Annotated in this window: 43 protein-coding genes, 1 tRNA gene and 2 pseudogenes (1 of these 46 cut by a window edge); 11 read left to right on the forward strand and 35 right to left on the reverse strand. The window is 70.9% G+C overall.

The window, feature by feature from the left end:
• The 6 genes and pseudogenes from ACFYXE_RS15720 to ACFYXE_RS15745 form a co-directional block, all read right to left on the reverse strand.
• On the reverse strand, positions 1 to 1,242 hold a 1,242-nt coding region (locus tag ACFYXE_RS15720), incomplete at its 3' end, for a BTAD domain-containing putative transcriptional regulator (protein ID WP_389312723.1).
• A gap of 367 nt (positions 1,243 to 1,609) precedes the next feature.
• Entirely contained in the window at positions 1,610 to 3,871 is a 2,262-nt protein-coding gene (locus ACFYXE_RS15725) for a sensor histidine kinase (RefSeq protein WP_389312725.1), read from the reverse strand.
• 190 nt (positions 3,872 to 4,061) lie between these two features.
• Positions 4,062 to 4,766 (reverse strand): annotated as a pseudogene (locus ACFYXE_RS15730) (response regulator transcription factor); the annotation flags it as partial.
• A 157-nt stretch (positions 4,767 to 4,923) separates the two neighbouring features.
• Positions 4,924 to 5,487, reverse strand: a complete 564-nt coding sequence (locus ACFYXE_RS15735; protein WP_389312727.1) for a hypothetical protein — start codon at positions 5,485 to 5,487, stop codon at positions 4,924 to 4,926.
• Positions 5,488 to 5,615: 128 nt separating this feature from the next.
• A complete protein-coding gene (locus ACFYXE_RS15740; RefSeq protein WP_389312729.1) occupies positions 5,616 to 6,392 on the reverse strand; it encodes an SDR family NAD(P)-dependent oxidoreductase in 777 nt (258 codons plus the stop codon).
• A 310-nt stretch (positions 6,393 to 6,702) separates the two neighbouring features.
• Positions 6,703 to 7,176 (reverse strand): annotated as a pseudogene (locus tag ACFYXE_RS15745) (cupin domain-containing protein); the annotation flags it as partial.
• 139 nt (positions 7,177 to 7,315) lie between these two features.
• On the opposite strand from ACFYXE_RS15745, the gene ACFYXE_RS15750 reads away from it, so the two are divergent.
• Positions 7,316 to 8,599 carry a peptidoglycan-binding protein gene (locus ACFYXE_RS15750; protein WP_389312731.1) on the forward strand — a complete coding sequence of 428 codons (1,284 nt, stop codon included), beginning with the start codon at positions 7,316 to 7,318 and terminating at the stop codon, positions 8,597 to 8,599.
• A 135-nt stretch (positions 8,600 to 8,734) separates the two neighbouring features.
• Here ACFYXE_RS15750 and ACFYXE_RS15755 read toward each other — a convergent pair whose 3' ends face one another.
• Complete coding sequence (locus ACFYXE_RS15755) at positions 8,735 to 9,520, reverse strand: RNA polymerase sigma factor (protein ID WP_389312733.1); 786 nt, start codon at positions 9,518 to 9,520, stop codon at positions 8,735 to 8,737.
• A gap of 241 nt (positions 9,521 to 9,761) precedes the next feature.
• On the reverse strand, positions 9,762 to 10,490 hold the full coding sequence (locus tag ACFYXE_RS15760) for a response regulator (RefSeq protein WP_389312735.1): 729 nt from the start codon (positions 10,488 to 10,490) through the stop codon (positions 9,762 to 9,764).
• A 291-nt stretch (positions 10,491 to 10,781) separates the two neighbouring features.
• Here ACFYXE_RS15760 and ACFYXE_RS15765 point away from each other — a divergent pair, with 291 nt between their 5' ends.
• A complete protein-coding gene (locus ACFYXE_RS15765; protein ID WP_389312737.1) occupies positions 10,782 to 12,752 on the forward strand; it encodes a protein kinase in 1,971 nt (656 codons plus the stop codon).
• 146 nt (positions 12,753 to 12,898) lie between these two features.
• On the opposite strand, the gene ACFYXE_RS15770 is transcribed toward ACFYXE_RS15765, so the two are convergent.
• The 3 genes from ACFYXE_RS15770 to ACFYXE_RS15780 all read right to left on the reverse strand — a co-directional run bounded on the left by ACFYXE_RS15770 (position 12,899) and on the right by ACFYXE_RS15780 (position 15,420).
• Positions 12,899 to 13,819: a sulfotransferase domain-containing protein gene (locus tag ACFYXE_RS15770; protein ID WP_389312739.1), complete on the reverse strand. Its 921-nt coding sequence runs from the start codon at positions 13,817 to 13,819 to the stop codon at positions 12,899 to 12,901.
• Positions 13,820 to 13,864: 45 nt separating this feature from the next.
• Complete coding sequence (locus ACFYXE_RS15775) at positions 13,865 to 14,653, reverse strand: class I SAM-dependent methyltransferase (protein ID WP_389312741.1); 789 nt, start codon at positions 14,651 to 14,653, stop codon at positions 13,865 to 13,867.
• Between the two features lie 212 nt (positions 14,654 to 14,865).
• Positions 14,866 to 15,420 (reverse strand): adenylyl-sulfate kinase, encoded by a 555-nt coding sequence (locus ACFYXE_RS15780; RefSeq protein ID WP_389312743.1) that lies wholly within the window; start codon positions 15,418 to 15,420, stop codon positions 14,866 to 14,868.
• 304 nt (positions 15,421 to 15,724) lie between these two features.
• Between ACFYXE_RS15780 and ACFYXE_RS15785 the strand changes: the two genes are divergently transcribed.
• Positions 15,725 to 16,744, forward strand: a complete 1,020-nt coding sequence (locus tag ACFYXE_RS15785; protein ID WP_389312745.1) for a LysR family transcriptional regulator — start codon at positions 15,725 to 15,727, stop codon at positions 16,742 to 16,744.
• A gap of 7 nt (positions 16,745 to 16,751) precedes the next feature.
• Here ACFYXE_RS15785 and ACFYXE_RS15790 read toward each other — a convergent pair whose 3' ends face one another.
• Together ACFYXE_RS15790 and ACFYXE_RS15795 are read right to left on the reverse strand one after the other, a co-directional pair.
• Entirely contained in the window at positions 16,752 to 18,311 is a 1,560-nt protein-coding gene (locus ACFYXE_RS15790; protein ID WP_389312747.1) for an MFS transporter, read from the reverse strand.
• A 140-nt stretch (positions 18,312 to 18,451) separates the two neighbouring features.
• Positions 18,452 to 18,814 (reverse strand): YybH family protein, encoded by a 363-nt coding sequence (locus tag ACFYXE_RS15795; protein ID WP_389312749.1) that lies wholly within the window; start codon positions 18,812 to 18,814, stop codon positions 18,452 to 18,454.
• A 309-nt stretch (positions 18,815 to 19,123) separates the two neighbouring features.
• On the opposite strand from ACFYXE_RS15795, the gene ACFYXE_RS15800 reads away from it, so the two are divergent.
• The 3 genes from ACFYXE_RS15800 (at position 19,124) to ACFYXE_RS15810 (ending at position 22,625) form a co-directional block, all read left to right on the forward strand.
• Positions 19,124 to 19,504 (forward strand): hypothetical protein, encoded by a 381-nt coding sequence (locus ACFYXE_RS15800; protein ID WP_389312751.1) that lies wholly within the window; start codon positions 19,124 to 19,126, stop codon positions 19,502 to 19,504.
• A gap of 410 nt (positions 19,505 to 19,914) precedes the next feature.
• A complete protein-coding gene (locus ACFYXE_RS15805; RefSeq protein WP_389312753.1) occupies positions 19,915 to 21,015 on the forward strand; it encodes a phenazine antibiotic biosynthesis protein in 1,101 nt (366 codons plus the stop codon).
• Positions 21,016 to 21,248: 233 nt separating this feature from the next.
• The gene (locus ACFYXE_RS15810) at positions 21,249 to 22,625 is read left to right on the forward strand and encodes an aldehyde dehydrogenase family protein (protein WP_389313636.1); all 1,377 of its coding nucleotides are present in this window, start codon (positions 21,249 to 21,251) and stop codon (positions 22,623 to 22,625) included.
• Between the two features lie 213 nt (positions 22,626 to 22,838).
• Here the strand turns inward: ACFYXE_RS15810 and ACFYXE_RS15815 are convergent, their stop codons facing one another.
• Positions 22,839 to 24,149, reverse strand: a complete 1,311-nt coding sequence (locus ACFYXE_RS15815) for a ParB/RepB/Spo0J family partition protein (protein WP_389312755.1) — start codon at positions 24,147 to 24,149, stop codon at positions 22,839 to 22,841.
• Between the two features lie 699 nt (positions 24,150 to 24,848).
• Here ACFYXE_RS15815 and ACFYXE_RS15820 point away from each other — a divergent pair.
• On the forward strand, positions 24,849 to 25,778 hold the full coding sequence (locus ACFYXE_RS15820; protein WP_389312757.1) for a LysR family transcriptional regulator: 930 nt from the start codon (positions 24,849 to 24,851) through the stop codon (positions 25,776 to 25,778).
• 40 nt (positions 25,779 to 25,818) lie between these two features.
• Here ACFYXE_RS15820 and ACFYXE_RS15825 read toward each other — a convergent pair whose 3' ends face one another.
• The 10 genes from ACFYXE_RS15825 to ACFYXE_RS15870 all read right to left on the reverse strand — a co-directional run bounded on the left by ACFYXE_RS15825 (position 25,819) and on the right by ACFYXE_RS15870 (position 35,381).
• A complete protein-coding gene (locus tag ACFYXE_RS15825; RefSeq protein WP_389312759.1) occupies positions 25,819 to 25,998 on the reverse strand; it encodes a hypothetical protein in 180 nt (59 codons plus the stop codon).
• 691 nt (positions 25,999 to 26,689) lie between these two features.
• Entirely contained in the window at positions 26,690 to 27,904 is a 1,215-nt protein-coding gene (locus ACFYXE_RS15830; protein WP_389312761.1) for a DNA adenine methylase, read from the reverse strand.
• Positions 27,901 to 29,301 carry a hypothetical protein gene (locus ACFYXE_RS15835; RefSeq protein ID WP_389312763.1) on the reverse strand — a complete coding sequence of 467 codons (1,401 nt, stop codon included), beginning with the start codon at positions 29,299 to 29,301 and terminating at the stop codon, positions 27,901 to 27,903. The genes ACFYXE_RS15830 and ACFYXE_RS15835 overlap by 4 nt, the downstream gene beginning before the upstream one ends.
• Positions 29,301 to 31,343 carry a helicase HerA domain-containing protein gene (locus ACFYXE_RS15840; RefSeq protein WP_389312765.1) on the reverse strand — a complete coding sequence of 681 codons (2,043 nt, stop codon included), beginning with the start codon at positions 31,341 to 31,343 and terminating at the stop codon, positions 29,301 to 29,303. Before ACFYXE_RS15840 ends, ACFYXE_RS15835 begins: the two co-directional genes overlap by 1 nt.
• A gap of 377 nt (positions 31,344 to 31,720) precedes the next feature.
• A complete protein-coding gene (locus tag ACFYXE_RS15845; protein ID WP_389312768.1) occupies positions 31,721 to 32,587 on the reverse strand; it encodes a GNAT family N-acetyltransferase in 867 nt (288 codons plus the stop codon).
• Positions 32,588 to 32,665: 78 nt separating this feature from the next.
• Positions 32,666 to 32,833: a hypothetical protein gene (locus tag ACFYXE_RS15850; RefSeq protein ID WP_389312770.1), complete on the reverse strand. Its 168-nt coding sequence runs from the start codon at positions 32,831 to 32,833 to the stop codon at positions 32,666 to 32,668.
• Positions 32,830 to 33,957, reverse strand: a complete 1,128-nt coding sequence (locus ACFYXE_RS15855) for a radical SAM protein (protein WP_389312772.1) — start codon at positions 33,955 to 33,957, stop codon at positions 32,830 to 32,832. The genes ACFYXE_RS15850 and ACFYXE_RS15855 overlap by 4 nt, the downstream gene beginning before the upstream one ends.
• Before the next feature lie 10 nt (positions 33,958 to 33,967).
• Positions 33,968 to 34,546, reverse strand: a complete 579-nt coding sequence (locus ACFYXE_RS15860) for a hypothetical protein (RefSeq protein WP_389312774.1) — start codon at positions 34,544 to 34,546, stop codon at positions 33,968 to 33,970.
• Positions 34,543 to 34,944, reverse strand: a complete 402-nt coding sequence (locus ACFYXE_RS15865) for an ATP-binding protein (protein WP_389312776.1) — start codon at positions 34,942 to 34,944, stop codon at positions 34,543 to 34,545. The genes ACFYXE_RS15860 and ACFYXE_RS15865 overlap by 4 nt, the downstream gene beginning before the upstream one ends.
• An 11-nt stretch (positions 34,945 to 34,955) precedes the next feature.
• The gene (locus ACFYXE_RS15870) at positions 34,956 to 35,381 is read right to left on the reverse strand and encodes a hypothetical protein (protein WP_389312778.1); all 426 of its coding nucleotides are present in this window, start codon (positions 35,379 to 35,381) and stop codon (positions 34,956 to 34,958) included.
• A 153-nt stretch (positions 35,382 to 35,534) separates the two neighbouring features.
• Between ACFYXE_RS15870 and ACFYXE_RS15875 the strand changes: the two genes are divergently transcribed.
• Genes ACFYXE_RS15875 through ACFYXE_RS15885 form a run of 3 tightly spaced genes read left to right on the forward strand, consistent with a single transcriptional unit; the run spans position 35,535 to position 38,084 of the window.
• Complete coding sequence (locus ACFYXE_RS15875; protein ID WP_389312780.1) at positions 35,535 to 36,704, forward strand: helix-turn-helix domain-containing protein; 1,170 nt, start codon at positions 35,535 to 35,537, stop codon at positions 36,702 to 36,704.
• Positions 36,650 to 37,318, forward strand: coding sequence for a YdcF family protein (locus ACFYXE_RS15880; protein ID WP_389312782.1), 669 nt, complete (start codon positions 36,650 to 36,652; stop codon positions 37,316 to 37,318). Before ACFYXE_RS15875 ends, ACFYXE_RS15880 begins: the two co-directional genes overlap by 55 nt.
• Positions 37,260 to 38,084, forward strand: a complete 825-nt coding sequence (locus ACFYXE_RS15885; protein WP_389312784.1) for a WbqC family protein — start codon at positions 37,260 to 37,262, stop codon at positions 38,082 to 38,084. Before ACFYXE_RS15880 ends, ACFYXE_RS15885 begins: the two co-directional genes overlap by 59 nt.
• 159 nt (positions 38,085 to 38,243) lie before the next feature.
• On the opposite strand, the gene ACFYXE_RS15890 is transcribed toward ACFYXE_RS15885, so the two are convergent.
• The 11 genes from ACFYXE_RS15890 to bldG form a co-directional block, all read right to left on the reverse strand.
• Positions 38,244 to 38,317 (reverse strand) — tRNA-Thr (locus tag ACFYXE_RS15890).
• A 117-nt stretch (positions 38,318 to 38,434) separates the two neighbouring features.
• The gene (locus tag ACFYXE_RS15895; RefSeq protein WP_389312786.1) at positions 38,435 to 40,003 is read right to left on the reverse strand and encodes an alpha/beta hydrolase; all 1,569 of its coding nucleotides are present in this window, start codon (positions 40,001 to 40,003) and stop codon (positions 38,435 to 38,437) included.
• A gap of 163 nt (positions 40,004 to 40,166) precedes the next feature.
• Entirely contained in the window at positions 40,167 to 41,372 is a 1,206-nt protein-coding gene (locus ACFYXE_RS15900) for a DNA polymerase III subunit delta' (protein ID WP_389312788.1), read from the reverse strand.
• Between the two features lie 176 nt (positions 41,373 to 41,548).
• Positions 41,549 to 44,851, reverse strand: a complete 3,303-nt coding sequence (gene tmk, locus ACFYXE_RS15905) for a dTMP kinase (RefSeq protein WP_389312790.1) — start codon at positions 44,849 to 44,851, stop codon at positions 41,549 to 41,551.
• A 146-nt stretch (positions 44,852 to 44,997) separates the two neighbouring features.
• Positions 44,998 to 47,841 (reverse strand): type I DNA topoisomerase, encoded by a 2,844-nt coding sequence (gene topA, locus ACFYXE_RS15910; RefSeq protein WP_361179339.1) that lies wholly within the window; start codon positions 47,839 to 47,841, stop codon positions 44,998 to 45,000.
• A 440-nt stretch (positions 47,842 to 48,281) separates the two neighbouring features.
• On the reverse strand, positions 48,282 to 48,479 hold the full coding sequence (locus tag ACFYXE_RS15915; RefSeq protein ID WP_361179341.1) for a hypothetical protein: 198 nt from the start codon (positions 48,477 to 48,479) through the stop codon (positions 48,282 to 48,284).
• Positions 48,480 to 48,839: 360 nt separating this feature from the next.
• Positions 48,840 to 50,354: a methyltransferase gene (locus tag ACFYXE_RS15920; RefSeq protein WP_389312793.1), complete on the reverse strand. Its 1,515-nt coding sequence runs from the start codon at positions 50,352 to 50,354 to the stop codon at positions 48,840 to 48,842.
• Between the two features lie 200 nt (positions 50,355 to 50,554).
• A complete protein-coding gene (locus ACFYXE_RS15925) occupies positions 50,555 to 51,142 on the reverse strand; it encodes a small secreted protein (RefSeq protein WP_361179345.1) in 588 nt (195 codons plus the stop codon).
• Between the two features lie 267 nt (positions 51,143 to 51,409).
• Entirely contained in the window at positions 51,410 to 53,812 is a 2,403-nt protein-coding gene (locus ACFYXE_RS15930; protein ID WP_389312795.1) for a sodium-translocating pyrophosphatase, read from the reverse strand.
• Positions 53,813 to 54,386: 574 nt separating this feature from the next.
• The gene (locus ACFYXE_RS15935) at positions 54,387 to 54,827 is read right to left on the reverse strand and encodes an ATP-binding protein (RefSeq protein ID WP_389312797.1); all 441 of its coding nucleotides are present in this window, start codon (positions 54,825 to 54,827) and stop codon (positions 54,387 to 54,389) included.
• 156 nt (positions 54,828 to 54,983) lie between these two features.
• On the reverse strand, positions 54,984 to 55,325 hold the full coding sequence (bldG, locus tag ACFYXE_RS15940) for an anti-sigma factor antagonist BldG (protein WP_005475923.1): 342 nt from the start codon (positions 55,323 to 55,325) through the stop codon (positions 54,984 to 54,986).
• Positions 55,326 to 55,405: 80 nt separating this feature from the next.
• Here bldG and ACFYXE_RS15945 point away from each other — a divergent pair, with 80 nt between their 5' ends.
• Positions 55,406 to 57,671, forward strand: the 5' portion of a protein-coding gene (locus tag ACFYXE_RS15945) for a DEAD/DEAH box helicase (RefSeq protein ID WP_389312800.1). It continues 230 nt past the right edge of the window; 2,266 of the gene's 2,496 nt are visible here — the first part of the coding sequence; it begins with the start codon at positions 55,406 to 55,408; its stop codon lies beyond the right edge, outside the window.

Genomic DNA, 57,671 nt, shown 5'->3' on the forward strand with positions numbered 1-57,671 from the left:
CGCACCCTCCAGGCGACCCGCACCCTCGCCCTGCCCCGCACCCTCCAGGCGACCCGCACCCTCGCCCTGCCCCGCACCCTCCAGGCGACCCGCACCCTCGCCCTGCCCCGCACCCTCCAGGCGACCCGCACCCTCCCGACGACCCGTACCCCCGACCTGCCCGCCGCTCTCGGGATCAGCCGCGCCCTGAGAATGCTCCGCACGACCGTCGTGCCCCATGGCCGTGGACCGCCCCGCGCCTCCCGAACGGCCCCTGTCCTCGGCCTCCGGCGTCCTGGTGTGTTCCGGTGGTGCGGGGCTTCGGGGCTCGTCCGTGGTGGGTGGCAGGGGGCGCTTCCCGCTCGTCGGCTCCGTGGCCGCGTCCTCGCAGCCCCGTGCGTCACCCGGCAGCCCGACCAGACCGGCCTTTCGGCCGGACCCGAACTCGCCCTGGACCGAAGGGGTTTCCGTGAACGGGCACGGCGTCTCACCGCCCGGCGCCGTATCGGCCGTCCCCCGCAGGACCTCCCGATGCGCGTCCCGCACCGCGGCCCCCGGCTCGATCCCCAGTTCGTCGATCAGGCGGCGGCGGAGTTCGCGGTGGACGGCGAGGGCCTCGGCCTGGCGGCCCGTGCGGTGCAGCACCAGCATCAGCTGGCGGTGGAAGACCTCGCGAAGGGGGTGCTCGGCGACCAGGGCCGCCAGTTCGGGGGCGAGCGCGGCCAGTCCGGTGCCGAGTTCGAGCTCGGCGTCGTACCGCCACTGCAGCGCGAGCAGGCGGGCCTCTTCGAGGCGCGGTACGAGGGGATGGCCGAGCAGCGAGTCCGGGAGGCCGCTCAAGGGCGTACCGCGCCACAGGGCGAGCGCGTCCGTGGCGCGGGCGAGCGCCCCCTCCCAGTCGCCGTCCGCGTGCGCGGCCCGCGCCCCGGCGACCAGGCGCTCGAAGACGCGGACGTCCAACTCGCCCTCGCCGACGCGCAACCGGTACCCCGGCGGCACCGCGTGCAGCCGCTGCGGATCGTCGAGCAGGCGCCGCAGCCGCGTCACGTGGTTCTGCAGGGACGCCTGCGCGGAGGCCGGCGGGAAGTCGCCCCACAGCGCGTCCTTGAGCGCGCCGAGCGAGACGACCCTGTCGGGTTCCAGGAGAAGCGCGGCCAGCAGGGCGCGCCCCTTGGCGCTGCGCACGGGATGCGGCTCGCCCTCGGCGTCGTACACGGCGGGCGCCCCGAGCAGACCGAACCGCAGCCCGCACCGCTCGCTCACGCCGTTCTCCCCGTGTCTCCTCGCGCTGTTCCCGGCCCCGGGCGCCGCCCCGGCCCGCGGGTCCCGCCCGCGTACCGACGTACCGCCCTCGTCCCGGCGACCGTTGGCCACATGTTAGCGATCTGTTGGCGAGATCTGATCTGATCACGTCATCGGACCTGGCCCGCCGGTACTCGCGCACAGCGCGTAGCTCGGGGGAGTGTCGCCGCCGCGGCCGGGTCCGGGGGCAGAGGGAGCCCCGGTCGGCGGAGGTGAGCGACCGGGGCTTTCGCCCTGCCCTGCCCCCTCACCCCGGCCGCCGACGGTCGAAGGTCGAAGGTCGGCCCACAGGACCGTACGGTCGTACGTTTCCTTCTACGGGCGTACGTCAGGCCACCGGCAACCGCACCGTAAACAGCGAACCCTTGCCCGGCACGCTCTCCGCCGTCACCGTGCCCTCGTGCGCCTCCACCAGCTTCCGCACGATCGACAGGCCGAGCCCGCTGCCGCCCGTCGCGCGGGTCCGTGACTTGTCCGCGCGCCAGAAGCGGTCGAAGACGTGCGGCAGATCGTCGGGGTCGATGCCCGTGCCGGTGTCGGCGACCTCGATCAGGACCGCGTCGGGCGTGGTGCGGCAGCTCACCCGGACGCTGCCGCCCTCGGGGGTGTGCCGCACGGCGTTGGAGACGAGGTTGCCGATCGCCTGGCGCAGCCGGAGGGGGTCCGCCGTCACCCACGGGTCGCCGAACGCGGTCGCCCTGAGCCGCACCCCGGCCGCGTCCGCGCGCGCCTGGTGCGCGGCCGCCACCTGGTCGGCGATCTCGGCGGCCCGCACCGGTTCGCGGTGCAGCCGCAGCGTGCCCGCGTCGGCCGCCGCGAGATCCTGCAGGTCGTCGACGATGTGCTGGAGCAGCAGGGCCTCTTCGAGGAGCGAGGTGACCAGTTCCGGGTCGGTGTCGACGACACCGTCCTCCGCCGCCTCCAGCCAGCCGCGGATGTTGGACAGCGGGGTGCGCAGCTCGTGCGCCACGTCGCTCACCATCGCCTTGCGCTGTTCCTCAAGCGCCTTGCGGTGGGCCGCCATGTCGTAGAAGGCGTCGGCGAGTTGGCTGATCTCGCCCGCCGAGCGGGTGGCCCGCGCCGGCACCGGCCCGGCCGCCTCGCCCGCCTTCATGCGGCGCGTCGCGGTGGTCAGCGCGCGCAGTGGCCGGGTCAGCCGGGTCGCGGCGAGCGCCGTGATGGCGACGGTGACGGCGAGGACGGCGGCGGCGAGCCCGGCGAGCCGGATCGTGTTGGCCCGGGAGAGGCTGAAGGCGGGTGCGCTGCGCGTGCCGTCGGAGCTGGTGATGAAGAGCAGGGCGGGCGAGGAGACGTACGGGCCGAGCTGTTCGCGGCGCGCGGTGTCGACGCAGGACGCGGTGGCGGCGCCGGCGGCGGTGGTGTCCGGCTGCTCCGTGGGCGCGGGGCGCAGGGAGCCGGGGCCCGTGGGGGTGCCGCCGGGGACCGGCTCGGTGGACGGCGGCACCGGTACGGCGGGGCCGATCGCGCGCGGGCCGGACCGTCCGGTCGGGTCGAGGGTGACCGTGACGGGGGCGAGGCCGCGCCGCTTCATGCAGGCGTCGGTCAGGGAGTTGAGCTTGTCCAGGGCCTTCTGCTCGGTCGCGGTGAGGACGTCGAGCAGAGGCGGGCGGCACTGCGTCTGCAGCAGGCCCGCGGGGTCGCTGTCGACCCGGACGAAGGGGCGTCCCGTCGGGCCGACGACGGCCTCGGCGGGCAGGCCGAGCTCCGCCAGGCAGGACACGCTCCGGTCGGCGGCCTGCTTCAGCCAGCCGCGCTCCTTCTCGGGGAGCCCGAAGGGGCCCACCGCGCGCGGGTCGATGCGGTCCGCCGCCGCGTCCTCCTCGCCCCGGTCCGGGGCGAGGGTCTTGTCCACGGAGAGCGGGTCGAGGACGGCGGAGGCGGTGGGAGGCAGGGGGGCGTGGGACTGATTGCCGCGGGCGTCCTGACCGGGTCCGGAACCCTTGCCCGAGCCGGAGTCGGCGCCCTTGCGGGGCCCGTCGGAGCGGGAACCGGAACCTTTGCCGGAGCCGGAGCCGGAGCCGGTGTCGCTGTCGCTGTCGCTGTCGCCGGAGGCCTTGCGGGAGTCGCCGTCGCCGGAACCGGAGCCGTTGCCGGAGTCACCCTTGCCAGAGCCGGAGCCCTTGCCCGAGCCGCTTACGCCGACCCCGGAGCCCTTGCCCGAGCCACCCTCGCCCGCACCGGAGTCGGCGCTCGCGCCATCACTCGCAGCCGAACCGTCCTCCGCGCCCGCGCGGCCGGACGCGGGACTCCGTTTCGGCGGGTCGGCCGAGTCCGCGATGACCTTGCGGTCCTGCGTGGTGAGGGCGATGCGACGGCCCGTCGTCCGGGCGAGTTCGTGCACGGCCTCGTCGGCGCCCCGCCACTCCGGCGCGCCCGCGCCGACCCCGAGCAGCTTGTCGTAGATGCGGGCGTCGTCGGCGAGGACCTGGCCCTGCTCCTGGCGCAGCGCGCCGGACGTGGTCTGCGCCGCGAGCCACGTGGTCGCGGCGATCGAGCCGATGGAGACGACGACGGAGACGGCCAGCAGCCGGGCGAGCAGGCTCTTCCGGAGCGGAATGTCACGCGCCACGGCGTCCCGCCGCCCCCCGCCGGGCCGCCCCGCTCACCCCGTCCGCCCCACTCGCCCTACGAGCCCCACCCGCACCGAACCCGAGCCCCACGCCACCATCGGAACCGGAACCGGAACCCGAACCGGAACCGCCACCAGCACCACGACCACCGGGACCCGCCCCCACTCCGGGACCCGCCCCCACCGCCGCCAGCTTGTACCCCACCCCGAAAACCGTCACCAGACGGTCCGGGCGGCGCGGATCGGCCTCGATCTTCTTGCGGAGGTTGAGGACGTGGACGTCGACCGTGCGCGCGGATATGTAGCCGGACGAGCCGTGGATGCGGTCGAGCAGCTGGGGCCGGGTGAAGACCCGGTCCGGCTCCTCCGCCAGCGCGGTGAGCAGGTCGAACTCCCCCGGCGTGCACTCGACGTGCCGCCCGTCGACCGTCACCTCGTGCCGCACCGGGTCGACGACGAGGCCCCCGGCGCGCAGGATCCGCCGGTCCACGTCCGGCAGCGGCACGTGGATGCCGCCCGCGCGGCGCAGCAGCGTCCGCACCCGGGCCATCAGCTCGCGCGGGCTGTACGGCTTGGTGAGGTAGTCGTCCGCGCCCTGGTCCAGGCCCGCGAGCAGGTCGTCCTCGGTGGTCCGGGCCGTCAGCATCAGGACGGGCAGCCGGGCCAGTTCGGGCGGCCCGCCGCCGTCACGCAGCCGCCGGGTCACCTCCAGGCCGTCGGTGCCCGGCATCATCACGTCGAGGATGAGCAGGTCGGGCGTACGGCGCCGCACCTGCGCGAGGGCGGCGGAGCCGTCGTGGACGACGGCGACCGTGTGCCCCTCGCGCTCCAGATAGCGGCGGACCAGCTCGGCCTGTTTCTCGTCGTCCTCCGCGACCAGGACAGAAGCGCACATGGCGTCGAGGATAGGCACGCGCCGTCCCGATCACGCCATGCGAACGGGTTCCGGACGCCGGCCTGACAGGATCCTCATAACTCGCTGCCACCCTGGCCCGCGCCGCGGGAGTGCACGCTGGGGTGCACACGGGAGCGCACGCGGGAGTGCACCCGGCTCAGGGCTGTTTCGGCGGGTTCGCCGGTGAGCGGTCGCCGTTCGTCCAGGCGTAGACCGTGTCCCCGCGGGTGGCGACCCGGTACGCGTACCGGTCCCCGCACTCGGCGCGGGAGACGCGCGGCGTGCGGTCCGGCCACCACGGCGCGTCGAGCTCGGGCCCGCCGACCCAGGGCGCGTCCGCGCCGCACGTCCCACCAGGGCCGGGGCCCGCCGCCCCCGTCCTCGTCCTCGTCCCGCTCAGCGTGAAGCGGATCAGCTTGGCGTCCCCGGTCGTCTTCACCTTGACCTTGACGTTCTCGGCGTCCTTCGGGATCCACCCGGGCAGCACGAAGGCCAGGTCGCCCTCGGCGGGCGCGTCCGCGGCCGTCGCGAAGGCCCTCGTCTTCTCCTTGAAGACGTGCTCGCTGACGGCGTCCGGCACGAGCGCGCTGTCCTTGAACGAGGGGGCCGCGACGGCGACGGCACCCGCGGCGACCAGGCAGCCGGCCACCGTGAGGACGATGACGGCGGCCTTCTTGCTGGGGTTGTTCCGGGACTCGCCCGGGGGCGTGACGGGAGGCATGGTCCCCAGTCTTCGGCCTCGCGCGCCCGTTCTCGTACGGCAGGAGGACGAACCTCCGCCTCTGCCGGAAGACAGAGGTCGTACCCGTCATCCCCCTCAAGACGTACGGGTGGCCCCTCCCCGCGCGTTCACCAGGTCGGCCGCGCCCCCACTCCGCCGTCCACGACCAGGTCCGTCCCGGTGATCCAGGAGGCCGCGTCCGAGGCGAGGAACACACAGGCGCCGCCGATGTCCTCGGGCCTGCCGAGCCGTCCGAGCGGCGCCGCCGCGCCCCACCGGGCCACGCCCTCGGGCCAGTCCTCGGCGAGGCCGGGGCGGTCGACGAGGCCCGGCGACACGCTGTTGACGCGGATGCCGCGCGGCCCGTACTCCAGCGCCGCCGAGCGGGCGAACATGATCAGCGCGGCCTTGGCGGCGCTGTAGTGCGCGTGCCCGGGAGCGGGGCTCGATCCCTCGATGGACGCGATGTGCGTGACCGTGCCGCCGCCCGCCTGGTCCGCCATGATCCCGGCGGCGGCCTGCGTGCAGCAGAACGCGCTGGTCACGTCCGCCTCCGACACCCGCCGCCAGTCCTCGGCCGTCATGCCCGCGAGGGCCTGCACGGGCTGGATCCCGGCGCTGTTGACCAGCGCGTCCAGGCGCCCGCGCCAGGAGTGCGCCTCCCGGACGAGGCGGTGGCACTCGTCCTCGCGCGTCAGGTCCGCCGGTACGGCGACGGCGTCGCCGCCCGCCGCCACGATCCGCCCGGCCAGCTCCTCGGCCCGTTCCGCGCCGCTCCGGTAGTGGACGACGACGGCCGCCCCCGCCTGCGCGAACCGCCACGCGATCCCCGCCCCGATGCCGCCGCTCGCGCCGGTGACCAGGGCGACCCGCCCGTCGAGCCCCGGCAGCCCCGCGTCACGCACGACCGCGCCCCTCTCCGCCCCGTCCGTCCCGTCCGACCTGTCCGCCCCCTCCGCCCTCTCCGCCCTCTCCGCCCTCTCCGCCCTCTCCGCCCTCACCAAGGTCCCCCGCGGCCCCGCCCGCACCGACGTCCCCGGCCGGCCCGCCCGCACCGACGTCCCCCGCCGTCTCACCCGCACCAAAGCCCCCCGCCGCCCCGCCCACACCGAGGTCCCCCGCCGTCTCACCCGCACCAAGGTCCCCCGCCGCCCCGACGTCCCCGGCCGCCCCGCCCGCGCCCCCGTCGCCCGGCATCCGCAGCGGTTCGCCGGTCCTGCACAGCTCCCTGATGTGTGCCGCCCGCGCCGGATGGCGCGCGCTCAGCTCCTCCGGGTCCCCGCCCTCGTAGTCCTCCGGCAGGAACCCGGGCGCCATCGTCGTCCCGAAGAGCGACCACCCGTGCGGCCCGCCGCCCGTGACCCGCGCCCCCATCCACGTCCCCGCGGGCACGACCAGCTGCACCCGCCCGGCCGCGCCCAGCAGGACCGTGCGGTCCGAGCCGTCGGGGGCGAGGAGCAGGAGCTCCAGCGCGTCGCCCTCGTAGAAGTGCCAGACCTCGTCGACGGGCAGCCGGTGCAGGGCGGAGAAGTCGCCCGGGGCGGTGGTCAGCAGCACGACGATCGCCGAGCCCGCCGGGCGCCCCTCGGCGTCCGGCGGCCCGGCCCACGTGCGCCGGAACAGTCCGCCCTCCACCGGCAGCGGCATCAGGCCGTGCCGCGCGGCCACCTCTTCAGCTGTTTCGACCATGGTCGATCGCTCCCCGGACGAAGCGCGTCATAACCACGCCCCCGCGCACTCCTCTCCCTGGGGATCCCCTTTCCGGTGCTTCCGGACGGTTGATACGGGTTCCTCGTCCTGTTTCCCTTTCGACCCCATGGAGGGCGATGTGACCACGACCACCCCGGTCTTCGACGACATACCCGCGACCCGCGACTGCCCCTGCCCGGGGTGCGCGCGGGAACGCCTCGACCTGCGCGCGGGCGGCGGCTCCCGGGCCGGCACCCGCGCCGCCACCGTGCTGGCCCTGGGCGCGGTCCTGACCGGCGCGGGAACGGGCGCCGCACACGCCCTGGCGCAGCCGCCCGTCGCCACCTTGAATCCGCTGCCGCCCGGCCAGGGCGCGCCGGGCCCGCTGTTCGCCCAGACGGCGGCGCGCACGACCGCGTCGCCGGCGCGCCTGACCCGGTCCCAGATCATGGCCCGCGCGCAGACCTGGGTGGACGCCCGGGTCCCGTACAGCATGAGCACCTTCCACCAGGGCTACCGCAAGGACTGCTCGGGCTTCGTCTCGATGGCCTGGGGCCTCGGCAGCAACCAGTGGACGGGCAGCCTCGCGGCCTACGGCGTGCGCATCACCAAGGGCCAGTTGAAGCCCGGCGACATGCTCCTCTTCCACAACCCGGCCAATCCGGGGGCTGGTTCGCACGTGACGATCTTCGGCGGCTGGGCGGACTCCGCGAAGACCCGTTACGTGGCCTACGAGCAGACGCGCCCGCACACCCTGAAGCGGACCACTCCGTACGCGTACTGGAACCACTCCGGCGGCTATGTGCCGTACCGGTACAAGCACGTGATCGAGGACGGCGGTTCGGGCGGCGGGAGCGGCGGCTCCACCGGCTCGGGCTTCCCGGGCGCGGCCGCCTTCGGGCCCGGCGCCCGCGGCAGCCAGGTCACCGAGCTCGGCAGGATGCTGGTCGAGCGCGGCGGCGGTCGTTTCTACCGGGTGGGGCCGGGGCCCGCCTGGTCGGAGGCGGACCGCGGGGCGACCCGGGCGTTCCAGCGGGCGCAGGGCTGGACGGGCTCGGAGGCGGACGGCATTCCCGGCCCCGCGACCTGGCGCTACCTCAAGGAGGGCCGGGGCAAGAACATCGGCGGGGGTTCGGGGGGCGGCGGCACGGGCGGCGGCACGGGCGGCGGGTCCGGCAGTTCCACGACGGCGTTCCCGGGGGCGCAGCACTTCCGGCCGGGGCAGTCGAACGCCCAGGTCACCAAGCTGGGACGCCAGTTGGTGAAGAAGGGCTACGGCAAGCACTACACGCAGGGCCCGGGACCGCGCTGGTCCGAGGCCGACCGGCGCAACGTGGAGGCCTTCCAGCGGGCCCAGGGCTGGCGCGGGAAGGACGCGGACGGCTACCCGGGCCCGGAGACCTGGCGCCGCCTCTTCCGCTGACGCGGGGGCGGGACGCAACGGGACGGGCCGGGACGGGATCGGAAGGGGTGCGGTGGCGGGGGTGGGGCAGGGGGACGGACCCGGGGTGGGGCGCCGCGTCTCGCGCCCCACCTCACGTCCCCTACCCCGTCCGCCTCACCTCCCCCGCCCGGTCCTCCTCCCCCGCTGCGGCAACCCCGCGTTGACGTCGCGCAGTTGGCGCCGTGCCGCACGGCAGGAGGCGCAGCGGTGCAGGTGCGAGGAGACGGCCGCGGTGTGCCGCCGCGCGGGGCGTCCGCGCAGCGACGCCACGACGCGGTCCAGCACGGCGGCGCACTCCGGGCTCGCCGGACGCACGTGGCGGCGCAGGAATCCGGCGCGCAGGGCTTCCTTGGAGCGGTAGACGAGGGAGGAGGCGGCGGCGGAGGCGATGCCGAGCCGTTCGCCGATGGGCCCCGGTCCGACGTCCTCCAGGGCGAAGAGGCGCAGGGCGATGCGGCGTTGCTCGGAGAGTCCGAGAAAGGCCTCGCGGGCGCAGGCCGCGTCGAACCGCGCGCTCGCCCGGCACAGCTGGTCGGCGCCCCGGTCGGGACGTTCGGGGAGTTCCGCGACGGGGAGTTCCCGCTGCCGCCGTGCGGTGATCCGGGCGGCGGCCCGGCGCACGGAGACCCGCAGATATCCCGCCACGTTCCCCACGGGCCCGCGGCCGCCGCGCAACGCCTGGAAGAGCCCGAGCATCGCCTCGGAGACGACGTCGTCGGCGTCGGCGGCACTGCCCCGCGTGCAGCGCAGGGCGCACTGCCGGGCCATCCGTACATGACGTTCCCACAGCACCTGGAAGGCCCGTGATTCGCCCTGGCGGACCTTTTCGCAGAGGACGGCGTCGTCGGTGACGGCATCACCGGTGACGCCGTCGACGCTCTCGGCATGCTCGACCTGCACGGCGTCGCCTTTCGGTTGTGCGGAACGCGCTGCGGTCCAGCGTTCCGCGCACCAAAGGCCCCCAGCCATCTCAAAAGATGACGGATGACACCGAAGGAAGACAAAAACATCACAAGAAGGGGACGGGAGAGGGACAAGAGACGGGCCAGAGACGGGCCAGAGACGGAAGAAAGACCGAAGAAAGACCGAAGAAAGACCGAAGAGAGACGGAAGAGAGACGGGCGGAAGACGGAAAGAAGGGTCAACTTTCGTCCGGGCCCACCAGCACCGGCCGGCCGCTCCCGATCCCGGCCTGCTCGCACGAGAGCCCCAGTTCGTACGCCAGGATCGCCGCCTGGGTCCGATTCTCGAGGCCGAGCCGGCGCAGAATGCGCGACACGTACGTCTTGACGCTGGTCAGCGAGAGATGCAGCGCCCCGGATATCTCCTTGTTGCTCATCCCGGCCGCCACCAGCGCGAGCACCTTGACTTCGCTCTCCCCCAACGAGGCGACTTTTCCGCGCAGTTCGGCGACCCGCGGAAGGCGCGTGTGCGGGGCGGGCCGTGACATCAGCCGCCGCATGACGGAATACGGGAGAACGCTCGCCCCGGCCGCGACGGACCGCACGGACGAAAGGATTTCCCGCGGCGACGACGTCTTGAGGAGAAGTCCCGCCGCACCGGCCTGGAACGCGCCGCGCACCGACTCGTCGGAGACCTGGTTGGCCAGGACGAGAACCCGCGCGGCGGGCGTCGACCTGGTGAGCTGGAGCGTCGCGTCGATACCGCCGACGCCCGGCATGCCGAGGTCGAGCAGCACGACGTCCGGGCCGAGTTCCCGGGCCATGCTCACCGCCGCGGCCCCGTCACCCGCTTCGCCGACGACCCGCAGATCGTCGGCGGCGCCGAGTAACGCGCGCAGTCCCGCGCGGATCACCGGCTGGTCGTCGACGACGAGTACGCGCACCACATTTACGCGGACCACGTTCATTCTTGCCTTGTCCGAAGCGCCGTCGACCCTTTCATGCAGTTGATGATAACGGGGCAGATCACCAATTAAGGCTTTTGTACCGGGTCTTTGGACCCTGTCGAAAGGCCCTCCTCCCGGCGACGGATCCCGCCCGCATGCCCCAACTGCGTCTTCGGAAGCATTGGTTGCGCCTCGAAGAGACGGCTTTCACGTGGGGAACCCGAGTACTTTTCCGGAGGGATCTTCTACTCTCGTCGACGACGGACGGTCGGCCTGCGGGCCGGCCACGGGGGGCCGGAGAACGGGGAGCACGTGGGCGGGACGGGCGAGGCGGACGGGTACGACCTGGCGGGCAGTGGCGCCGAGCCGCTGCACGACCGCGACCCGCGCCGGATCGGGGCGATCCCGCTGGTGGGCCGGCTGGGCGCGGGCGGCATGGGGCGGGTGTACCTCGGCGTCGTCGACGGGCGGTACGCGGCCGTCAAGCAGATGCTGGCGTCGGTCGTCGCCGAGGACCGGGGCTTCCTGCGCCGCTTCGGGCAGGAGATGGACAACCTCGCGCGGCTGCCCGCCGGGGCGACCGCGCCGCTCCTCGCCAGCGACCGCACCGCCGAACCGCCGTGGTTCGCCACCGGTTACGTGCCCGGCATCACCCTGTCCGAGGCGGTCGAGCGGCACGGCGGCGCCCTGTCCGGCGACGCCCTGTGGCTGCTGCTGCGCGAGGTCGCCGCAGGCCTGTCCGCGGTGCACGGCCTGGACATGGTGCACCGCGACCTCAAGCCGTCGAACGTCATGCTGACCCTCGACGGCGTCACGCTGATCGACTTCGGCATCGCCCGCGCCGCCGAGCAGAGCCAACTGACGCAGACCGGCCTGGTCGTCGGCACACCCGCGTACATGTCGCCCGAACAGGCTTCGGGCAAGCGGGGGTTGACCAGCGCGTCCGACCTGTTCGCGCTCGGCCTGCTCGTGGGGTACGCGGCGAGCGGCCGCTGGCCGTTCCCGGGCGACGGCAGCCCGCTCTACCGCATCGTGCACGACGAGCCCGACCTGGCGCCGCTGCGCGCGCTCGACGGGGAGCTCGCCGAGGCCGTCGCGGCCTGTCTGGACAAGGACCCGGAGGGCCGCCCGACCGCCCCCGAACTGGTCGCGCTCGCCGACCGCCACGGGCCGCCGGACACGCCCGCCTGGCCCGCCCCGGTCCGCGACCTCCTGACGGCACGGGCCGCCTTCGCCGCACGGGTCCCGACACCGGATCCCGAGCCCGAGCCGATTCCCGGACCCGAGCCGATCCCCGGGCCCACGGCCGCCCCGGAGCCGACCGCGGCGCCCGCCCCCGTACCTGCCCCCGCCCCCGTACCTGCCCCCGCACCCGCCCCGCAGGTCCCCGGGACCACCCCCGACTCCCGTCCCCCGCGCCGGGAGCGGCGCCGGACGCGGATCATGATGGCCGTCGTACCCGTGGTGGTGGTCGCGGCGGGAACGACGCTCGCCCTGCAGAACCTGCCGTACGTCACCGACTCGGACCGCGCGGCGGGCGCGACGCCCTCGGCGGCGGCCACCGCGTCGGCGGACCCGGGCCGGTCGTCGGACGCGGACGAAGCCGCGCGGCGGGACCCGAAGAAGCCGAAGGACGACAAGAAGACCACTGAGGACCCGCGCGGGAAGAAGGACAAGGACGAGAGCGGCGGGAACGACGGGAACGACAGGAACAAGGACGGGGACAGGGGCGGGGCCGGGGAGAAGGACGGGCCGTCGGGCGGCGCGGGAGGCGGTTCCGCCGGGAAGGGCTCGGGCGGCGGCGCGCCTGGCTCGGGCAGCGGCTCCGGCTCGTCGAGCGGAAGCTCGTCCGGCTCGGGTTCCTCCGGAGACTCGTCCGGCGGCTCGGGCTCCGGGTCCGGGTCCGGCTCGGGCGGCGGCTCCTCCTCGGGCCCCTTCCGCCTGAAGAACGCCGACAACGACGCCTGCCTGATCCAGGTCTACGGCTCGGCGGACGACGGCAGTTGCGGCGACGCGAGCTCCACCTGGAAGACGGTGGGCACGGAGAGCAACAGCTTCAAGGTCGTCAACAAGCAGTCCGGGCGCTGCCTGGTCGCCAACATGCTCGGCCAGGCCGTCTTCGTCGGCGACTGCGCCCAGAGCAGCGCCCGCCTCTGGCGCTGGGGCTCGGGCGGCACGCTGAAGAGCACGAGCAACGGCGGCTGCCTCGACCTGGCCTGGGGCGGCGGCGTGGCCGCGGCGACCTGCGAGTCCGGCAAGGCGTCGCAGCGCTGGGCACGCTGAGGCGCCGGCCCGTCGCGTAGGCCCGCGAAGGCCGGCCACCCCGTACGACCGGGCCATGCCCGTACACCCCGTACCCCGTACGCCCGGGCCCCCCGTACATCCCGAAAGGCCGGGCCACCTCGGAGTGGCCCGGCCTTTCGGGGCGGCTAGTTCACCGGCGTCGCGTCGTACCCGAACCGGGCCGCCGTGGCGAGCAGACCGGGGTGGGAGAAGCGCTCGGCCAGATCGCCCTCGCCGATCCACTCGCGCCACTCGCCCACCTGCCCGCGCCGCATGATGCGCGCGTTCTTCGTGGTGTCGCCCTCCCCGGCGGATGCCGCGTCCTCGCGGGCGCGCATCGCCTTGAAGGAGCTGCGCTCGGCCGCCTGCGCGACCACCTCCGGGGACACGGCGAGCCCCAGCGCGGCGAGCATCGCGGTGATCGCGCCCACCGGATGGGACTTCAGGTCCTCGAAGCGCACGACCGCGAACTTCGAGAACTCCGGGGCCGCCTCCAGCCAGCTCCGGTAGAACCGGGCCCACCCGGGGATCGAGGGCTCGCCGTCACCGAGCCTGACGCGGTCCAGGAAGTCGGGGTACGTCAGCTTCCCGATCATGTCGGCGGCGTCCGGGATCCACGAGCCGCCGAAGGAGGAGAACCACTTGTACGAGGAGTAGATGGTGTCCCGCGGGTCCCGCACCACGAGGATCGCGGTGTTCACGGACGAGTCCGCGAAGACCTCCGGGTAGAAGTGGGTCTTGATGAACCTCTTCGGGACGGCCCCGCTCGCCGCCCGGTCCAGGGCCGCCCCGCTCTTCTCGGACGTCGCCGCGAGCCGCTGCCGGTAGTAGTCGAGGCGGCTCTCCACGGACTCGGCCGCCCCGCCCGTGCCGTCGGCCGCGTCGGGCGACTCGACGTACGGGTCGAGGTAGTCGAAGCCGAGCTCGAAGACGATGTTGGCCACCAGGGCCTGCCCGGATCCCGGGTCGCCCGCCACGACGATGTCGTGCTCGCCCAGCAACCGCGCGCTGCGCCGGGCCAGTTCGTCGGGGCGCAGCTCCCGGTCCCGGACGGATTCCTCGGTCATGTCACACCTGTCTCTCCCCGCGGCCGGGGCGTCGGTCCTCTCGGGTCACTTCTTGGCGCGCGCGGCGACCGCCCGGGTCAGGTAGGTGACCTCAAGCTTCTCCTTGCCCGTGAGGCGCCCCCTGATGAAGTCGAGGAACTGCTCGAACTTGGCGTCGCCGAGCTGCACCCGCACGTCGTTCACCGACTGCCACAGGCCGATGTAGTGCGACACGCTCTGCTCGACCGAGTGCCGGCCCTCCAGCACGACGACGTCGTCGAAGCGCGGGCTCGCGTTGAACTTGTCCGAGAGCTCCTTGATCATCTGCGGGTGCGCGGAGGTGATCCGCTTGCGCTCCCCCATCAGCCGCTTGAGCTCGTCCTCGATCTCGACGAGGACCGGGTTCACCTCGATCAGGCGCGGGTTGTAGAGCGCGACGAACCAGCCGCCCGGGCGCAGGACGCGGCAGAACTCCGCGGTGCCCACCTCGAAGTCGACCCAGTGGAAGGAGGACGCCATGCTGATGAGGTCGGCCGACCCGTCGTCGAGACCGGTCTCCTCGCCCTTGCCGGCCCGCCAGTCGATCGAGTACGCGGCCGAGTCCGAGATGCCCTCGGCCCGCATGTTGTCGTTCGGCTCGACCGCGGTGACCGAGCGGAACCCGCCGTCCGCGACGATGCGGGTCCACAGTCCGGTCCCGGCGCCGACGTCGACGGCGTCCAGTTCGGCGGCGGGCCGGCCGAGGAGGCCGATCAGCGCGTTCCGTACCGAAGGCGCGTACCCCTCACGGTACTTCGAGTAGTCCTTCGCGAGGTCGGTGAAATCCCCGTGCTTGAGCTTGGTGGACGTAGTCATGCGAGGCACAGCTCCTTTTGCTGATGACCGAGAAAAGAAATTCCCCGCGCGGCGGAAAAGAACGCGAAGAGGGTGCGGAGAAGGCGCGGAGAAGACACAGAGAAGGCACAGGCAAGGCACAGAGAAGGCGCGAAGAGGGTGCGAGATACGACGCGGCCCTCGCGCGGGCGCACCGTGGAGTGCGACGGCTCGCACCGCCCCGCCGCCGTCGCCTAGGCCACCGCGGACGGCAATCGCTGCTCGTGCGCGAGTCGAATCATGGTTGCGGCGGCCTTCGGGTCGACGTCCCCGAAGTTGGTGACGACGAGATCGGGATCGGTCGGGAACTCGGCGGACTGCCCGATTCCGACGATGTCCTTGGCGTCGTTCCCGCTGTAGACGCCCTTGCTGTCGCGGCGCTTGAGTTCGTCGACGGGCACGTCGAGCAGCACCTCGAAGTAGTCGGGCTGGTTCTCCCGGTTCCACCGCTGCACCTCGTGGAACAGCGAGATGGTGGCGACCACGACGACGTGGCCCTGCTCGGCGAGCAGCCGGGACAGCCTGCCGTAGGTCATGGACGCCCTGATCCGGCTCTCGCGGTCGAACCCGGAGGTCATGCCGAGGGCCGACCGCACCTGGTTCCCGTCCAGCAGGATCGGCTGCAGTCCGCGCTGCAGCAGCTGGCGGACCAGCTCGCGGGAGACCGTCGTCTTGCCGGCCTCGGCAAGACCCGTCACCCAGATGACCGTGCCGCCGGAATCGGCGTCCCCCACTCGGTTCGTTCCCATGATTGGCTCCCCTCGGTGAACTCTTCACAGCCGGACGGCGCTGCTGTAAAGTTCCTCAGAAATTTTGCGCACGCCAATTGAGCACGCCATTTGAGCACGTCAATCGAGCACGTCAATCGAGCACGCATTGCTCAAGGAATTTCGAATGCCCCGTGGAAATGGTCGCCTGCCGTCCGTTTGACGGCCGCCTTTCCCGGCTTCCGAATCGGCGGGGCGGACACTGATCGAGCGACCCCGTCAGTATTGTCCCGGCGTTTACCGGGCGTCCAATATCTGTTCGTACTGAAGCCTAGATCGGTCAGTTATGGAGATACGTCAACTCGAGTACTTCGTCGCGGTCGTCGAGGACGGCAACTTCACCAGAGCGGCGGCCCGGGTCCATGTCACCCAGCCCGGGGTGAGCGCGCAGATCCGCCGGCTCGAACGGGAACTCGGCTACGAACTCCTGGACCGGTCGGGGCGCACGGTCCGGCCCACCGCGGTGGGCGAGGCCCTTCTCCCGTACGCCAGGGCCGCGTTGGCGGCGGTGCGGGACGCGCGGCTGGCGGTCGACCAAGTGGCGGGACTGCTGCGCGGCCAGGTGAACGTCGGCATGGTGACCGTGGTCGCGTCGCTCGACGTGCCCGACATGCTCGCGCGGTTCCAGGCGGCCCATCCCGCGGTCGAGGTGTCCCTGCGCCAGGGCAGCACCGACGACCTGGTCGAGGCGCTGCGCGACGGGGAACTCCACATGGCCTTCCTCGGGATGGCCGTCGAGCCCCCGGCCTTCCTGCGGACCGCGGTCGTGCGCGCCGACCCGCTCGTCGCGGTGCTGCGCGCGGACGACGAGTACGGGGGCCGGGAGTCGCTGTTCCTGAAGGAGCTGGCCGCCCGGCAGTTGATCACCCTGCCGAGCGAGAGCGGCACGCGGCGGCTGCTCGACCTCTCCCTCGTCGCGGCGGGCGTCGACACGCCCATCGCCTTCTCCGCCAGCGATCCGCAGGTGCTGGTCGACATGGCGGCGCGCGGGTTCGGTGTCGCGATCCTGCCCCGTGGGGCGGTCCGGTCGCCCGGCGACGAGGTGCGTCTCGTACCGTTCCGCGATCCGGACCTGCACGGGCGGATCTACCTGGCGTGGCCCGACGACCGGACGATCGACCCTGCCGCACAGGCGGTCATCCAGCACGCGCTCGACCGGATCCAGGACGGCGACGAGGTCCTGCCGGAGGCGGACGCCCCACCCGGGACGGGCGGGGCGCCCGGGACGAGTGGCCCACCCGGCGGTACGAGCGGGCCCCCCGGCACGAGCAGGGCGTCCGGGACGGACGGGCCCGACTCGGCCTGAGCGAGCGTCACTTCACCGGCTGCGGCTCACCGGCCTCGACGTCCGTCTCCCGCGGCGGCGGCTTCGCGGCCAGGAAGTCCTTGGCGCGGATCAGGAAGAAGGCGCACACCGCGCCGACCAGCGCCAGGACGCCGGTGACGATCAGCAGGTCGTTGAGCGCCTCGGCGTACCCGGAGTGCAGGGCGGTCGCCACCTGGTCCCGCATCGGCGCGGGCACCTTCTCCGACAGCCCCGCCACGTCCCCGTGCTCGACGGCCGCGGCGATGCCCGGGGCGCTGTCCGCCAACTCCGGTACGTCCGACAGGTTGCGCAGGACGTCGTCGTGCAGCGTCGCCGTGAAGAGGGAACCGAGCACCGGGATGCTCGCGGCCATGCCGACCTGGCGGAAGGTGATGTTGATGCCCGACGCGGTGCCCGACCGGTCGGGCGTGACCACGCCGACGGCGGTCGAGGCGAGCGGCGGGTTCACGACGCCGCTGCCGATACCGGCGACGACGAAGCCGGGGATCAGATGCGTCCAGCTGCTCGACGCGTCGTTGCCCGACATGAGCAGCAGCCCCGCACCGACCAGGAAGAGACCCGGCCCGATCAGCCACTTCACCGGCAGCCTGCTGCTCAGCCGGCCCGCCACGGTCGACGCCACCAGCGCGCAGACGCTGATCACGAGCAGCCGCACACTGGATTCGAGGACGGAGTAGCCGAGGCCGTTCTGCAGGTAGAGCACCAGATAGAGCAGCATCGCGAAGAGCGAGCCGTTCATGGTGAACGCGGCGATCGAACCGCCCACGAACGTCGGGGTGCGGAACAGCGACAGGTCGAACAGCGGCTGCGAGGAACGGAGTTCCACGATCAGGAAGGTGATCAGGAGCACGCAGGCCGAGCTCAGCCACACCACGACGTCGGTGTTGCCCCACTCGGTCTCGCCGGCCCGGATCAGACCGTAGATCAGCGCGACGAGGCCGCCGGTGAAGAGCACGAAACCGGGCCAGTCGAGCCGGACCTTGCGCCGCATCGGCGACTCGTCGACCCGCCACAGCGTGACCAGGATGGCGAGGACGCCGATGGGGACGTTGACGAGGAAGATGCCGCGCCAGCTGATGTTGCTGGCGATCAGCCCGCCGAAGACGGGCCCGAGCCCGGTGGCGATGCCGGTGACCGCGCCCCAGATGCCGAACGCGACCCCGCGCTCCTTGCCGGTGAAGTTCCGGGCGAGGAGCGCCAGCGAGGTCGCGTACATGACGGATCCGCCGATGCCCTGCGCGGCGCGCGAGAGGATCAGCATGAGCGGTGTGCCGGACACTCCGCAGAGCAGCGAGCTGACGGTGAAGACGCCGAGGCCCACTAGGAACAGCTTGCGGTAGCCGAAGCGGTCGGCGAGCGATCCGCCGACCAGCAGCATCGCGGCGAGCGTGAGCGAATAGGCGTCGACCACCCACTGCGCGTCGGCGAAGCTGGTGTCGAGGCCGCTCTGGATCTGCGGGAGGACGACCGTGACGATGGTGGCGTCCAGCAGGATCATGAAGGTCGACGCGGAGACGACCACCAGCGTCCACCATCGCTTGGCCATGACGGACCTCTCCCCTCGGGCTGCTTCGGCTCGTGCCGCTTCCGCTTGTGCCGCTTCGAATCCGGCTGCTTCGGCTCGTGCCGCTTCCGCTTGTGCCGCTTCGAATCCGGCTGCTTCGGCTCGTGCCGCTTCGGCTCGTGCTACTTCGGCTGGATGAACTCGGGCTGGTCGAGGATGCGCAGCCACGAGCCGTCGGCCTGGCGGCGTACGACCTGGGCGCGGGCGCCCGTGCCGTCCTTCGGCGGGGTGGAGGTGAGCGCGATGTCCCCGTTGATCAGCGTCGGAAGGGGCTCCTCCGGCTCGAACTTGGGGTTCCGCGTCATCGCCATCTCCCACAGCTTGCGGATGGCCTCGCGCCCCTGGGTGATCTGCCCGGGCGGGAAGGCGACGACCGCGTCCTCCGCGTAGAGCTCGGCCACGCCGACCGCGTCGCCCTTGTTGGCGCGCTCGACGAACAGACGCGTAATGTCTTCCGGCTGGTAAGCCTTCTCGTATTCGGACACAGGGGGCCTCTCGTTCAGAGCCGTTCAGGGCCGTTCAGAGCCAGGAGCCGTTCAGGGCTCAGAGCCGTTCGGAGCTGATTTCCAGCACCCTCAAGCTTGGCCGTGCGGAACGGGGACGTCCAACTCCCTTTACTTCTGGCTGCCAGAAGCAACGGCTCTGGATCGCGCCGGACGGCCGACCGCGTCAGCATGCTCCCCAGGCGACTGAGGAATTCCTCGGTCGCCCCCTTCTCCGATCATTTCTCCGACGGAGGCACGCATGACCAGTCACGGCACACCCGCCCCGCGCCGCACCGCACGGGTGTCGCGATGAGGGTCGACGTCGCCTGGTGGCATCTGGACGGCACGCCACAGACCATCGACTCGATGCGCGCGCACCTGCGCGAGAACACGCTGCACCGGTGGACGAAGGTCCCCGGCCTGCGGCTGAAGATCTACCTGGCGGACCGCGAACAGAACCGCTGGGGCGCCATCATGCTCTGGGAGGACGAGCGTCCGCCGCTCGACGAGATGCCGCCGAACTCCGCCCTCGCGCTGATCGGCCGGCCGCCCGACGTGCGCGTCACCTTCGAGGCGGAGGGCACGGTCGAGGGCGTGTACGAGCTGGCCACGCTCCAGGCGCTCGGCCCCGCCTTCGCCGCCGCGCAGCCGGTCGGTGCGGAGTACGGCACGCGAGCGGCCGAGTGTTGACAGCGCCGAGCGGGCCCGGCTCCAATGCAACGGTTCGCGGCGGCCGCGTTTCCGGGGAGTTCCCGGAAAGGCGGACTTCGCGATACGGCGGAATCACCAATTCCACCATCGGCATGCCGACCGACCCTTCGATCGGCCCACCAATCGGCCCGCCAATCGGCTCGGCTATGGGCTCAGCTATCGGCAGGTCAGTCGCCGCGGCAAACGGCAGGTCGGCCGCCACAGAAATCGGCCCGACATCAAACACCTCAATCGGTACTTCGAGCGGCACTTCGATCGGCACTTCGATCGGCACTTCGATCCGCACTTCGATCGGCACCTCACTCGACATGCCGGTCCGTGGGCCCATTGCCCCGTCAATCAGCACGCCCACCGGAAATGGGCGACAAGGCCGGGAGGACAACGACACCATGCAGTCCAACACCTGGGACATCCTCGACCTCCCGCCCGGAGTGCGCCCCGACCCGGACGAGTACATCAAGGCCGCGATGGACTGGCACTTCGGTCCCGAGACCGGCTCGCCCTACTGGCTGGAACGCGCGAAGTCCCTGGACTTCGACCCGCGGACCGACATCTCCACCCACGCCGACCTCGTCCGCTTCCCCAACGTCGCCGCCGAACTGCGCACGGTCCGCGCCGAGGACCTCATCCCGCGCGGCTACGGCGAACACCCCGACGTGCGGGGCGTCTTCGAGAGCGGCGGCACGACCGGCGCGCCCAAACGGGTCCTCCTGCTCGGGGACTGGCGACGGCGGCTGCTGCACTGGACCGCCGAGCAACTGGACGCGCATGGCTTCCCCCGGGACGCAAACTGGCTGGGAATCGTGCCCAGCGGACCGCACATCGTCGGCGAACTCTTCCGGGGATCGGCCACCACGCACGGCAGTCACGCGTTCACGATCGACCTCGACCCGCGCTGGGTGAAACGGCTGATCTCCCAGGGCCGCGGCGGCGAGGCCGACGACTACGCCGAACACGTCGTCGACCAGGCCGCGGACGTCCTGCGCTCGCAGGACATCGGCGTCCTCACGGTCACCCCGCCGATCCTGGAGCGGATCTCCCGCCGCGACGACCTGGTGGACCTGGTCAACGAGAAGGTACGGGCGATCCGTTGGGGCGGCACCCAGCTCGACCCCGACTCCCGGCGGGTCTACCGGACGGAGATCTTCCCGGACACCGTCTTCTCCGGGAACTACGGCAGCACGATGATCCTGGGCTTCGCCGGGGAGCGCCCCGGCCTGACCGACGACGCGCCCTGCGTCTTCGACACCCTGAGCCCGTACGTGACCTTCTCGGTCGTCGACCCCGAGACGCTGACGCCGGTCCGGCACGGCGAGCGCGGGCGGGTCGTGGCCAGCCACGTCAGCAAGTCGTTCCTGCTCCCCAACAACCTCGAACGCGACATCGCCACCCGCGTCGAGGCGCTCCACGACGGGCCCGGCGACGCGGTGGCGGACATCGCGCCGGTCGGCAGGTTCGAGGACGAGGACGTGGTCGAGGGGGTCTACTGATGACGCCGACACCCGCGCGGGGCGGCACCCCCGCGGCGCAGGACCGGCCACCTGCCGGGCGACCCGCCGACCCGCACACCGGCCCTCCCGCAGAGCCCTCCACCGGTACGCGCACACAGCCCTCCACCGGTACGCGCGCAGAGCCCTCCACCGGTACGCGCGCAGAGCCCTCCACCGGTACGCGAGCAGAGCCTTCCACCGGCCTGCACCCACAACCGAACGGCGCTGAACCGATCCGCCCAGAACCGGTCCAGCTCGACGCCCTCGGCCCCCGAGGGGAGTTCCGGGCCAGGGACCGCCGCGCCGTCACCGACGTCACCGGCCGCGTCGCCGCCGAACTCAGCCTCGTACCGCCGCCGTTCGTGAGCCGAGCCCTGTCCGCGCTGCGCCGCGCGCAACCCGCGCCGCCCGACGAGCGGGCCCGGCGCATCGCCGCCGCGGCCGACCTCTTCGCCACCGGGACCGTCGCGGGCCTCGGCGCCTCCGCGTACCGCCTGCTGGTCAGCCGCGTCGGCGGTGTCCCGATCACCGAGGTCGAGTCGGCCGTCCGCCGCATCGCCGACCGGCTCCGCGCCCTCCCGGCCGCCCTCGCCAACGCGCGCCCCGGCGCCGCGGTGACCGACTGGCGGGACCCGGCGGTTCGCGCGGGCCGGGCCGCCCACACCCGGCGCGGCGAGGTGTTCGCCGTCCACGCGGCCGGCAACCACCCGGGCACCCACAGCCTGTGGCCGGAGGCGCTCGCGCTCGGCTACCGCGTCGCGATCCGCCCGTCCCGGCGCGAACCGTTCACACCGCACCGGCTCGTCACGGCGCTGCGCGCCACCGGCTTCGGGAACGACGAGGTCGTGCTCCTGCCCACCGACCACACCGGCGCGGACGCGGTCCTGCGCGGCGCCGACCTCGGCCTCGTGTACGGCGGCGACGACGTCGTACGCAAGTACGGCGCCGACCCCACCGTCCTGCTCCAGGGCCCCGGCCGCTCCAAGATCCTCCTCACGGCCGACGTCGACTGGCGGGAGCACCTCGACACCCTCGTCGACTCGGTGGCCGGGCGCGGCGGCACGGGCTGCGTGAACACGACGGGTGTGCTGGTCGAGGGCGACCCGACGCCCCTGTGCGAGGCGCTGGCCGAACGCCTCTCGGCCCTGCCCAGCCTCCCGCCGGACCACCCGGAGGCCGTCCTGCCCGTACAACCGGCGGCGGGCGCACGGGCGATCGCCGCATACGTGGAGCGCCGCGCCGCGGGCACCCGGCCATGGCTCGGCGCGGAAACGGTCGCCGACGAACTGGGCGACGGCAGCGCGGTGCTCCGCCCGGCCCTGCACCAGCTCGCCCGCGCCGACGCCCCCCAGCTCGGCGCCGAACTGCCCTTCCCCTGCGTATGGGTGGCGCCCTGGAGTCAGGCCGACGGCATCGCGCCGCTGCGCGACACCCTGGTGCTCACCGCCCTGACCCGCCAGGAGCCCCTGCTCGACCGGCTCCTGGCCGAACCGACCGTCGCCAACCTGTACATCGGCGACCACCCGACCCACTGGATGGGCCCGGGCCTGCCCCACGACGGATACCTCTCGGACTTCTTGATGCGCACGAAGTCGGTGGTACGGGACTGAGAGGCAGGGGACAGATCCGCAGAGGACCCGGACGCAGAGGACCCAGATACAGAGAACTCAGACGTAGCAGAGGACTTGGGCGTAGCGGAGAACTCAGACGTAGCAGAGGACTCAGACGTAGCAGAGGACTCAGATAGAGCGGACTCGACTCGGACGGTAGGTGGCCGATCGAGACGTAGCGGGCCGTGGCGTGGCCGTAGGGGCCGGGACACGTCATCCCGGCGACTGCAGCGCGGCACGGCTGTCCACTTCCTGCGCGACGTTGAGCCAGACCTCGCCGCAGGCCCGGGCGACGTGCGCCACCATGTCGACGCAGTGCGCGGGCAGGCTCTCGATGAGCCTGCTCCACTCGTCCTGGGGCAGCGTGGCCGCGTCGAGGAGGCGCAGCAGCAGCCGTCCGGAGTCGGTGAAACGGATCGAGGGGTCGCGCTTGAGGATCGGGATCAGCTCCGCGGCACCCGCCCCGCTGCTCCCACCTGCCCCCGTGCCCGTCGTCCCTGCCCCCGTCCCCGGCACCGCGGTCACCGCGACGCCCCCGGCCCCGGCACCCGCCCCGGTCCCCTCCGCCGGACCGGGAACGAGGCGCGCGGACACGGCGGCCGTGGCGGAAGTGGTGGACGTGCCGGATGTGGCAGGCATGGCCGGCGCAGCAGACGTAACGGATGCGGGAGACGTGACGGTGGGGGCGACGGAACCGACCGCCCCCCGGACCGGTACGGCGACCGCCCCCGTCCCGGCCCTCGCACCCGCACCGGCACCCGCACCCGCACCCGCCCCGGAACCTGACCCGGCCCCCGTGACGGACCCCGGCTCGGCCCCCGCGATGCCGGCGCCCGCACCACGACCAGGGTGCGGGAGGGGACGGAAGACAGGGCTCCGCTGCATCGGCACGCCGGGCTCGCCCTCTTCGAGTTCCAGCCTCCTCCGTACGTCACGCGCGGTGGAACGGGAGACTCCGGCGGCCCCTGCGATCTGCCGCAGGGTCGCGTCGGGGTGAGCCCTGATGAACTCGCCCGTCGCCGAGCGCGCCCCGCTCCCGTCGACCGGCCGGGTCCGCCCGTCGCGCCCGATCCGGACCGGTGCGGCGGGCAGGTCGTCGCCCAGCCGGCGCCGGATGCTCCCGACCGTCTTGGGTGAGAGCCCGGCGAACGAGGCGATCATGCGGTCCGACCACTGCGGGTGGGAGCGGATGATCCGGGTCGCGGCGGCGTTGCGGTCGGCGCGGGTCAGGGGCAGGCCGTGGGTGGTGTTCGCCCGCACGGCCACGACGAAGACGTCCGGCTCGGGCCCGTCGAGGAACCGGACGGCGATCTCCCGCTCACCGCGCAGCGCTGTCGCCCGCAGCCGGTGCATGCCGTCGACGACCCGCATCGTCGGCCGGTGCACGAGGATGGGCGGCAGGTCCGCCCCGGATTCGGCGAGGACGCGGATGTGCTCGACGTTCTCCCCGACGAGCCGCGGTGAGTCGGCCGAGCACAGCGAGTCGACGGCGACCCGCTCGACCGGCAGGGAGTAGGGCCGCACGGCCCAAGGAGCGACCGCGCCCCCGACACCCCCTGTCTCCCCCGTACCTCCCGCACCCCCGCCATCTCCGACATCCCCGATGTCAATGACATCGACGTCCGCCGACCCGCTCGTGTTCGTGTGCATGAACCCGTCGCCCCCTGTCAAGAGTCGCCCGTCTGCCCGACACGCCACACCGCACCGCACCGCACCGAGGCCGCATTGAGCGGCGTCTTCAGAAAACCGGAATAGCTAATTCCCAACGACCTATTCAGCTACCTACGGAGACGCCTCAGCGCTGCGGAGATACGGCTCGGCGACATCGGGCACGGGAAAGGACACTTCGGTGAGTGGACACGAGCACCTCCCGCGGCAGCATCACGACGGCCTCGCGGCCCGAGGGGTACGGGAGCAAAACGGGCACTCAACTCGCCCATTCCGCACCATTACGCCCCCTCTGGAGCTCGCAACCACACCGGAGCCTTGAATAGTTGTTCACTTAAATTACCGCCACCGCCCCCCTCTCGGCCACCTCGAAAGGTGTCACGCACAAGCCGGACAGCTATTTTCCAGCCAAAATTCGCAACTCACTTGACCAGAACCAACCATCCCCGTATGGCAACCAATCAGAGCCGACCACGCCGCCCCAAAACCAGACCCACTTGCCCGAATTACCAGAACCAACACCGATCCAGCTCCCCATAACTAGAATCAGCAGCCATGGAACTCAGGCAGCTCGAATACTTCGTCGCGGTGGCCGAAGAGGAGAACTTCACGCGGGCCGCGGAACGCGTGCACATCAGCCAGTCCGGAGTGAGCGCCCAGGTCCGCCAGTTGGAACACGACCTCGGGACGTCCCTGTTCGACCGCTCGGGCCGCAGCGTGCGGCTGACCCCCGCCGGGACGGCCGCCCTGCGCCACGCCCGGTCCGCACTGGCCGCCGCCGACGCGGTCCGCCAGGCGGTGGACGAGGTGAACGGCCTCATCCGCGGCCGGCTCGTCGTCGGCATGGTGACCGCGTGCACGGTGACACCGCTCTTCGACGCGCTGTCCGCCCTCCATCACCAGCACCCCGGCGTGGAGATGGTGCTCCTGGAGGACACCTCCGACCGCCTCGTCGAACGGCTCCGCGCGGGCACCGTGGACCTGGCCCTTATCAGCACCTCGGGCACGACACCGCCGGGCCTGGAGGCGTACGAGATCATCCGCGAACCCCTGGTCGCCGCCATGCCGTCGGACCACCCGCTCTGCGAACAGCCCGAGGTCACCCTGGCGGACCTGGCCCGGCACCCGGTGGTGAGCCTGCCGACGGGGGCCGGGGTGCGCGCGGTGTTCGACGACGCGTGCGCGGCGGCGGGCGTCGACGTGGAGATCGCGTTCCAGGCCGGCGCGCCCAGCGCGATCGCCGACCTGGCGATCCGCGGCCTGGGCGTCGCCATCCTCTCCGAGTCCCTGGTCGCCCGGCACCGCCCCCACCTGACGACCCGCCCCATCGCGGACATCCACACGGAGCCGGTCCTCTCCCTGGCCTGGTCCTCGACGGACAACCCGGCCCTGCGGCAACTGATCCACCACTGCCGCCGCACCTTCGCCCGCCCGGCCCCCCTGGACGCCCCGACGATCCCGGCACCGACCCTGACGCCCCAGTAGCGAGCCCCGGAGCCCCCTCCTACCAGCTACCCCCTACCGCCTATCTGCGCCGAACCGGCAGGATCTGTGCGAAGGCACGCAGAACCGCGGCGCGTTCCTCCGGGGCGGTCCCCCGCAGCGCGATGACGAGAGCGGTGAGAAAGGTGACGGCGATCACGACGACGACCGCGAGCAGGACCCGAGGGGTCCCGGCGGCAACCTGAATGAGAAGAGTGAACATGACAGTCCTCCGTCGGCAGGCCGGCCCCGCCGACAGCGGGATCCGGAGATCGGGAAGGCCGATGGGCCGACGAGGACGCGCCTGAAGCCGAGCACCCGAACGGCATGAAGATGCCGGGGCTCAACCTCGATGATCACTCAACGATCAAGACCGCCGAAGAGCAGGACTACGTCCGCGACCAGCCGAAACGGCCGGGCTCACTTCCCGTGCGCGGAGGCGCTCATGCGCCGAAGACACGCAGCCATGTCCACCACTCCCAGCGGTAGCCCAGAACCGGGCCAGGGACGGCACCATCACACCGTCTCCCCTCCACCATGCCCGATCCCGCCCCCACCCACCACCCTCCAACTCCCTTTCAGGCCAGACCCGTTGCCCCACACCCACCCAGCCGAACACAAAAAAGAACCCCGACTCGATTCCCTCCGAGCCGGGGTCCCCACTGAGCCGCCTTCGAGATTCGAACCCGAGACCTACGCATTACGAGGGCCCTCAAGATCATCCTGACTACTACCGGGCGATGCCTCAGAATCTTGTCTTACCAGGTCAGAGACCCGCAACCCCGATCGGTATAATGCCTAATCCAGACGGTGCCGTCCCATCCGCTCACGCATCGCTCACGCAGGCTGGCCACTCGCGACGCTTCGAGCCCGCCAGACCGCCCCGCGTGGCAACCGCCAATCCAGCGGCGCAATCAAGGCAGCTCGCGCAGCTGATGATCTACGGGGACAGTGGATGGCGGAAGGGTCGTGATGAGGAGTTCGTCGGCATCGCGCTTGCCCGTCTTACCACTAGCGCTGTAGCGCGTCTTCACCAACCGTTTAGTCAAGGGCCACGAGCGTACGCCGAGCATCTCTCGGTCCACGCGGCTAGGCGCCATGCGAGTGTGCGCATAGAGCCAGGCACTTTCGGTCAGCATTGGGTTGTTGTCGTAGCTGAGCAGCCAGCGGAACTGCGCCTTGGTCCGCAGATATCCGGCGAGCTGCATGTGGAGCATATGGTCATCCGATCCCGCCTTGCCAGCCCTGTTGCCACCGTATCCACCCCTAGGGTCGAAAGAGGTTCGGTACAAGTGCGAAGCTTTTTCGATGTAGGGCGGGTCGAGGTAAGCAACAACGCGAGACGGGATCAACTGCGGGTAATAACTGGGCACGTCATCGAGCGTCTTTTGCCAGTCCTTATGCCAGACATCGACGATTCGGCCCATGTCGTAAAGGTGACCGACATATCGAAGTCGTTCCTCTATGGCCTCCGGATTCCACCGGCATCCGATGCCGTACGGGCTTTCTTGCTTACGCCCGCCGATCGGGCCTGCCTTACCATGAAGGATTCCAGAAAACGTTGTGCGGTTTAGAAATAGGCACTGTGTCGCCAACTCCAATCGAACCGCGGCAGGCTTCGCTTGCCGAGTGGGCGCCCAGGAACGCCAATAGTCCCACCGATCGACAGCGGTTGCTCCACCCGGCTTGACGTATCGGGTCCACTCGTCATGCATACGGTCGATCAGCGCCTCAGTATCGGCGGCTGCGGTCTGCCAGAAAGCAGTCACCAACGGATCCACGTCAGCGAGCAGCACTCGGTCGACGAGCCCTTGGCCAACTAGTCGCAAGGACGCCGACGCTCCGCCGGCGAAAGGCTCGACCAGAAGGTTGATTGCCGGAACGGCCCTCGAACCCTTGGCGGCATCCAAGATTCGGGCAATCACCGGCGCGAGGGAGGATTTTGCTCCTGGATAGCGCAGGGGTGACTGGTACCTGCTCGTCATGAGCGCGTGGTCAACGATGCCGAGGGGTGAAACGATTGGTCGGGGGCTGTCGAGAATGTGCGTCGGGATTGCAGGCGCAGCACCATGCGCAACCCGAGCATCACAGAGGGGGTCGGCCGGCAGCACAGCCACATTCTCGATCATGGGGTGAACCGTACCGGAGCCGCTTGTCCACCAGACGAGTCGAGACCGAGACGTTTGGTAGCTACGAGGCGGAGCACATCGGTGCCCACTCCGATCGGGAACGCGGCCTTCCCATGCGCGGCCGCCACCGGGATGATGCCATCGACGTACATCGAGGAACCAGTGCGGTCGATCACGTCCAGGATTGCAGACAACGTCGGGTAGGCCGCCGGGTCGGCTTGGCCGCCGTTGGCATCATAGGGTGCGCCCACCGGTGGTGGCACGGTCGGAACGACAACTCGCCCGTCAAGCGCGCGATACACGAACTTGCGGCCCCAGTATGTCTCTTTGCCGTAGGCGCGGGCGTTGTTGGCGTTTACGACTCGCGCAATGATCTGTTCGTCGCATACCAACAGGTCACCTGGTTCGAGAATGTCATGCCGGGCCAGTTGGCGCGCGTAGTCGACCAAAACTCCGGACTTCTCAATCCCACAGACGTATGGTGCGTTTCCCGGAGTAGCCCTGCCCATCGCTTGGAAGTATTCAAGGGCTCGTCCGCGCAGCTTTGCTGGTGTGCCGAACACGGCCAGTGGGCCATCGACGATGAACAGCGTCGTGGGAAGAGCCTTATGGCGAGACTGCTCCCACAACAGCGTCGCCAGCCCGACTAGCACCAACAGCTCGATCACCGACATGAGCCGCCCGAGAGCGGACTGGTTCGTCCCCTCTTCGCCAACCTCCTCGTGGATACGGAGCACGTCCGTGGGGAAGAGGTGCACGCCGCACGCGTCGCAGTCGGCACCAGCGGGCGGCACAGGAATGTCCTTCTTGCAGTCCTGCGTCGGACAATTAACCGGCACGGTAGCCGCTGGCGCCCCGGGAACGCCGTGGAGAAGGAAGAGCAGGTCCAGCAGCGGCTGGTCGAGGCGATTAACGTCGATTTTCTTCTGCCGAAACAGCTCATTGATGACCTCTCGCCACGAGGTCACGATGTCGGCGTCGGCACGCGTATACGCGCCGGCGACAGGCAGATCCAGCGTCACGATGGCGGTGTTGACCGCACGCTCGATCTTGTACGGGTCGACAAATCGTTCGGCCCGCTGCGATTCCAAAACTCCGAGGTCCACGTACGCTGCGGCGGCCTGCGCAAACCCGTATAGGACCGATGGCAGGCCGTCACGAACCTGTTCAACGACGTGTGAACCATCGATCGCCAGCGCAGCAGTGAGTTGGTCTGGCGCATGCGGGGCAGCGAAGTCGCTCCGCGGACGGATTCGCTCACGGATCGAATCCAGGTCCTGGATCGCCTCAGCCGGGACATGGAAGGTGCGTTGGTCCGCGATCGCCCGGATGGCGGCCGCCGAATGCCCCAGCCGCGATGCGATCTCGTGAGCCCCGCCGACGGTCTCGTACGGCATCAGAGTGCCGTACCGTTCAGCGTCAACGGCGGGTCACCAGCCGCTGCTCGTGCTTCGTTGACGAGCGCGATGTCGTACCGATCGATCTGGACAGGAACAATGTACGGCGAGGACAGTGTCTTGAGCCGCACGTACCCACGATCCTCGGAGGCGATGATCGCATCCGAGAACGCCCCGAAGTCGTAGAACTTGGCCAGCTCCCGCACCTCTGTCGTGTTATTCAAATGGGCGACAACCCAGTTGGCAGTATTCGCCTTGACCTGATGCGCCACCCCCGAGACCTCTTGCGTGGCGTAGGTCATGCCGAGATTCAGCTTGCTCGCTTCCTTGGCGAGCTTGACCCAGACGTCAAGGTCATCCTTATAGCGATCCGACGAGAACAGGTTGTGAGCCTCCTCAAGCATCACCTGAATGTGCGGCGGTTCCTGCCCAGAGGTAAACACCTCGGTCTGCTTAGAAAGCAGTCGACGCGTAATCGACTCGCTCAGCGCTTTAGTCACAGCTTCGGCCCCGACATGCAAATCGACGATCACAATGCGCCCCCGGAGAAGCTCCTCGTAGATCTCGATCGCAGGGTCGTTCTGTGTCGCTGGGCTGTGAAACGAGCGCAGTGGGTTCAGATTTCGCCAGCCTCGGACGCTGCGGTTCCCGCTGCGAGTCGTGAAAATTGGCTCAACGCTCTTCCAGCGGACATCCTTGGCGAAGCTGCTCGCGTCGGTGTCTCCGGCGTCGCGCAGCTCCACAATCTTGTCGACGACATTCTCTACGTCTGCTGCAGCGACGGCCACGAAATTGGCACTGTTCCCGACTTGCACAAACGGGTTACGGCCGAGTTCGGCGACAATCTTCTGCTGGAAAGCGGCGCTGATATTGATTCGCGCGCGAAAATTTGTCGGTACTGCGAACCCCGCACGCATCAGCGCGCCATAGAGAACAAGCCGGGCACGTTGGGCATGCGTGGTGGCGGAGCGATCTCCTGGAACATCCGCGTAGGACATGCCCGCGAAGTCCTTGACGTAACCAGACTCATCGCCGCTAAGAGTGTCGGAAATCAACCCTTGGACTGCGTCAATCTGATTCTCAGAAAAGAAGTTGATGTTGAGAGGCTTAACGTGCGGCTGCGTGCCGTCCGCACCGAACTTGAAGATCCGGACATGGTCCGCACCGATCGCCGCAATCTCGGTATCATCCTGCACATTTGGGTTGGCGTACTCCCCCTGCGGGTCGAAAATCAGCTGACCAATGGGGTGGCCGCCGGCGGCGCGCTGTCGTTCGGAGACCACGAACGTGCGCGCGATGATGATCTTCGCGGTATTCGACTTGCCCATCCGAGTCATGCCGAGCAGGGCGGTCTTGTTGCCAATGAAGTCCCGGATGTTGACATCGACTGCGGCGTCGGCCTGCTTGGCGGCTTTAGCTCGCCGCCGCGTAGCGGAGTACCGCACCGCGCCGATGCGTACGCGTTCCACCGGGCGTCCGGTCGGTTTGAGGTAGGAGGCGATCGTCGCGAGGCCGTCACCGATAGGCTTCAGGACTCGGTACGTGGACGTGGCGTAGAAGTTGTCCACGTCGGCACCGAACTCCAGCACCTTCTGCCCATCCACGTCGTCTTCGTAGAAGGTGCCGAGGATCTTGCATCGCACACCAGTGAACGACACGCGGTTCTTGGTGAACGGGTCGAGCTCCGCATCGAGCACGGCGGATGGCGATGGGTCCTGGTTGTTAGACAGAGCCGTTCGCAGGGACTCCTCGCGCACTGCGTGCAGGTCGCGCTCAAGCGACAGCGGGGACGTGCCCTCCACGCGCAGAAGCAGCACCTCGTCATCGTCGACGTGTGGCTCGTTGACGTCCTGCGCGGTCGCGAGGAGGAACGAGAACTGCGGAATACCACCGGCGTCGAACTTCCAGCGATCGTGAGTCAGCACGACGGCCTGGCCGTAGTCGATCTGGTGAATCGCACCTATCCGGGTCGACCGACCGTCGGCAAGCAGCTCAGACCGCAGCAAAGACCCGGCGCCAACGCCGGGAATGAATTCCGTCACTTTCCACCCGCTCCGAACGCACCCACCAGAAACCCCCGCTCATCTGACCGACAAGATCAATGATCCCGTAGCGTGCTGAGTGTCACGAGTCGTCACGCAGCGCTGCTGAGATAGATCAGCCTAGTACCAAGTGAGTTCGCCAGGTGCTGAATTGATCCGATCCCTGGCCGACAGCAAGACCGCCGTCGGGGTATTGCCCGCGTAGGCCGACTAGCAGCAGCGGGCCAGGGAGCAGACTCTTCGCTTCACCTGGCTGCCCATGCTCCTTGGCCTACCTCGTGCAGCCTGGGCAGAGCTCCTGCTACCACGCGAGCAGGGTAGCTCGTCCCACTGACACATGGCGGCCTGATCATTAGCAGGAACGTGCCAAGCTTGCGTCAGACCGTCCTGTCGTGGAGAAAACCCAGCGTGGCGAGCCCTTCGCTGCGACAGAGGTGATCCGAGGCTCCCCGGACTTCGGTCTGGAGGAGCTGGTACACCGCGCCGCGAGTCTGGCCCCAGTGCATGGCCGCCCGCCACAGGTGTCGGCCGAGTCCGTGCCCGCGAGCGTCGGGGTGCACAGCGAAGTACTGCGGCATGAGCTGGGCGACGCCCGTTGGGTCGGGACAGATCTCCATGGGGCCGATGGCACCGACAATACGGTCCTCCACCACGGCCACGAGGACCGGGCCGCATCCCTTGGTCTTCATCAGGCGGTCGAGGAAGGCGAAGCCGTCGGCCGCCATCGTCTGGGCGAAGGCGGTGAAGGTGCCGCGGATGTGAAGGGGCCAGTCTTCGAGCCGACGGACTGGGCCGAGGGAGGGGGGACAGTGCCGCGCCCTAAAGTCCTTGAGCTGGATGCGGACGCCAGGTGTATGGGTTGTCTCCGGGCCCAGTGGCCGGACAACGCGAGCAGAGGCTGCTCCGTGGAGGGCCGCGAGCTTCGCTGCGAGTTCGGCGGCCTGGTCCAGGAGTTCGTTCCGGTGACCGTAGGCGAAGACCTTCACCGCTCGTCGGCCGCGGGTCAACAGAGTCGGGATGAGTGTGTGGTCAGGGTGGTGGACCACGTCGCCAGGAAGGACGACCTCCTGCTTCTCGTTGCCCCAGCGGCGGTCCTTGTCGTACGGCAGGAAGCGCCGGTCGGCGGCCACGAGGAGGGTGGCTTCGAAGAGGTCCGCCGTCAGGGCGTGCGGGTGGACGGGGCCGAGGGTGGGCACGACCGGTGCGGTGAGCACCGGGCGGAGCCAGTCCCAGCGGAAGAGCATGCGGGCACCTTAGCGCTGTACGTGAGGGTGCTCCGGCCCGTCGATGGGACGGACCGGAGCGCATCGGTCGGGCCGGGATTAGTGGGGGTTGTCGTCGCCGGCGTCGCAGGAGCACTCGGCGCTCTCGACGACGTCGTCCAGATCCGCGACGAGCGTCACGGCGGCCGAGGCCACCGGGGGCGCCGGTCGGCGGGCGCTGCTGGGCGGGCCGGTCAGGAACTGCACCGGTACGGGTCCGGGCGTCATAGGGTCACCTTCTCTTTCTCTGTGTCTCCGTGCTGGCAGTAGCTGTGCAGCGGCGCCTTCGCCTCCTGGTAGTGCTTGGCCAAGGGACGGCAGACCCGGCAGGTGCCGGACAGGGCGCAGCCTTCGCACCCACCGGTGCGAAGCATCAGGCGGTCGGCGATCGTGCCGAGCCGTCGCAGTCCTTCGATGCCTTCGGCCATGAGGTCGATCTGGTCGTCGCGGCCGACCTTGCAGATCGAGACCCTGGCGTGCGGGTCGGCGTGAAAGAAGGTGTGGCCGGCGTTGCATCCGGCGAACGGCTTGCGCTGGCGCAGGTGGTCCGCGGACTGCGCGAGGAGCGGTTCGCCGCCGCCGTAGATCGTCGGGGTCATGTTGGTGTACGCGTGATGCTCCACGCCCCACTCCCGTGCGAGCGCGGCCATCTCGTCGGCCTCGCGCGCGTTGTCCTCGGTGACGACGATGTTGATGCGCAGCGGCAGCCCTGCGGCGCGGGCGGCGTCCATGCCCCGCCGGAACGCTTTCCAGGCTCCGCGCCGCTGGGTGAGCGCGTCGAAGGACTCCTCGCTCGCGCCGTACATGCTGACGACGAGGCGGTACGGCGGGCATTCGCTGAAGAGCTGGAGCAGGTCGGGGCGGGACAGCAGGGAGCCGTTCGTGGAGATCGTGAGCATCATTCCGGCCAGCCAGGCGTACCGGTAGGCGTTCTGGAAGTGCGGATCCATGGTCGGTTCGCCACCGGTGATCTGGAGCCAGATGACACCGGCCTCGCGCATGATGTCCAGGAGCTTGACCTTGTTCTCCCAGGTGAGGCCGGAGAAGGGGCGTTCGCCGAGGTAGCAGTGCTTGCAGCCGAAATTGCATCCGAGGTTGATCTCCCAGGAGGCCCGGCAGTATCCGTACGCAGACGGCTCGCGGATCAGGACCGTGTCCGTCGCCGGGGCGCCGGCGACGTCGAGGCCCCAGGCTTCGGCCGCCAGGTCGACCGCCCACTCGGGCAGGGGCTGCGCGCCTTCGGCTGCGTGGAGTTGCTCATAGTGGGTGGCCGGGATGCGGGCGCCAGAACGCGCTCCGGGGCGCAGCAGGAGGTGGCCGTCGAGAAACGGGGCGGCGATGAACTGGTGCATGGCGTGCCTTTCACGGTTCGAGTCGGCAGTGCAGGGAGCAGTCCGGGCATGCGCGGCCCGAGGTCGGGTCGGCACTGCTGCCGCCGCAGGTCGAGCAGACGTCAGCTCGCGGGGCTGGCGGCGGGAGTTGGACGCGCCCGAACAGCAGTCGGTTGGCTGCGAGCGCGGCGTCCAGGTAGGCGTCGAGGCGATCGGCGTCAGCGGACTGTGTCAGCGGATCGAGACCGAGCATGAGGATCACCTCGCCGGTGCGGGTGACCAGTTCGGTCCAGGGACGGCGGGTGGGTAGCCGCAGTCGGCGAGAGGCCCCGGGGATGTGCAGCAGCACGTGGTCGCCGACGAGTTGTAGGCCGGGCTTCAGTTCTGGGATGACCTCACGTGCTCCGGTCAGGCCGCCGAGGCACGCGGACAGTCCACGCATTCGGTCCTCGGCCGTCACGGCGGGGCCGCCGTCAGTCAGGGCCGTGGTGTGCGTGATCAGAATGAGCGCGATCTCGCGGCCGTCCGGTCCGGCACCCGGCCAGGTCCAAGCGGCGAGCGACACCAGTAGGCGCAGTTCAGGGTCGAGCGGGGTGAGAGTGACGCTCATGATGTCGTGCCTGCCGGGGCTTTGAAACACGACCAGACGATCTTCCCGAACGGGGTGCGGTCCTCCACGCCCCAGCCGTCGGCAAGCGCGGTCACCAGGAGCAGCCCGCGGCCGACGGTGTCCGTGTCGCAAGGCCGACGGGAGTGGGGTTGCAAGCGGCGGCTGTCGTGCACTTCCAGGCGTACGACCTCGTCGTCGGCGTCGAGTCTGACCAGAAAGCCGTGGCCGGGGGCGGTCCCGTGGAGCATGGCGTTGGTGGCGAGTTCGGAAACGCAGAGTCGGACGTCTTCGCCTCGGTCCAGCAGACCCCAGCTGGTCAAGGCCTCGGTGGTGAAAGCTCGCGCCTGGCCGACCGATTCGGGCCGGGACTTGAAGAACCTCTGGATCGTTTTGGTCATCGCGATGGTCCTCATGACTCGGCGTCCACGACGCGAGTGGTGCCGGAGTGCGGACGGTGGACGGGGCCGCTTCGAGGGACGGTCGAGTGCGTGGGACTCGGGCGCCGGACCAGCAGCAGCCGGGCACCGGCCGATTCGATCTGTCGCCCGCGTTCCGCCGCTATGGCCTTCGGGCCCAGGTGCGACATGGCTGGGGCGACGACGCCGTAGACGTCCGGCAGCGCCAGCACGTCAAGGAGACCCGTGAACGCCACTGACGCCGGCCCGGCAGCGTCGCGGTCGGTGAAGAGGCTGGACAGCTGCAGCTCGTGGCTACGGCAGTACTCGGCCAGCGAGGCGGCCAGTGCTTCCTGCCGCGCTCGGGGTACGCGTACCAGCCGCAGGAAACCGTAGACGACCGGTCCGCTGACCAGGCGATGTTCTGTGAGGGGTTCCATGCTCGGGTCTCTCCAAAGACTCGACACGTGGTGACGTTCCGAGCATGGCGTCGGACCAACTCCCGGGAAATCACCGCTTGTTCTACTTCCGTTCCACTTCCGTCCCGCCGTGCCGTCGGGTCTGCTTCGATGGCTGGCGGAAGGGAGTGACGCGTGGCGACCGTGCACCACTGGACCGGGCTTGAGGCCAAGGCGCTACGGCTCGCCCTGCGGCTGAGCGTGCGGGCCTACGCCGAGCGTCTGGGCCTGGCGGTCGCGACCGTGTCCAAGTGGGAGAACAAGCTCGCCGCCACCGAGCCGAGACCCGATACCCAGGCCATCCTCGACACCGCCCTCGGGCGAGCGGACGCCGCGGCCCACCTGCGCTTCGAGACACTCCTGTCGGAGATGGCCGGCGCCGTCGCGACTGTCGGCAGACGTGTCGTCGCGTCCGGCCCCAGGGCGTGGGAGTACGAGTCCTGGGCCGATGACCTCGACCGTGTCGTGGTCGCCCTGTCCCGGCAGAACTTCGCCTTCGCCGACAGCCTTCTCAGTCGGTGGCTGGGCCAGTTCAAGGCCCATGAGCTGGACGAGAAGGGCCTGTACTTCTTTGCCCGCTCCACGGCCTTACTCGGTGACCTCAAACGCGACCAAGGCGTCGTCCTGGGCCCGCTCTCGGCCCAGCACTCCTACGCCGGTGCCCGGACGGTCTTCACCCAGCTCGACATTCCTCGCCGCGTCGCCCAGCTCGATCTGTCGCTCGCAGTCGTCACCGAGATGTCCGGCAAGCTGGAAGTCGCCGCCCGCAACTACGAGAACCTGGCCGTCGACGACCGGCTCTCTCGCCGCGACCGGGCTCGCGCAAGGCTGTGGGTGGGGACGGCGCTGAGCAAGGACGGCGAGCACGACTACGCGACCCGCGTCATGCAGGCGGCGACCCGCGAATTCGAAGATCTAACCGAACCGGACGACTGGTCGGTGGCCCACCAGAAGCTTGCTCTGGCCCGCCGCGGCGCCGGCGATCTCTCTCAAGCCCTGCACTTCATCGACATCGCCCGAAGCAGCGGAACGACCGACTCACCGATGCAACGCGTACGCCTGGACACCGCTCATGGCCACATCCTGCTCTCCGATACGGCAACCCAGGATGATGGAATCCTCGTCCTCGATCAGGCCGCCAAGGTGGCCGCGCAGTACGGACTCGTGCACCAACTGCGCAGCATCGAGGGCGTCAAGGCCATGAGTGAGGGGCCGACCGGCCCCCGGCAAACGGTGACCAGGGAGAACGCGTGCGCAACGACCATCAGGGCATCACCGAGGACCAATGGCACCAGGCCAAGCTGATCTGGGACTACCACCAGATGCAGCACGAGCTACGCCCCGTCGACGTGGCGATCGGACTGGGAAGCCACGATCTCGGCGTCGCAACCCGCTCCGCCGAGCTGTACCGCGCCGGGCTGTTCCAGACCCTGGTATTCACCGGCGGCAACAGCCCCACCACCGCCAAGGTCTTCCCTCGCGGGGAGGCGATCCACTTCCGTGAGCACGCCATCGAGCTCGGTGTCCCCGCCGATGCCATCCTGCTGGAGCCCCACGCGGCCAACACCGGACAGAACATCACGCTCTCCCGTGAGGTCCTCGGCGCCTCCGGCGTCCGTCCGGCCACGGTGCTGCTGGTTTCCAAGCCGTACATGGAACGGCGATCGTTCGCTACCGCCCGCAAGCTGTGGCCCGACATCGAGTTCCTCTGCGCGTCGGAGCCGCTGGAGTTCGACGACTATCTGAAGAGCATCGGGGACGAGAAGCTCGTTCTGGACATGCTCGCGGGCGACCTTCAGCGGGTCATCGAGTATCCGAAGCTCGGATTCGCCATCGAGCAGGAAGTCCCCGAGGACGTACATGCAGCGTACGAATCTCTCATTCGCTCCGGCTTCACCAGCCGCCTCATCTCCTCGTGAGCAGCCTGCTCCCGGCGGGCTGTGCGCGATCCACCAGCCCAATCTGTTCCCGAGGCTGACAACGCTGGCCAAGCTGTTCGCGGCGGACTACTGGATCGTCCTGGACGATGTGCAGTTCACCCGCCGCGACTACCAGCACCGAGCCCGCCTCGCCGCCATCGACGCACCAGACCGCCAGCAGTGGCTCTCCATCCCCACCCATCTCCCGAGCGGGCGATCCACCCTCATCCGAGACGCGCTGATCGACGACGCCGATCTCGCCCGCCGCAGGATCGCCGGAATACTGCGGCAGAACTTCGGAGCCAGCCCGCACTGGCCCTCTCTCGCCCAGGCCCTGGAACCGGTGTTGGACGCCTTCGCCACCGGGCGGACCGCGGTGATAGCAGAGACCTCCACCCGCGTGCTGCTCGACCTGCTCGGCTGGCGGGGCCGGATCCTCAGGAGCAGCCTCCTGTCAGCCAGACCGGGCCGCTCCCTACGGCTCGCCGACCTGGCCGCCGCGACGGGTGCTCGCGCGTACCTGTGCGGGACCGGCGGCATGACGTATCTCGACCCCGACCCGTTCGCTGCCAGGAACATCGCCGTGGCTTCCTTCCGGCCCCCGACCACCGGCATCTGGTCGACCGCACGCCGGCTCAGTGCCCTGTGGGCACTGGCGTCGCTCGGCCCGGACACCCTGGCTTCCCGTCTCCGTGCCGTTGCCGACGACCATGCCGTACCCGGGGCCACCGTGCCTGAACTGCGATCACCGGCAACGTTTGTCTGAAGAGACAGCAGTCCGGAGTGCCGAATGGCTGCCCCTTGCAATCGCTACCGCCGAGGGCGGCTTCCTCGCTCCGGAACGGTAGCTGGCTCCGGTGGACGCTGCTGGACCAGAGCAACAGAAAACCCCAGGTCACCTGAAATGCGACCTGGGGTTTCTCTGAGCCGCCTTCGGGATTCGAACCCGAGACCTACGCATTACGAGTGCGTTGCTCTGGCCATCTGAGCTAAGGCGGCGCGCCGTCCGCACCATGGTGCGATCAGCAACGCGGCCAAGTCTACACAGTTTTCCGGGGTGCTCCGCACACCCCCTGCGGACCGCCCCCGGACGGGGGCCCCGGCACGTCCGTACCGCTATGAGCAGCGCTTTCCGTCCTCCGGGGCGGTGCCCTTCAGCAGGTAGGCGTTGATCGTCGAGTCGACGCAGTCGCTGCCGCGCCCGTACGCCGTGTGGCCGTCGCCGTCGTAGGTCAGGAGGCGGCCCGAGGAGAGCTGGGAGGCCAGGGCGCGGGCCCAGCGGTAGGGGGTGGCCGGGTCGCGGGTCGTGCCCGCGACGACGATCGGCGCCGCGCCCTTCGCCTCGATGCGGTGCGGCCCGCCCGTGGCCCGCACCGGCCAGTACGCGCAGTTCAGGGACGACCAGGCGAGGCCCTCGCCGAAGACCGGGGACGCCTTCTCGAAGTCGGGCAGCGCCTTGCGGACGTCGGCCGGCGAGTCGAAGGCGGGCGGCAGGTCGAGGCAGTTCACGGCCGCGTTGGCGAACATGAGGTTCGCGTACTTCCCGTCGCCGTCGCGCTCGTAGTAGCCGTCGGAGAGGGCGAGCAGGCCCGAGCCGTCCTTGTTCTTCATCGCCGAGGTCAGCGCGTCGCGCAGCTGCGGCCAGCCCGCCTCGTCGTACATCGCGGCGATCACGCCGGTCGTGGCGAGCGCCTCGCCGAGCCGACGGTCGCTGCCGCCGACGGCCAGCGGCTTCCGGTCGAGCTCCGCGAAGAACGCCTTCAGGCGCTTGCCCGCGTCCTGGGGGCTCTCGGTGCCCAGCGGGCACTCCTCGTCGCGCGTCACGCAGTCCTTCGCGAAGGACTGGAAGGCGGTCTCGAAACCGGCCGTCTGGTCCTGGTTCATCCGGCGGGCGGGCAGCGCCGGGTCCATCGCGCCGTCCAGGACCAGGCGGCCCACCCGCTCCGGGTAGAGCCCGGCGTACGTCGCGCCGAGGAAGGTGCCGTACGACGCGCCCACGTAGGAGAGCTTGTCGTCGCCGAGCGCCGCCCGCAGGACGTCCATGTCGCGGGCCGCCTCGACCGTGGAGACGTGCGGCAGGACCTTGGCCGAATGTGCCCGGCAGCCCGCCGCGAACTCCTTGAAGGCCGTACGCACGGCCTCGGTCTCGCGCTCGTCGTCGGGCGTCATGTCGGTCTGCGTGTACGCGTCCATGCGCTTGCCGTCGAGGCAGGTGACGGGCTCACTGCGGGCCACTCCGCGTGGGTCGACGGCCACCATGTCGTAGCGGGCGCGGACCTCCGCGGGGTAGCCGAGGGCCGCGTACGACTGGAGGTAGCCGATCGCGGAGCCGCCGGGGCCGCCGGGGTTCACCAGGAGCGAGCCGAGGCGGCCGCTCTTCTTCGTGGCCTGCTTGCGGGCGACCGCCAGCTTGATGTCGCCGCCCCCGGGCTTGGCGTAGTCGAGCGGGACCTTCATGGAGGCGCACTGGAAGCCGGGGACACCGCACGCGTGCCAGCTCAGCTTCTGCCCGTAGTACGGGGCGAGCTCCGCGGGCACCGCATGGGACAGCGACGTCATGGAGGCGCCCGCCGTCGAACTCCCCGACGAGCAGCCGGTGATGAGCAGCCCGGCGGTCACGAGCAGCGTGCCGCACGTACGGAAGGTGAGGTGACGGCTGCGTCGGCCGCGGCGGCTGATGTCCATCACGCGAGGGTAACTCTCCGCGAGCGAAGCATCACTCACGGCACTCTTACGAGTGAGTGCGTCCGTCCGTCGTCCGACCGTCCGTCGTCCGTCCGTCGGGCTCCCGCGCGCGGGCCGTCACCCCGCGCGCAACGCCCTCGTCAACCCGCGCACAGCGCCCGCGTCACCCCGCCCGCAGCGCCACCGTCATCGCCTCGACCGCGAGCAGCGGCGCCACATTGCGGTCCAGGGCCGTGCGGCAGGCGCGGATCGCCTCGATGCGGCGGAGCGTGGACTCGGGCGAGGTGGCCAGGGCCATGCGCTCCAGCATGTCCTGCACCTCGGTGTTGGCGATCGCCACCCGGGAGCCGAGCTGCAGAGCGAGCACGTCCCGGTAGAGGCCGGTCAGGTCGATGAGGGCGAGGTCGAGGCTGTCGCGCTGCGTACGCGTCCTGCGGCGCTTCTGCTTGTCCTCCAGGTCCTTCATCACGCCGGCCGTGCCGCGCGGCATCCGGCCGCCCTGCGCCGCGCCGAGCGCCGCCTTGAGCTCCTCGGTCTCCTTGGTGTCGACCTCCTCGGCGACCTGCTTGGCGTCCTCGCCCGCCGTGTCGATCAGCTCCTGGGCCGCCTTCAGGCAGCCGCCGATCTCCGTCACCCGCTGCGGCATCTTCAGGACGGCGGCCCTGCGCTCGCGCGCGCGGGGGTCGGTGGCCAGGCGCCGGGCCCGGCCGATGTGCCCCTGCGTGGCGCGCGCGGCGGCCGCGGCGACGTCCGGCTCGATGCCGTCCCTGCGGATGAGCACGTCGGCGACCGCGTCCACCGGGGGCGTACGCAGCGTCAGGTGGCGGCAGCGCGAGCGGATCGTGGGCAGCACGTCCTCCAGGGAGGGCGCGCAGAGCAGCCACACCGTGCGGGGGGCGGGCTCCTCCACGGCTTTCAGCAGGACGTTCCCCGCGCCCTCGGTGAGGCGGTCGGCGTCCTCCAGGACGATGACCTGCCACCGTCCGACGGCGGGCGAGAGCTGTGCGCGGCGGACGAGCTCGCGGGTCTCCTTGACGCCGATGGACAGCATGTCCGTGCGCACCACTTCCACGTCGGCGTGGGTGCCGACGAGGCTGGTGTGGCAGCCGTCGCAGAATCCGCAGCCGGGGGCGCCGCCGAGCGCGCGGTCCGGGCTGGTGCACTGCAGGGCGGCGGCGAAGGCGCGCGCGGCGGTGGCCCGTCCGGAGCCGGGCGGGCCGGTGAACAGCCAGGCGTGCGTCATCTTCGACGACTCGGGCGGCGGGGTGTCCGTGGCCACGGCCGTCACCAGTGCGTCGGCGTCCCGGGCGGCGGCGCCCAACTGCTCGCTCACCCGCTCCTGCCCCACCAGGTCGTCCCACACGCTCATGGGGTCACCGCCTTACGCTGCGCTCTGCTCCGCCCGGACGCCGGAACGGACGGACGTACACCGGACTGCCCATTGTGGAGTACGGCACTGACAACGCCGTCCGCCCGGCGCTCGATCGCGCCGGACGGACGGCGTCCGGATTACTTCGGGACCTTCTGCCGCCCGGGCTCAGCGGCTCAGCGGCCCTTCCGGCCGCGGCCGCCACGGCCTCCGCGACCGCCCCGGCCGCCTTCGCCCTCGTCCTCATCGTCCTCGGGCGACCCGAGCAGTTCGTCCGCGAGCGACGGCAGGTCGTCCAGCGGGGTCTCCTCCGCCCAGTCGGAGCGGGGCCGCCGGGGCACACCCTGCTCGTCGACCTGGGGCAGCTCGCGGGTGCGCTCGTTGGGGCCGTCCGGCGAGGGGCGCTCGTCGCGGAAGTAGCCCGGCGGAACCTTGTCCTCCCGGGTGACGGGGAGCACGGCGGTCTCGTCCGCCGCTCCCTCGGGCGCGGGCGGCTGCGGAAGCACCTCGGTGTCCTCGGGGCCGGGACCCCGGGAGCCCACCGCGGGCAGCACGGCCGTGTCGTCGGAGATCGCGGGCAGGACCGCCGTCTCGTCGGCCGCCCCCGCGGGCAGTGCCACCACCGGCGTGGGCACGGTGGTCTCGTTGTCGGGCACGGGAGCGTCGGGCACGGATGCGTTCGCCGCGGCGGGCTGCGCCGGAGCGGCGGACCCGGTGGACGCCGACGCGCCGGACTTCGACGCGCCGGACTTGGACGTGCCGGACTTCGACCCGGCAGGCGCGGACCCTGCCGACGCCGAGGTCGCCGGCGCCGAGGTCCCCGACGCGGGCTTCGCCGGAGTCGGCTTGGCCGGCGCGCGCGGCGGTGTGGCCGGCTTGGCCGGAGTCGCCGCCGCGGCCGCCGAGGCCGCGGCGAGCCGCCGCGCCTCCTCGGCCCGCAGCAGGGCCTCCTCGGCCTTGCGCTGCTTCTCGAGCCTGCGCTCCTCGGCCTCGGCGCGCAGCCGCGCCTCCTCCTCGGCCTCCCGCTTGCGGCGCGCTTCCTCCGCGGCCCGCACCTTCTCCTCGGCGAGCAGCCTGGCCTTCTCCTCCTCGGCCTTGCGCCGGGCCTCCTCGGCCCGCTTCCTGGCCTCCTCGGCCTGCCGCTCGGCCTCGCGGCGCTGGGCCTCCTCCAGCTCGCGCCGCTTGCGCTCCTCCTCCTCGGCGCGCAGCTTGGCGAGCTGCTCCTGGCGCTCGCGCTCCAGGCGCTCCTCCTCGGCCTTGCGCGCGGCCTCTTCCTCGGCCTTGCGCCGGGCCTCCTCCTCGGCGGCCTTGCGGGCCTCCTCCTGCGCCTTCACCTCGGCCTCGGAGAGCGGCAGCACGAGGTCGAGCCGATGCCGGATCACGGTGCTGACCGCCTCCGGCTCCTGGGCGGCGTCGACGATCAGGTACCGCCCGGGGTCACCGGCGGCGAGCGTGAGGAAACCGGAGCGCACGCGCGCGTGGAACTCGGCGGGCTCCGACTCCAGGCGGTCGGGCGCCTCCGTGAACCGCTCGCGGGCGGCCTCCGGGGACACGTCGAGCAGGCAGGTCAGGTTCGGTACGAGGCCACCGGTCGCCCAGCGGTTGATGCGGGCGATCTCGGTGGGCGACAGGTCGCGGCCCGCACCCTGGTAGGCGACGGACGAGTCGATGTAGCGGTCGGAGATGACCACGGCGCCGCGCTCCAGGGCGGGGCGTACGACGGTGTCGACGTGCTCCGCGCGGTCGGCGGCGTACAGCAGGGCCTCGGCGCGGTGCGAGAGGCCGGCCGAGGACACGTCGAGGAGGATCGAGCGCAGCCGCTTGCCGACGGGCGTGGCCCCCGGCTCGCGGGTGACGACGACCTCGTGGCCCTTGGCGCGGATCCACTCGGCGAGCGCCTCGGCCTGCGTCGACTTGCCGGCGCCGTCGCCGCCCTCCAGGGCGATGAAGAAGCCGGTGGCGCAGGGCGCCTGCGCCGGGTCGTCGCCGCCGCGCAGCGCGTCGAGCAGGTCGTGCCGGAGCGGCACGCCCTGGCGGTCGTCGGCCTTGGCGAGGACCAGCGCGGCCACCGGGAGCAGCAGCGCGCCGACGAGCATCAGCGTGAAGGCGGCGCCGCCGTGGTCGAAGACGAACTTGCCGTTGACCATGCGGTGCGGCCCGATCGCGGCGGCGACCACGGGGGCCACCAGCGCGCCGAGCGCGAGGACGAGGCGTACGACCGCCTGGAGGTGCTCCGTGGTGCGGGCCCTGCGGTAGTCCTCGACCTCCTGGTCGAGGAGGGCGTGGCCGATGTTCGCGGCGACGCCCGCGCTGACACCGGTCAGCAGCAGGAGCAGCAGGACGGTCGTCACGTCGGGCACGAGGCCCGCGGCGAGCAGCGCGATGCCGGTCAGGGCGATGGCGAGGGCCAGCAGGCGGCGGCGCGAGAGCGAGGGCAGCAGGCCGGGTGCCAGGCGGATGCCGAGCGCGGTGCCGCCGGTCAGGACGAGCACGATCAGGCCGTACGTGACGGGCCCGCCGCCCAGGTCCTTGGCGTGCAGCACGGCGACGGCGACGGCCGCCGCGACGGCTCCGGCGACGGCGGCGCAGGCCGTGACGAACAGCGGGATCGCGCCGGTGCGGCCCTTGTCGGTGCCGGTGCCGGTGCGGGGCCTGCGCAGGCCCTCCAGGGGGCTGCGCGCGCGGGGCGTCTGGGTGGCGGGGATTTCGAGGAAGTAGATGATCGACAGCGCCGCGGCGAAGAGGCCGGCCGCCACGAAGGAGGCGAGTCCGGCCTGGTGCAGCTCGAACCAGTCGAGCCCGGCGCCCAGCAGGTTGCCGATGAGGGTGATGGCGACGAGGGCCGCGGCCGCGAGGGGCAGCGCGAGGAATCCCGTGCGCAGGGAGAGGCGGCGCAGCGCGTCCATGTGGTCGGGCAGCGGCCGGACCGTGGCGCCCTCCAGGGGCGGAGCGGGCAGCAGCGCGGGTGCCGCGCTCTCCCGGGCGACCGTCCAGAAGCGCTCGGCGACGCCGACGACGAAGGACGTCACCAGGATCGCCGCGAGGGCGTTGTCCGGGGTCCAGTCGATCCACAGCGGGGCGACGATGAGCAGGGCGGCCCGTACGCCGTCGGCGCCGACCATGGTCCAGCGCCGGTCGAGCGGGCCGTCGGGTGAGGTCAGTGAGGTGAGGGGCCCGAGAAGCACCGCTCCGAAGAGCAGCGTCGACAGGACGCGTGCTCCGAAGACGGCGGTGACGGCGAAGGCCACACCCCGGTAGCCGCTGCCGAAGGCTCCTTCGGAGATGGCCGACTGGAGCGCGAGGATCACCAGGACGAGCAGTGCCAGCGCGTCGCCGACACTGTCGACGAGCTGTGCGCTCCACAACCTCTTCAGCTGCGGTACGCGCAGCAAGGCGCGGACGGCACGCTCTCGGGAATCTGCGACCAGGGCGTCGTCGGGGGCCGGGATTCCGGCCGTTGGCTGCTCGGCACGCGTCATCCGTCCAGCCTATCTGGACGGGATACCTCCCTGCGGAGCCACCCGAACAAACGACCGTCCTGTCCGCATGCAGGCGAGACGTGCGTTTTCGGTGGCTCTCCGCCGGTGTCGGGCGCCTGTGTGCGAGGCGCCCGACCAGGGGAAGGTCAGTCCTCCGAAGAGGCCGTCGAGGCCGTCTTGGAAGCCACCGCCTTCTTGGCGGTGGTCTTCTTGGCGGCCGTCTTCGTAGTCGTCGTCTTCTTGGCGGCCGTCTTCTTGGCAGCGGTCTTCTTCGCCGGTGCCTTCTTGGCGGGCGCCTTCTTCGCGGCCTTCTTGGCGGTCTTCTTCGCGGGCCCCTTGGCCCGCTTCTCCGCCAGGAGCTCGTAGCCGCGCTCGGCGGTGATGTCCTCGACGGAGTCGGCGGCCCGCAGGGTGGCGTTGGTCTCGCCGTCGGTGACGTACGCCCCGAAGCGGCCGTCCTTGACGACGACCGGCTTTCCGCTGACCGGGTCCTCGCCGAGCTCCTTCAGCGGCGGCTTGGCGGCGGCGCGCCCCCGCTGCTTGGGCTTGGAGTAGATCTCCAGGGCCTCTTCGAGCGTGATGGTGAAGAGCTGGTCCTCGGTGTCGATCGACCGGGAGTCCGTGCCCTTCTTCAGGTACGGGCCGTAGCGGCCGTTCTGCGCGGTGATCTCGACGCCCTCGGCGTCGGCGCCGACCACGCGCGGCAGGGACATCAGCTTGAGGGCGTCCGCCAGGGTGACCGTGTCGAGCGACATGGTCTTGAAGAGGGAGGCCGTGCGCGGCTTGACCGCGTTCTTGCCGGTCTTCGGGGTGCCCTCGGGGAGGATCTCCGTCACGTACGGGCCGTAGCGGCCGTCCTTGGCGACGATCTGGTGGCCGCTCTGCGGGTCCGCGCCCAGCTCGAAGTCGCCGCTCGGCTTGGCGAGCAGCTCCTCCGCGTACTCGACGGTCAGCTCGTCGGGCGCCAGGTCGTCGGGGACGTCGGCGCGCTGGTGGTTCTCGGAGTCGCGCTCGCCCCGCTCGATGTAGGGGCCGTAGCGGCCGACGCGCAGCACGATGTCGCTGCCGACGGGGAAGGACGACACCTCGCGGGCGTCGATCGCGCCGAGGTCGGTGACGAGCTCCTTGAGGCCGCCCAGGTGGTCGCCGTCGCCGTTGCCCGCGTCGGCGGCGCCGCCGGAGCCCTCGCCCTCGCCGAAGTAGAAGCGCCGCAGCCACGGCACGGCCTGCGCCTCGCCCCGCGCGATGCGGTCGAGGTCGTCCTCCATCTTGGCGGTGAAGTCGTAGTCGACGAGCCGGCCGAAGTGCTTCTCCAGGAGGTTGACGACGGCGAACGACAGGAAGGAGGGCACGAGGGCCGTCCCCTTCTTGAAGACGTAGCCGCGGTCGAGGATCGTGCCGATGATCGACGCGTACGTCGACGGGCGGCCGATCTCGCGCTCTTCGAGCTCCTTGACCAGCGAGGCCTCGGTGTAGCGGGCCGGGGGCTTGGTGGCGTGGCCGTCGACCGAGATCTCCTCGGCGGACAGCGCGTCGCCCTCGGCCACCTGCGGCAGACGGCGCTCGCGGTCGTCCAGCTCCGCGTTGGGGTCGTCCGCGCCCTCGACGTACGCCTTGAGGAAGCCGTGGAAGGTGATGGTCTTGCCGGACGCGCTGAACTCGGCGTCGCGGCCGTCGGAGGCGCGGCCACCGATCTTGACGGTGACCGAGTTGCCCGTCGCGTCCTTCATCTGGGAGGCGACGGTCCGCTTCCAGATGAGCTCGTAGAGGCGGAACTGGTCGCCGGTCAGACCGGTCTCGGCGGGCGTGCGGAAACGATCACCCGACGGGCGGATCGCCTCGTGCGCCTCCTGCGCGTTCTTGACCTTGCCGGCGTACGTGCGCGGCTTGTCCGGCAGGTAGTCGCTGCCGTACAGCTGCGTGACCTGCGCACGGGCGGCGGTGACCGCCGTGTCGGACAGGGTCGTGGAGTCCGTACGCATGTAGGTGATGAAGCCGTTCTCGTACAGCTTCTGGGCCACCTGCATGGTGGCCTTCGCGCCGAAGCCGAGCTTGCGGCTCGCCTCCTGCTGCATCGTCGTCGTACGGAAGGGCGCGTACGGCGAGCGGCGGTACGGCTTCGACTCGACGGAGCGTACGGAGAACCGCGTGTCCTGGAGGGCGGCGGCCAGCGCGCGGGCGTTCGCCTCGTCCAGGTGGAGGGTGTTCGCGCTGCCGGGCTTCAGCTGTCCGAGGGAGCTGAAGTCGCGGCCCTGCGCGATGCGCTTGCCGTCGACCGTGGTGAGGCGGGCGACCAGCTGCGAGGGGTCGGAGGCGTCACCGGCGCGGCCGGTGCCGAAGGTGCCGGTCAGGTCCCAGTACTCGGCGGAGCGGAAGGCGATGCGCTCGCGCTCCCGCTCGACGACGAGGCGGGTGGCGACGGACTGCACCCGGCCCGCGGACAGCCGCGGCATGACCTTCTTCCACAGGACCGGCGAGACCTCGTAGCCGTAGAGGCGGTCGAGGATGCGGCGGGTCTCCTGGGCGTCGACCATGCGCTTGTTGAGCTCGCGCGGGTTGGCGACGGCGCTGCGGATCGCGTCCTTGGTGATCTCGTGGAAGACCATCCGGTGGACGGGGACCTTGGGCTTCAGGACCTCGAGAAGGTGCCACGCGATGGCTTCGCCCTCGCGGTCCTCATCGGTGGCGAGGAAGAGTTCGTCGGAGTCCTTCAGGAGGTCCTTGAGCTTCTTGACCTGCGCCTTCTTGTCGGCGTTGACGACATAGATGGGCTGGAAGTCGTGCTCGACGTCCACGCCGAGGCGGCGCACCTCGCCGGTGTACTTCTCGGGCACCTCCGCGGCGCCGTTGGGGAGGTCGCGGATGTGCCCGACGCTGGCCTCGACTACGTAGCCGGGGCCGAGGTAGCTCTTGATCGTCTTCGCCTTGGCAGGCGACTCGACGATGACGAGTCGGCGGCCGCCCTGTGCGGTCTCGCTGGTCGGGGACAACTTCGCTCTTCTCTCCGGTCGACGCTCGGTGGCAGTGCGCGGCGGCAATGCCCATGGGCACTGATCAGTCGTACCGCCGGGCGCGGTGCGCGGTGGCGATGCTCGTGGCAGTGCGCTGACAGTGCCCGCATGGCTTGCGTTGCGCTGTCGCTGCGGAGTGTGACGGTACATCCCGCCCCCGTGTCAAACGGGAAAAGCCCGCAACGGCCACTCGAACGGTAACCCGACTACCGCCATTCCTGCCGCCCGGAGTAACGAGCCGCTGTTCCGGCGCCCGGCCCGGCCACGCGCCCGGCGACACCTGTGTGATCACCGGGAACAGGGGGTCCACCGGGGTGGAAGATGAGCGTCCGCCCTGCCGGGACACGGCGGTCCGGACAACCGGAAGGAAAGGGTCCGGCGCGCCGCCGAGGCCGCGGCACGACCGTCCCGCGGCCCGCTCAGAGCCGCGTGAAGCACCACACGCCGAGGAGCAGGGCGCCGGATCCGGCCAGCGCGGCGAGGGTCGCCGATGCGACGGGGTTCACACCCTGGGCGACGGGGGCGCGGTGCGCGACACGCGCGCCGGTCCACAGCAGCAGCCCGGCGCCGAACAGTGCGAACACCGTTCCCGCGAAGATCGCAGGTCCGCTCTCCATGGTCGTGCCCTCCCGTGCCGAGTTCCCCTGCCGGGAGGCTGGCACGCGCGGGAATCGGGCGGGCGACATCGGGGTGAACGGCGGACGGACCGCCCGTGCCACCTGGGCCGGGGCCCGCATCGGGCGACCGCCGGCCCGCCCCCGACGCGCCCGGTCCGCACCCGACGCGCCCGGTCCGCACCCGACGTGCCCGGTCCGCACCCCACGTGCCCGACCCGCATACGAAACGGCCGTTCCGCACCCGAAATGGCCGCTCCGCACCTGAAATGCCCGGCGCGAAGCTGAAATGCCCGGTGCGGACCGAATGTTGGCCGAATTACCGCCGTATGCCCCCGGTGCACGCCGGAGCGGCCACCGGCCCTACGCCTGGACGGGCAGCAGGAAGCCCTGCTCGACGAGGAGCCTGATCTGCGCGGGCGTCCGGTCCCGCAGCAACACCGGGTCCTCCCCGACCAGTTGTGCGATGGCGTCCAGGATCCGCCCGGCGCTCAGCGTGCCGTCGCACACGCCCGCGAACCCGGCGCCGACGGTGTCCACCTTGGTGGCCCGCCGCATCCCGCGGTTCTGGCGCAGCACGACGTGCTCGGGGTCCTCGGCGCCCGGCAGCCCGACCTGCTCCTGCACGACCTCGCCGGCGAGCTTGAAGTGCCCGGCGAGCAGTGCGGCGTCGTCGTGCGAGCGCAGGTACTCCTGGCGCTCGAAGAACTCCCGCACCGTGTCGCCGAGCGGCTGCTCGACGGGGTGCGGCCACTCCTCGACGGTGACGGACGGCTCGGCGGCCCCGGTCTTCCTGAGCGTGATCCAGCCGAACCCGACGGCCCGCGTGCCCCGCGCCTCGAACTCGTCCAGCCACGCGTCGTACCGTTCGGCGTACCGCGCGGGATCCGTGCGGTGGTCCCCCGCGTCGCGCAGCCAGAGCTCGGCGTACTGCGTGATGTCCTGCACCTCGCGCTGCACGATCCAGGCGTCGCAGCCGCGCGGCACCCAGGAGCGCAGACGGTCCTGCCACTCCTCGCCCGCCACGTGCTGCCAGTTGGCCAGGAAGTGCGCGTACCCCCCTTCGTTCAACCGCTCCCCCGCCTCCTGAACGAGCGACCGGCACAGATCGTCCCCGCCCATCCCGCCGTCCCGGTAGGTGAGCCGGGCGCCCGGCGAGATCACGAAGGGCGGGTTCGACACGATCAGGTCGTACGTCTCGTCGGCCACCGGCTCGAAGAGCGAGCCCTCGCGCAGGTCGGCCTCCGGGGCGCCGGACAGCGCCAGGGTGAGCCGGGTGAAGCGCAGCGCCCGGGGGTTGAGGTCGGTCGCGGTCACGCGCGTGGCGTGCTGGGCGGCGTGCAGTGCCTGGATGCCGGAGCCGGTGCCGAGGTCGAGGGCGCTCGCGACGGGCGTGCGCACGGTGAGGCCGGCGAGCGTGGTGGACGCGCCGCCGACGCCGAGCACGACGCCTTCCTCGTGGCTGCCGATGCCGCCGGCGCCGCCGACCGCGCAGCCGAGGTCGGAGACGATGAACCAGTCCTCGCCGCCCGGCCCGCCGTAGGGCCGCACGTCCACGGTCGCCCGCAGCGCGCCGTCCCGCTCGGTCAGCCAGCCGCTCGCCAGGAGGGTGTCGACGGGCAGGACGTCGGCCACGCGCGCGTGGGGCACCGATTCCTGCAGCAGGAACAGCCGTACGAGCGCCGGAAGGGCCCCGTCCCCGCGGGTGGCGCGCAGCGCGGGCACGGTCTCGCTGCGGGCGAGGGCGGCGTACGCGGACGCGCCGAGCAGTTCGAGCAGCCCGTCGGCGGTGAAGTCGGCACCGATCAGGGCGCCCCGCAGAGAGGCGGCCGCGTCGGCGTGGTCGGACGAGGGCAGGGGGAGGCTGGCGTTACTCACGCCTCCATTGTGTCCCGTGCGCCCTCCCACGGCCCCTGCCGAGCGCACACGCCCCCGGTGCCGTCCTGGGCACCGGGGGCGTGACGGGCGTACGAGACGTGCGGGACGTGCGGAATGCGGCCGTGCGGAACACGGTCGTGCTCGACACCGGCGTACGGGACGTGCGGCCGGAAGAGAAGGAGGCGTGCGGGCGGGAGGGGCTAGCTCTTGGCGGACGGCGTGGCGGACGCGCTCTTGCAGCTGTCCTGCTTGCCCATCGCCTTGCCGACCTCGCCCTCCTGCAGCTTCTCCAGGGCCTCGTTGCCGCTCTTGCTCAGCTTGTCCAGGTCGCCCGCCACGTCCTTGAGGCCGTCGGCGAAGTCCGCCTGGTTCTTCGTGTCCAGGCCGTCGACCTGCTTCTTCAGCTTCTCGTACGACGAGGAGATCGCGTTGAGCTCCTTGACGGCGTCGTCCGTCTTCTTTTGTCCGTCGTCGACCGGCGGCGCACCGGCGCTCTTCACGGCGCTGCCCATCGACTTGTAGGCGTCGGACATGTCCTGGAACGCCTTGGAGTCCGTCTTCTGGACGTCCGACGGCGAGCTGTTGTCGGAGGTCTGCTTCTGGATGGCGGCGTTGGCGTCCGCGATCTTCTTGGACTGGGGCTGCACGGAGTCGCAGACCTTCTTGGCCCAGTCGTCCAGCTTCTTGTTGTCGCCGTCGTCACTGCACCCGGACAACGCGAGTACCAGTACCGCACCGCCGGACAGTGCGGCTGCAAGCTTCTTGTTCACCGGATTGGTCCCTTCCATGGCTCTCGGCCCCGGAACTTACACGCCAACTGGGCGACATCAGCATGCCGGGGGCCCGGTACAACCGCTATTGCAGCCATTTGCACCAAGCGGCGTACGAGCGGGGCGCGCGAGAGAAGGCTCACGACCCGTCACCTACGACGACGGGCGGACGACGCCTCAAAAAGCGCCGTCCGCCCGCGTGTTGGGCAGATCCTGACCCCACGTCACCGAACCGGGGCCGCGGCCCCCGGATGCGCGGGGTCCCTTGACCGGGTGAGGGCCCCCTTACGAGACCACGGCCGGGTCGGCCGGTTTCGCCACCCGGTCCGCGTCCTCGTCGTCGCCCACGGCGATGCCGCGCCGTTTGGAGACGTAGACCGCGCCGATGATGATCACGATGGAGAGCACCGCGATCAGCACCCGCATCCCGACGCTGGCGTCGTCCCCGTAGCTGAACTTGATGACCGCGGGCGCGATGAGCAGCGCCACCAGGTTCATCACCTTCAGCAGGGGGTTGATCGCCGGGCCCGCGGTGTCCTTGAACGGGTCGCCGACCGTGTCGCCGATGACGGTCGCGGCGTGCGCCTCGCTGCCCTTGCCGCCGTGGTGGCCGTCCTCGACGAGCTTCTTGGCGTTGTCCCAGGCGCCGCCGGAGTTGGCCAGGAAGACGGCCATGAGCGTGCCCGTGCCGATCGCGCCCGCGAGGAACGAGCCGAGCGCGCCGACCCCGAGCGAGAAGCCGACCGCGATCGGCGTGAGCACGGCGAGCAGACCCGGGGTGGCCAGCTCGCGCAGCGCGTCCTTGGTGCAGATGTCGACGACGCGCCCGTACTCCGGCTCCTCGGTGTAGTCCATGATCCCGGGGTGCTCGCGGAACTGCCGCCGCACCTCGTAGACGACCGCGCCCGCCGACCGCGACACCGCGTTGATCGCGAGACCCGAGAAGAGGAAGACGACCGCGGCGCCGAGGATGAGCCCGACCAGGTTGTTCGGCTGTGAGATGTCCATCACCAGGTTCATCGGGGCGCCGTCGCCGAGCTTCTCGCCGACGTCCTTGGCCGCCTCCGCGATGGCGTCGCGGTACGACCCGAAGAGCGCCGAGGCCGCGAGGACCGCGGTCGCGATGGCGATGCCCTTGGTGATGGCCTTGGTGGTGTTGCCGACGGCGTCCAGGTCGGTGAGCACCTGCGCGCCCGCGCCCTCGACGTCACCGGACATCTCGGCGATGCCCTGCGCGTTGTCGGAGACCGGCCCGAAGGTGTCCATGGCGACGATGACGCCGACCGTGGTCAGCAGGCCGGTGCCGGCGAGCGCCACCGCGAAGAGGGCGAGCATGATCGACGTGCCGCCGAGCAGGAACGCCCCGTACACCCCGAGCGCGATCAGCAGCGCGGTGTAGACGGCCGACTCCAGGCCGATCGAGATGCCGGCGAGGACCACGGTGGCCGGGCCGGTCAGCGAGGTCTTCCCGATGTCCTGCACCGGGCGCCGGTTGGTCTCGGTGAAGTAGCCGGTCAGCTGCTGGATCAGCGCGGCCATCACGATGCCGATGGCCACGGCGACGAGCGCGAGGATCCGCGGATCGCCGTCGTGGACCTTGATCGCCGCGTCCGTGACGCCGTCGAGGTCCGCGTACGAGGACGGCAGGTACGCGAAGACCGCCCCGGCCACCAGCGCGAGCGAGATGAACGCGGAGATGAAGAACCCGCGGTTGATGGCGCTCATGCCGCTGCGGTCGGAGCGCCGGGGCGCCACCGCGAAGATGCCGATCATCGCCGTCACGACGCCGATGGCCGGGACGATCAGCGGGAACGCGAGCCCGGCGTCGCCGAACGCCACCTTGCCGAGGATCAGCGCGGCCACCAGCGTCACGGCGTACGACTCGAAGAGGTCGGCAGCCATGCCGGCGCAGTCGCCGACGTTGTCGCCCACGTTGTCGGCGATGGTCGCGGCATTGCGCGGATCGTCCTCCGGAATGCCCTGTTCGACCTTGCCGACCAGGTCGGCGCCGACGTCGGCGGCCTTGGTGAAGATGCCGCCGCCGACCCGCATGAACATCGCGATCAGCGCGGCGCCGAGGCCGAAGCCCTCCAGCACCTTCGGCGCGTCGGCCGCGTAGACGAGCACCACACAGGAGGCGCCCAGAAGACCGAGCCCCACCGTGAACATGCCGACGACGCCGCCCGTGCGGAAAGCGATCTTCATGGCCTTGTGCGAGACGGCGGTGAGATCCTTTTCGGGCTCGCCCTCCGCCGGAGTGGCCTCTCGGGCAGCGGCTGCCACGCGCACATTGCTGCGGACGGCGAGCCACATACCGATATAGCCGGTGGTCGCCGAGAACGCCGCTCCGATCAAGAAGAAGATCGATCGTCCGGCGCGCTGATTCCAGTCGTCCGCGGGCAGCAGCATGAGCAGGAAGAACACCACGACGGCGAATACGCCGAGCGTACGCAGCTGGCGTCCCAGATAGGCATTCGCGCCCACCTGGATCGCCTTCGCGATCTTCTTCATGCTGTCGGTGCCCTCGCTGGCCGCGAGCACCTGGCGCACCAGGACTCCCGCGACGGCGAGCGCCGCGAGCGCGACGACCCCGATGACCATCACGATGAGGCGATTGTCATCTGTCAGGACTGCGGCTGCGAAGGTTGAGGGATGGTCGATCTGATGAGGGGTAGAAAGCCCCGCCATTCGTCCTCCTTGACGCTTGGGCTGAGCTCAAGATGTGGACGGATTGTAGGGAGCGGAACCTGATCAAAACAGAGCACCACAAACGGAATTGACCTGAGATTGCTTCTCAGCAAATGATCGCCCTCGGTGATTGACTCCGAAAGAGGTAATGCCTCAAAAGCGTTGACGCTAGATCGTCGATCTACGTCAATTAGTGATCAGAAAAGGAAAGGCCCTGTTCATCGTGGGCAGGGCGGGGGTGGGGTGTCCGTCGCCACGAGGGGTCGGGGAGGCGTAGGAGCCGCCGGCGGGCGGGCCTGGAACGCCGCGGGGCGGTGAGGGCGCCCAGGGCAGTCTTCCCAGGGGCGATCCCCAGAGCGGGGTGAGGGCGCGGCCGGGGTGGCGAGGGCCGGGAAACTGGCCGGATCATGAGGTCGACCGGGGCAGGTGAGCCGCTCAAGCCGACGGGCCGACGGGGATTGGGCCGATGGGGGCCGCGCCGACGGGGAGCCGGTCGGTCAGGGGGCGGTGGAGACCCGTCGGTCAGGGGAGCAGTGGAGACCCGTCGGTCAGGGGAGCAGTGGAGACCCGTCGGTCAGGGGATCAGCGGGGCCGGGGTCGTCGGCCAGGTCATGCGGATGAGGCCGCCGGACTCGCCGGCCGTGACCTCCACGTCGTCCACGAGACCACTGATCACCGCGAGGCCCATCTCGTCCTCGCCCTCGGCGTCCGCGTCGTCACCGGCACCGAAGCCGGTACCGGGCACCCGCTCGCCGGGCGTGGACCGGGGCGCTTCGTCGCCGACCTCGATGGAGAACTGCTTCTCGTCCTCGATCAGCGCCACCCGCACCGGCGCGGACACGCCACTGCTCTGATGCAGGCCCACGGCGCGCGTGCAGGCCTCACCGACGGCGAGCCTGACCTCGTCGAGAACGGCCTCGTCCACTCCGGCCCTGCGCGCCACCGCGGCCGCCACCAGACGGGCGGTCCTGACGTGCTCGGGCAGCGCGCTGAAGCGGAGCTCAACGGTGGCCATGCATCCCCCTCGACATACGCACGTGCTGTCAGGGGGCCGGGCCCGCAGGCCCGGCCCCCTGCTGTACTGCCAAACTGCCGATCCGGGCCCAGCGGCCCGGAAGGTCCGGCTTCCGGTCGGCCGACGCGCGGCCGCCACTCAGTCGGTTGCCACCACTCAGTCGGTGGCCGCGACCGCTTCATCGACCGAGGTGTGAATGGGGAACACCTTGGTCAGGCCGGTGATGCGGAAGATCTTGAGAATGCGCTCCTGGTTGCAGACCAGGCGCAGCGAGCCCTCATGGGCACGCACACGCTTCAGGCCGCCGACCAGCACGCCGAGCCCGGTGGAGTCGAGGAAGTCCACGCCCTCCATGTCGACGACCAGGTGAAAACTGCCGTCGTTCACCAGCTCGACCAACTGCTCGCGCAGCTTGGGCGCGGTATATACATCGATTTCGCCACCGACCTCGACGACCGTACGATCGCCGACGGTACGGGTCGACAGGGACAGGTCCACGGATCCTCCAGCACCTTGCTATCGAGCGGTCATCCCTCGGGACACCTCGGCAGAGCCCCCAGGACGGATCGCCAGCCGCGATGGCATTCAATCACTTACCGGCAGGCATGCACGACGCCTTGGGACCATTGTCCATCCCGCCAGTGACACACTCGATGCCGATGGCCAAAATTTCTCCTCCCGGAGGACCCTCCGCGGGCGCCCCGGCACGCACGTCCCCGCGGACCGTTCTGGACCGGCTCACCGCGGGGCCGAGCCGTGCATCGCGCGTCACTCATACGGAGCACTTGCCCCCACGTGAGGCCCGGTATGCAGTCTGGCCCGACCGCATCCGTCCGGAGGTCATATCCGCGGTCCAGGCCTGCGGCATCGAGCACCCCTGGGCCCACCAGGCACGGGCCGCCGAGCACGCCCTGGACGGCGAGTCCGTGGTCGTCGCCACCGGCACCGCGTCGGGAAAGTCCCTGGCCTACCTCACCCCCGTCCTCTCCGCCCTCCTCGACGGCTCCGAGGCGCCCAACGGCCGCGGCACCACCGCCCTGTACCTGGCCCCCACCAAGGCCCTGGCCGCCGACCAGCGCCGGGCCGTCCGTGAGCTGGCCGCCCCGCTCGGCAACGCGGTGCGCCCCGCCGTGTACGACGGCGACACCCCCTTCGAAGAACGGGAATGGGTGCGGCAGTACGCCAACTACGTCCTGACCAACCCCGACATGCTGCACCGCGGGATCCTGCCGTCCCACCCGCGCTGGTCCTCCTTCCTGCGCGCCCTGCGCTACGTCGTCATCGACGAGTGCCACACCTACCGGGGCGTCTTCGGCTCCCACGTCGCCCAGGTCCTGCGCCGGCTGCGCCGCCTCTGCGCCCGCTACGGCTCCGATCCCGTCTTCCTCCTCGCCTCCGCCACCTCCGCCGATCCCGCCGCGTCCGCGGAGCGCCTCACCGGGCTGCCCGTCCACGAGGTCGCCGACGACGCCTCACCCCGCGGCGACCTCGTCTTCGCCCTCTGGGAGCCGCCTCTCACCGAACTCCACGGCGAGAAGGGCGCCCCCGTCCGCCGCACCGCCACCGCCGAGACGGCCGACCTCCTCACCGACCTGACCGTGCAGGGCGTCCGCTCCGTCGCCTTCGTACGCTCCCGGCGCGGCGCCGAACTGATCTCCGTCATCGCCAAGGAACGCCTCGCCGAGGTCGACCGCTCCCTGCCGCGCCGGGTCGCCGCCTACCGGGGCGGCTACCTCCCGGAAGAGCGCCGCGCCCTCGAACGCGCCCTCCACTCCGGCGAGCTCCTCGGCCTCGCCGCCACCACCGCCCTCGAACTCGGCGTCGACGTCTCGGGGTTGGACGCCGTCGTCATCGCCGGCTACCCGGGCACCCGGGCCTCCCTCTGGCAGCAGGCAGGACGGGCCGGACGGTCCGGGCAGGGCGCCCTTGCCGTCCTCGTCGCCCGCGACGATCCGCTGGACACGTACCTCGTCCACCACCCCGACGCGCTCTTCCGGCAGCCCGTGGAGTCCACGGTCCTCGACCCCGACAACCCCTACGTCCTCGCACCCCACCTCTGCGCCGCCGCCTCCGAACTTCCGCTGGCCGAGGACGACTTCGCCCTCTTCGGGCCCGCCGCCGAGGAGCTTCTGCCTCAGCTGGAGGCCGCGAAGCTGCTGCGCCGCCGGACCAAGGCCTGGCACTGGACCCGCCGCGAGCGGGCCGCCGACCTCACCGACATCCGCGGCGAGGGCGGGAAGCCCGTCCAGATCGTCGAGGAGGGCACGGGGCGGCTCCTCGGCACGGTCGACGCGTCCGCCGCGCACACCACCGTCCACGAAGGCGCGGTCCACCTCCATCAGGGAGGCACGTATCTCGTGCGCCACCTCGACCTGGACGACTCGGTGGCGCTGGTCGAGGAGGCCGTGCCGCCCTACTCCACGACCGCCCGCGACACGACGGCGATCTCCATCCTGGAGACGGACACGGAGATTCCCTGGGGCGCCGGGCGGCTCTGCTACGGCTCCGTCGAGGTCACCAACCAGGTCGTCTCCTTCCTCCGTCGCAAACTCATCACCGGCGAGGTGCTCGGCGAGACCAAACTCGACCTCCCTCCCCGCACGCTCCGTACGCGCGCGGTCTGGTGGACCGTGACCGAGGACCAACTCGACGCCGCCCGCATCAATCCCGAGATCCTCGGCGGCGCCCTGCACGCCGCCGAGCACGCCTCGATCGGCATGCTTCCGCTGTTCGCCACGTGTGACCGGTGGGACATCGGCGGCGTCTCCGTGCCGCTGCACCCGGACACGCTCCTTCCCACGGTCTTCGTGTACGACGGGCACCCCGGCGGGGCGGGCTTCGCCG

Source organism: Streptomyces sp. NPDC002564, assembly GCF_042889645.1.
GTDB lineage: Bacteria > Actinomycetota > Actinomycetes > Streptomycetales > Streptomycetaceae > Streptomyces.

Coding starts and splice junctions, on each gene's coding strand:
- ACFYXE_RS15925 (WP_361179345.1), bottom strand. CDS start 51,142: ATGGAAGGGACCAATCCGGTGAACAAGAAGCTTGCAGCCGCACTGTCC.
- ACFYXE_RS15800 (WP_389312751.1), top strand. CDS start 19,124: ATGAGGGTCGACGTCGCCTGGTGGCATCTGGACGGCACGCCACAGACC.
- ACFYXE_RS15885 (WP_389312784.1), top strand. CDS start 37,260: ATGCAGCGTACGAATCTCTCATTCGCTCCGGCTTCACCAGCCGCCTCA.
- ACFYXE_RS15735 (WP_389312727.1), bottom strand. CDS start 5,487: ATGCCTCCCGTCACGCCCCCGGGCGAGTCCCGGAACAACCCCAGCAAG.
- ACFYXE_RS15935 (WP_389312797.1), bottom strand. CDS start 54,827: ATGGCCACCGTTGAGCTCCGCTTCAGCGCGCTGCCCGAGCACGTCAGG.
- ACFYXE_RS15790 (WP_389312747.1), bottom strand. CDS start 18,311: ATGGCCAAGCGATGGTGGACGCTGGTGGTCGTCTCCGCGTCGACCTTC.
- ACFYXE_RS15870 (WP_389312778.1), bottom strand. CDS start 35,381: ATGGAACCCCTCACAGAACATCGCCTGGTCAGCGGACCGGTCGTCTAC.
- ACFYXE_RS15895 (WP_389312786.1), bottom strand. CDS start 40,003: ATGGACATCAGCCGCCGCGGCCGACGCAGCCGTCACCTCACCTTCCGT.
- ACFYXE_RS15805 (WP_389312753.1), top strand. CDS start 19,915: ATGCAGTCCAACACCTGGGACATCCTCGACCTCCCGCCCGGAGTGCGC.
- ACFYXE_RS15930 (WP_389312795.1), bottom strand. CDS start 53,812: ATGGCGGGGCTTTCTACCCCTCATCAGATCGACCATCCCTCAACCTTC.
- ACFYXE_RS15860 (WP_389312774.1), bottom strand. CDS start 34,546: ATGAGCGTCACTCTCACCCCGCTCGACCCTGAACTGCGCCTACTGGTG.
- ACFYXE_RS15780 (WP_389312743.1), bottom strand. CDS start 15,420: ATGGGAACGAACCGAGTGGGGGACGCCGATTCCGGCGGCACGGTCATC.
- ACFYXE_RS15855 (WP_389312772.1), bottom strand. CDS start 33,957: ATGCACCAGTTCATCGCCGCCCCGTTTCTCGACGGCCACCTCCTGCTG.
- ACFYXE_RS15825 (WP_389312759.1), bottom strand. CDS start 25,998: ATGTTCACTCTTCTCATTCAGGTTGCCGCCGGGACCCCTCGGGTCCTG.
- ACFYXE_RS15865 (WP_389312776.1), bottom strand. CDS start 34,944: ATGACCAAAACGATCCAGAGGTTCTTCAAGTCCCGGCCCGAATCGGTC.
- ACFYXE_RS15785 (WP_389312745.1), top strand. CDS start 15,725: ATGGAGATACGTCAACTCGAGTACTTCGTCGCGGTCGTCGAGGACGGC.
- ACFYXE_RS15770 (WP_389312739.1), bottom strand. CDS start 13,819: ATGACCGAGGAATCCGTCCGGGACCGGGAGCTGCGCCCCGACGAACTG.
- ACFYXE_RS15850 (WP_389312770.1), bottom strand. CDS start 32,833: ATGACGCCCGGACCCGTACCGGTGCAGTTCCTGACCGGCCCGCCCAGC.
- tmk (WP_389312790.1), bottom strand. CDS start 44,851: ATGACGCGTGCCGAGCAGCCAACGGCCGGAATCCCGGCCCCCGACGAC.
- ACFYXE_RS15760 (WP_389312735.1), bottom strand. CDS start 10,490: ATGAACGTGGTCCGCGTAAATGTGGTGCGCGTACTCGTCGTCGACGAC.
- ACFYXE_RS15835 (WP_389312763.1), bottom strand. CDS start 29,301: ATGCCGTACGAGACCGTCGGCGGGGCTCACGAGATCGCATCGCGGCTG.
- ACFYXE_RS15900 (WP_389312788.1), bottom strand. CDS start 41,372: ATGAGCGTGTGGGACGACCTGGTGGGGCAGGAGCGGGTGAGCGAGCAG.
- ACFYXE_RS15915 (WP_361179341.1), bottom strand. CDS start 48,479: ATGGAGAGCGGACCTGCGATCTTCGCGGGAACGGTGTTCGCACTGTTC.
- ACFYXE_RS15845 (WP_389312768.1), bottom strand. CDS start 32,587: ATGCTCTTCCGCTGGGACTGGCTCCGCCCGGTGCTCACCGCACCGGTC.
- ACFYXE_RS15820 (WP_389312757.1), top strand. CDS start 24,849: ATGGAACTCAGGCAGCTCGAATACTTCGTCGCGGTGGCCGAAGAGGAG.
- ACFYXE_RS15830 (WP_389312761.1), bottom strand. CDS start 27,904: ATGATCGAGAATGTGGCTGTGCTGCCGGCCGACCCCCTCTGTGATGCT.
- ACFYXE_RS15775 (WP_389312741.1), bottom strand. CDS start 14,653: ATGACTACGTCCACCAAGCTCAAGCACGGGGATTTCACCGACCTCGCG.